This is a genomic window from Halomonas saccharevitans (assembly GCF_900116405.1).
GTDB classification, from domain to species: Bacteria; Pseudomonadota; Gammaproteobacteria; order Pseudomonadales; family Halomonadaceae; genus Halomonas; species Halomonas saccharevitans.
The window spans coordinates 1-56,682 of record NZ_FPAQ01000005.1 but is presented as its reverse complement, the minus strand read 5'-3'; the positions used below and the strand labels follow the sequence as shown (position 1 = coordinate 56,682).

Here is a 56,682-nt window from a genome sequence, read left to right as displayed (position 1 = left end):
CCGCGCTGCGCCAGGAGAACCGGGTGCGCGCCGAGGCCGAGCTGGCCCTGCGCCAGGCCAAGCAGCTCGCCGAGGACGCCAACGCCTCGAAGACGCGCTTCTTGGCCGCGGCCAGCCACGACCTACTGCAGCCGCTCAACGCCGCGCGGCTCTTCACCTCGGCGCTGGCCCAGCAGATGGACGCCGACGACACCAAGCGCACCATCGGCCATATCGACAACTCCCTGCAGGCCGCCGAGGAGCTGCTCGGCACCCTGCTCGACATCTCCAAGCTCGATGCCGGCGCGCTGACCCCCAGGCGCAGCCACTTCGCCCTGGCCGACATCATCCGGCCGCTGCGTGCCGAGTTCGCGGTGATGGCCGAGGAGCGCGGGCTGGACCTGGTGGTGGTGCCGACCGGCCAGTGGGTCGACAGCGATCCCCAGATGCTGCGCCGCATCGTCCAGAACTTCCTGTCGAACGCCATCCGCTACACCCAGGCGGGCCGCGTCCTGCTGGGCTGTCGCCGCCACGGCGAACGGCTCACCATCGAGGTCTGGGACTCGGGCCCGGGGATTCCCGAGGCCAAGCAGACCGAGATCTTCCAGGAGTTCCGGCGCCTCGATCAGGCCACCCGGCACAAGGAGAGTGAGAAGGGCCTGGGACTCGGGCTCTCCATCGCCGATCGCATGGCCCGGGTGCTCGACCACCCCATCCGGGTGCGCTCCTGGGAGGGGGTGGGCACCATGTTCTCGGTCAGCGTACCGACCGTGGCACCGCGCACCGCGACCCAGCAGGCCGAGGACGCCGCCCCGAAGCGGGCCGGCAACAAGCTCGACGGCACGCGCATCCTGTGCATCGACAACGAGTCGCTGATTCTCGAGGGCATGAAGGCGATGCTCTCGGGCTGGGGCTGTGAGGTCTTCACGGCCACCACCATCGGCGGCGCCAAATCCGTGCTGCGCCACCTGGACGGCGCCCCGGACGCGATCCTCGCCGACTACCATCTGGACAACGAGGTCACCGGCCTGATGGCCCTGGAGGCCCTCGGCGACCGGCTGGAGGAGGCCGTGCCGGGCATCGTGATCACCGCCGATCGCACCGAGGAGGTCGCCGAGGAGGTCAAGCGGTCGGGCTATCAGCTGCTGTTGAAGCCGGTGCGCCCCGCCGCCCTGCGCGCCCTGCTCACCCGCACCCTGCAGGCCAGCCGCGCGGAGCGACACTCCTAGTGCCGTTAGCGCCATGACGATCCGCGAGCGACGCGGCGGCGAGCCGCGTCAATAAAAACCGCCGATGAAAGGCCGCGTTTAACGACACACCCCGCTCTACGACACACCCCGAAACGAAACGCCCCGCCGGATGCAATCCGGCGGGGCGTTGTCGTGCGGGCGGCGCGTGGCGGGTGAACGCCCCGAGTCAGGACTCGACCTTGGGCGGCTCGACCTCGAGCTTCTGGGCGGCGATCACCGCCTGGGTGCGGGAGTGCACGCCGAGCTTTCTGAGGATGGCGGTGACGTGGGCCTTGATGGTGGCCTCGGAGACGCTCAGCTCATAGGCGATCTGCTTGTTGAGCAGCCCCTCGGTGAGCATGTTGAGCACCCGGAACTGCTGCGGGGTCAGCGAGGCGATCGCCTCGGCGAACTTGGTCTCGTCCTCGTTGGCCTCGCCCAGGGCGTCGGCCATCTCGGCCGGCAGCCATACCTCGCCGTCGAGAATCTCGCCCACCGCCTCGGCGATCAGCTGCAGGGAGGAAGACTTGGGAATGAAGCCCGAGGCGCCATAGTCGATGGCGCGGCGCACCACGTAGACCTCATCGCTGCCCGAGACCACCGCCACAGGGATGTCCGGCGTCTGGCCGCGCAGCTGAATCAGGCCGGAGAAGCCATGGGCGCCCGGCATGTGCAGGTCCAGCAGGATCAGGTCGGCATCGGGATGCCGGGTGACCACGTCGGTAGTGGCCTCCATGGTATCGGATTCGACGATCTCGGCCTGGGGCGCCAGCTGGCGCAGGGCCTGGGTCAGGGCCGCGCGGAACAGCGGATGGTCATCGGCAACGATGAATTTCTGGGCAAAGGCCATGGATCTTCCTCCGGTTCCTCGAGCGGCGGACCGACGACCGCCACGCTGGGCTCTCGATTTGTTATCGCATGTTACCCCATGGCCTAGGCGATTCCCAAGAGGCGAGAAACAATGAGGCGCTTATCGGCTATCGCCGGCCCTTCACCCTTCATCGACCGCACACGAAGAAGCCGGCCCGTGGGGCCGGCTCGGTTTCTGCTGTCACATCTGGGGCGCTGCCCTCAGCGGTTGGCGCGATGCTCGATCAGCTCGTCGACCACCGAGGGATCCGCCAGGGTGCTGGTGTCGCCCAGGCCGTCACACTCGTTGGCGGCGATCTTGCGCAGGATGCGGCGCATGATCTTGCCCGAGCGGGTCTTGGGCAGCCCCGGGGCCCACTGGATGACGTCCGGCGAGGCGATCGGCCCGATGTCCTTGCGCACCCACTTGGTCAGCTCCTTCTTGAGCTCGTCGCTCTCCTCGAAGCCGTCGCCCAGGGTCACGTAGATGTAGATGCCCTGGCCCTTGATGTCGTGGGGGAAGCCGACCACGGCCGCCTCGGCCACGGCCTCGTGAGCCACCAGCGAGGACTCGATCTCGGCGGTGCCCATGCGATGACCGGAGACGTTGAGCACGTCGTCGACGCGGCCGGTGATCCAGTAGTAGCCGTCTTCGTCGCGGCGGCAGCCGTCACCGGTGAAGTACATGCCCTTGTAGGTCGAGAAGTAGGTCTGCACGAAGCGATCGTGATCGCCCCAGATGGAGCGCGCCTGGCCCGGCCAGGAGTCGAGAATCACCAGGTTGCCCTCGGCGGCGCCCTGGAGCTCGTTGCCCTCGTTGTCGACCAACGCCGGCATCACGCCGAAGAACGGCAGGGTCGCGGAGCCCGGCTTGAGATCCGTGGCGCCGGGCAGCGGGGCGATCATGATGCCGCCGGTCTCGGTCTGCCACCAGGTATCGACGATGGGGCACTTCGAATTGCCGATCACCCGATGGAACCACTCCCAGGCCTCGGGGTTGATCGGCTCGCCCACCGAGCCGAGCAGGCGCAGGCTGTCGCGCTGGCTGGAGGCCATGACGTCGTCGCCATGAGCCATCAGGGCCCGCACCGCGGTGGGAGCGGTGTAGAGGATGCTGACGTTGTGCTTGTCGACGATCTCACCCATGCGGCCATGGGTCGGATAGCTGGGCACGCCCTCGAACATCAGGGTGGTGCCGCCGTTGGCCAGCGGACCATAGACGATGTAGCTGTGGCCGGTGACCCAGCCCACATCGGCGGTGCACCAGTAGACCTCGCCGTCCTGATAGTCGAAGACGTAGCGGTGGGTCATGGAGGCGTGCAGCAGGTAGCCGCCGGTGGTGTGCTTGAGGCCCTTGGGCGCGCCGGTGGAGCCCGAGGTGTAGAGAATGAACAGCGGATCCTCGGCGCTCATCTCCTCGGCCGGGCAGTCGGTGGACTGCTTGGCGACGACGTCCTCATACCAGACGTCGCGGCCGTCCTTCCAGTCGATCTCGCCGCCGGTGCGCTTGACCACCAGCACGCTCTCGCAGACCTCGGTGCCGTCGCGGGTCAGGGCGGCATCAACGTTGTCCTTGAGCGGCACCTGCTTGCCGCCGCGCACGGACTCGTCGGCGGTGATGATCAGCTTGGACTGGGCGCCGACCACCCGCTGGGCGACGGCGTCCGGCGAGAAGCCACCGAAGACCACCGAGTGCACCGCACCGATGCGGGCACAGGCCAGCATCGCCATCGCGGCCTCGGGAATCATCGGCATGTAGAGCGTGACCACGTCACCCTTGCCGACCCCCAGCTCCTTCAAGCCGTTGGCCAGCTGGCAGGTCTGCTCATAGAGCTCGCGATAGGTGAGGGTCTTGTCGTCCTTGGGATCGTCGCCTTCCCAGATGATTGCCGGCTGGTCGCCGCGGGCCTCGAGGTGACGATCGAGGCAGTTGACGCTGGCGTTGAGGGTACCGTCCTCGAACCAGCGGATGTCGACGTTATGCGCGTCGAAGGAGGTGTGCTTGATCTTGGTGGGCGCCTTGAACCACTCCAGGCTCTTGGCCTGCTCGCCCCAGAACCCCTGCGGGTCGTCCACCGACTGCCGGTACATGGCCTCGTAGGTGGCCTTGTCGGCGTTGGCCTTGGCGGCGAAGTCGTCGCTTACCGGGTAGACGTTCTGATGCTCGGTCATGGATATGCCTCTGTCCGGGAGGATGCGCCCTCCAGGTGGATGTTGCCGGCCGCGCGGATGTTGGACGTGCCGGTTCCATAGAACTGCCCACCAGCATATACGTCCCGGCGCGGCCTTCCCTTTAGACATTGGTATGATCAAATTTCTTTTTTATAACAATGACTTAAACGGTCTTTTCAAACACCTGCCGGCCGCAATAGACCAAGGTCTGAGCGCAGTGGCGGCAGCGATAGCGGCTCCCGCGACGGGCCAGGGCGTGGCGACGCGCCGTGAAGCCGTGTTCGCGACAGGCGCAGCGGTAGCGAAAGGGGGCGGGGCTCGCCCGCCCGGTATCGAAGCGGTGGGTGGTGCTGGGGGGAAGTCCGAAGAGACGCCGCATCACGGTCTGCCACTCGCGACCGTGGGGCCGCGCCCGACCGCCATCCTCGAGGTGATGCACCAGCCAGTGCGCCATCTCGTGGGGCACCACCTCGACCAGGAAGGCTCGGCGGTTCTCCTCGTAAAGCACCGGATTGAAGCGCAGCCCGCCGCGCCCGAAATGGGCCTGTCCGGCCGACTTGCCGCGCAGGTCCAGCCACACCGCCGGGCGCGGCAGGGCCGGGTGTACCTCGCGGCACAGCTGCCAGGCCGCCTCGACCCGGTCGAGCAGGGCACGGTACAGGGCCTCGCCCTCGAGGGCGTCGAGCCGGGCGGTGTCGGGGTCGGAAAGCGCGGGAGCCATCATGGGATGCTAGAATGGCCGCTCTGTCTCGACACGACAAGCCCGGGGCACCGCGCCCGCGGCGCCACCCCGTTTACCCTGCACCCTTTCCCTGCGAGAGCCGTCATGTCCGATGCCGAAACGCCCCTCCCCCAGCCGCTACTCGAGGATCAGGAGCTCGATCTGCTGGATGACTTCCTCGACTCCGAGCGCGTCGATGCCGACGCCCTGGACCTGATCGGCGCCCATGGCTTCCTGGTGGCGCTGGCGGTGGCCCCGCGCGACGTGCCGGCGGCGACCTGGGTCGCCGAGCTCTTCCACGGCGAGCCGACCTTCGAGGACGACGCCGAGCGCGAGGCGATCCTCGGGCTGCTGGAGCGCCTGCGCGCCAAGGCCATCGAGGTGCTGGAGGGCGGCGGGCTGCCCGAGCTGCCCTTCGAGCTCGAACTGGGCGAGGTGCCGCCCGAGGAGACGCCGATCGGCGACTGGTGCGCCGGCTTCATGGAGGGCGTATTCCTCGACGAGGCCGCCTGGTTCGACGATGACGAGGAGGCCGCCGCCACCCTGCTGCTGCCCTTCATGCTGCTCTCGGGGCTGTTCGAGGACGAGCCCGATATGGCCGAGCTGGCCGGCGACCAGGCGCGGCTGGAGAGCCTGGTCGGCCAGCTGCCGGAGCTGCTGCTGGATCTCTACCTGCACTACCGCGTGCCGCCGGAGACGCCCAAGCCCAAGCCGCGGCGCAAGGCGCCCGCCGGTCGCGGCAAGGGCAAGCGGTAAACGCCGGGCGCCGGGGCTGGGCGCCCGGCACGACGCTAGGTCAGCCGCGTCAGCAGGCCGTCCACCAGGCCGAACAGCCACTCCTTGAAACGCTGCCAGCGCGGTCGTCGGGACCAGGCCTCGGAGTCGATCTCCTCGCTGGTCGCGAAGTTGCGCTCGAAGAGCTCTGCGACCTCGGCGGCGAAGCGGGCATCGTCCACCTCCTGGTTGGCCTCCAGGTTCCACTGCAGGCTCCAGTGGTCGAAGTTGCAGGAGCCGAGGCTGACCCAGTGGTCGACCAGCGAGAACTTGGCATGGATGAAGGTGGGCTGGAACTCGAAGATCCGCACCCCGGCACGCAGCAGCCGGCCGTAGAAGCGCTGGCCGGCATAGCGCACGCCGGGGTGGTCGTGGGTCTTGCCGGGCAGCAGCAGCCGCACATCGACCCCACCCCGCGCCGCCCGCGCCAGGCGATTACGCAGGGTGAGCGTGGGCACGAAGTAGGGAGTGCAGATCCACAGGCGCCGCTCTGACGCCGCGACCCGACGATGCAGGGAGTGGCGGATCGCCTGGTAGCGATAGCCCTGGCCCCATACCACGCGTCCGCGCATGCCGTGATAGCCCTCGTCCCGGCGCGGCGAAGGCTCGATCCCCCGCACCAGCGAGGGCGCACCGGGGCCACGGCTCAGCGGCGAGTCCCAGACCCGACAGAACAGACGCACCCAGTCGGCAACCACCGGCCCCTCGATGTGCACCGCGACTTCATACCAGGCATCAAGGAACTCGTCTACGGCACCGAAGCCGCCGGTGAAGGCCTCGGCGCCATCGACCACCACCAGCTTGCGGTGATCCCGAGTGAGGTTGCGCACCGGCGACTCGAACCCCAGGGGATTGAAGAAGCGCAGCGCCACTCCACCGGCCTTCAGGCGCTGGCGATCGGCCTCGTCGAGGCCCATGGCGCCGTAGCCGTCGAGCAGCAGCATCACCGACACGTCGCGTTCGGCGGCCCGCAGCAGCGCCTCGGTGAGGGCCGTGGCCAGCCGGCCCGTCTCCATCAGATAGAGTTCGATCAGCACGAAGTGGCGCGCCCGATCGACGGCCTCGAACATCGCCGGCAGGAAGCGCGACGCCTCGGGCAGCAGTGCGAAGTGATTGCCGTCTCGCCACATGCCGTGCATGGCATCGCCCCTGTCTCCGTCCGTTACGGCATTGACGCATGTTTACCGCTCGGGGAAAAGGCCGCCCGCTGCCCGCCGCATCTGGGGGCGTTATACTGAGGATTCATTTCCGGTCGAGGCAAACGGATGGGCCTTGCACGCATGCTCGCCGGCGCGCTGCGCGCACCGCTCACGCAGCTGATGTCCCGCGGGTGCCAGATCCGACTGATCGAGCCCGCACCCGATGCGCTGCCGCTGGAACCGACGCTGCCGGTGCTCTACGTGCTGTCGCGCCCGGCGCTCTCCGACACCCTGCTGCTGGAGACGCTGGCTCACTCCCACGGCCTGCCGGCGGCCGGCGGCCAACGCCGCGTAGGGAGCGTGACCCTGCCCGCCTGCCTGGCGCTGCCCGCCCCGGGGCGACGCCTGTGGCGCCGCGGACGGCGATCGGCGGCGCCCTTCCAGCCGCTGATCGAGCAGTACCGCCGCGATCCCGCGCACGATGCGCAGCTGGTGCCGGTGAGCGTCTTCTGGGGACGCGCCCCGGGCAAGCGCTTCGGCGTCTGGCAGCTGCTGGCCGCCGATAGCTGGCGACTCACCGGGCGGCTGCGCCGCCTGCTCTCGGTAGTGGTCAACGGGCGCGACGTCGAGGTGCAGTTCGGCACGCCGCTGCTTCTCTCCGAGCTCGATGACGACCGCGACCCCGCGCTCACCAATCGCAAGGTGGCCAGGCTCTTACGAGGGCATTTTCGACGCACCCGCACCCGGGTGCTGGGCCCCGACCTCTCCCACCGGCGCACACTGATCGACGGCGTGGTGGCCAGCGCCGAAGTGCAGCGTGCCATCGGAGAGGTGGCCGCGGCCGAGAAAGCAACGCGGCCGCGGATCGCCCGACGCGCCCGCCGCTACGGCCGCGAGATCGCCTCCGACATGACCTACCCGGTGATGCGCTTCATGGCAGGCGCCCTGCGTCGCCTGTGGAACCGCCTCTACGATGGCGTCGGGGTGCGCGGCCTGTCGCGGGTCAAGGCCGTCGCTGGCGATCACACCCTGGTCTATGTGCCCTGCCACCGCAGCCACATCGACTACCTGCTGCTCTCCTACGCGCTCTACCGCGAGGGGCTGATGCCGCCGCACATCGCCGCCGGGCGCAACCTCGACATGCCGCTGATCGGCCCGCTGCTGCGCCGCGGCGGCGCCTTCTTCATGCGCCGCAGCTTTCGCGACAATCGCCTCTATGCGGCGGTCTTCAACGAGTACCTGCACCGCCTGCTGTCGCGGGGCCACCCCCTGGAGTACTTCATGGAGGGCGGGCGCTCGCGCAGCGGCCGCCTGCTGCCGGCCCGCCCGGGGATGCTCGCCATGACCCTGCGCTCCTTCCTGCGCAGCCGACGGGAGGGCGGCCGAGATGTGCTCTTCGTGCCCGTCTACCTCGGCTACGAGCGCATCCTCGAGAACGCCAGCTACCAGCGCGAGATGCGCGGGGCCGACAAGCGCAAGGAGTCGCCGCTGGCACTGCTCGGCGTGACGCGTCGGCTGCGCCAGCCTCACGGGCGGGTGGACGTGAACGTCGGCGAGCCGCTGTCGCTCTCCGCCTTCCTCGACGCTCAGGTGCCGGGCTGGCGGCATGCGCCCGAGGCGCCACGTCCGGCCTGGCTCAATAGGGTCGTGCCGGCGCTCGGCGAGACCCTCTCGCAGCGCATCAACGCCGCCGCCGCGCTCAACCCGGTCAACCTGGTGGCCCTGGTGCTGCTGGCCACGCCCCACCGCGCCATCGAGGCCGGGCTGCTGACCCAGCAGCTGGCGCTGCTGGTGGCCCTGCAGCGGCGCCTGCCGGGCGGGCGCGACGCGAGCCTGCCGACGGGCACGCCCGAGGCGTGGATCGATCAGGTGGCCGCGCTCGGTATGATCGGCCGCCACCCCCACCCGCTGGGCGACATCATCGTCGCCGACGCGCGCCAGGCCGGGCTCTTGGGCTGGTACCGCAACAACGTGCTGCACCTCTTCGCCCTGGCCGGCCTCACCGCCTTCGCCTTTCGTCATCAGGCCTGCCATCGCCTGGACGATCTCGCCGCCCTGCTCGGCCCCGGCTGGCCGATACTCGCCCGGGAGCTCGCCATCGAGCCCGCGCCGGCGCCGGCGCCGGCGCTGCATGAGGATCTCGCCGCGATGCTCGAGGCGCTGGTCGAACAGGGCCTCTTGGAGCGCGAGGACGAGGGCTGGCGGCGGCCCCGGGAGTCGCTCGCGGCCGGGGAGCAGCTCGACATGCTCGGTGCGCTGATGCAGCCCTCGCTGGAGCGGGGCTACCTGCTGCTCTCGGTGCTGTTGAGCGAGCCCCCGGGGCACTTCACCGCCGAGGCGCTCACCGAGCGAAGCCGGCTATTGGCCGAACGGCTGGCCCTGCTCTCGGGACGCGACGCCCCGGAATTCTTCGATGCGCGGCTGTTCGCCGGCCTGGTGGAGAGCCTCGCGGCCTGCGGATGGCTCGCCACCGATGACGGCCGCCTGACCTTTGGTGAGGCGCTGCGCGAGGCGGCCCGGCAAAGCCGGGCGCTGTTCGACCCGGCGCTGCGCCACCGACTGCAGCTGGTCAGCCGCCGGGGTGACGAATGAAAGGCAAAGGATGAGCGGTGAAGGATGAGAGGCGAGGGCTGAGCTCAGGCGCCGAGCCGGCGATGCACGTAGAGATCGTAGCGGCTGGTCTTGTCCGCGATGACGTGTCGCGGCGGCGGGCCCTCCAGGGGCGGTGCCTTGCGCGGTCGTTTGACCACCACCCGATGGGTCGCCACGTCCAGCGCCGCCTCGAGCAGCCGCGGGGCGTCCGGGTCGTCGCCGGCCAGGTTGCGGAAGAGGCGCATCTCCTTCTTGACCAGCGCGGACTTCTCGCGGTGGGGAAACATCGGGTCGAGATGGATCACCTCAGGGGCCACGCCGGCGCTCGCCACCAGGGTCGCCAGCTCGCGGGAGGCATCGCCATGCACCAGGTGCATGCGTGCCGCGATGTCGCGGGTCTCGGGATCGGCCAGCGCCCGCGCCAGGCCGTCCTCGAGCAGCGCGAAGATCGCCGCGACCCGCTCCATCAGCAGCACCTCGGCCCCGAGGCTTGCCAGCACGAAGGCGTCGCGGCCGAGCCCCGCGGTGGCATCCACCACCGAGGGCGTGACGCCCTTGGCCAGGCCGCAGGCGCGGGCGATGAGCTGGCCTCGACCGCCGCCGAAGCGCCGCCGATGGGCGGCGCGCCCGCTGACGAAGTCCACCGCCAGCGGGTGGCCGTAGCGGCGCGGATCGCCGGCCAGCACCAGGCGGTCGTCCTGGCGGGCGAGAGTCAGCTCCGCCCCGTCATCGTCGCCCGCAATACCGGGCGCTATGTCGGCGGACGCTGCATCGGTCACCCCTGCCTCGGCCATCCCTGCTTCTGCCACCGTGGGCAGCCCCAGGCGCCGGGCGAGCGGATACAGGTCGGGGTCCCGCACCGCCACGCCGCTCATCGGCTCTTCTGCCAGGCGACCCGATCGCGCAGGTAGACCGGCTGCACCTCGTGGGCCGGGCGGGCCTCGCCCCGCTCCAGGGCCTCCATGGCCAGCAGCGCCATGTCGGCGGCCTCGGCCTCCACCTCGGGCAGGCACAGACCGAGCCCCGCCTGCACCTCGACGCTCATCTGCTCGCGAAGATGCCAGCCGGAACCGATGCCGACCCAGTCGGCGTCACCCTGAGCACTGTCCTCGAGATCGGGCAGGCAGAGCCGCGAGGGTGGCATCACTGCCTCCTGTGAGAGCGGCAGCACGCGACCGTCGCGACACTGCCAGGCGGCCACGTAGATCTCGCCCATGCGGGCGTCCAGGGCGGTGATCAGCCGGCGATAGTGATGGCGGCGATGCCCGCCCAGGGCCAGCGCCTCGAGTGTCGAGACGCCGACCATCGGGCGGTCGAGGCCGAAGGCGAGCCCCTGGGCGACGCCGGCGGCGATGCGCAGTCCGGTGAAGGAGCCGGGACCCCGGCCATAGGCCACGGCGTCGAGCGCCGAGGCCGCCAGGCCCGCCTCGGCGAGCACCTCGTCGACCATCGGCAGCAGGCGGCGAGTGTGCTCCCGCGGGGTCAGGGCGAAGCGTGAGATCAGTTCGTCGGCATGGCCGTCACGGCGGCTCAGCAGGGCGGCGGAACAGGCGCTCGAGGAAGCGTCCAGGGCCAGCAGGATCGGCATGGGAGATCACGTCGTGGCGAGAAATGTCCGCGCATTATACGCGCGCCGCCGCCAACGACGAAGGCCCGCGCATGCGGGCCTTCGGCGACGTGCAGTGCACGAATGAGACTGGAAGCGAGACTCAGCCTTCGAGGGCCTCGATCACCTGACCGGTGATGTCGTCGATGCTGCCCACGCCCTCGACACGATGGTAGGCCGGGGCCGCCTCGGGCGCCTCCTCGGCCCACTGCTGGTAGTAGTCGACCAGCGGCGCGGTCTGCTCGTGGTAGACCGCCAGACGGTTGCGCACCGTGGACTCGCGATCATCGTCGCGCTGGATCAGGGCCTCGCCGGTGACGTCGTCCTTGCCCTCTCCCTTCGGCGGCTGGTACTCGAGGTGGTAGACGCGACCCGAGCCCGGGTGGACGCGGCGGCCGGCCAGTCGCTTGACGATCTCCTCGTCATCGACGGCGATCTCCAGCACGTGATCGATCTTCACCTCGGCATCGCGCATGGCCTGAGCCTGCGGGATGGTGCGCGGGAAGCCGTCGAACAGGAAGCCGTTGGCGCAGTCGGGCTGGCTGATGCGCTCCTTGACCAGGGCGATGATGATGTCGTCGGACACCAGGCCGCCGCTGTTCATGATCTCCTTGACCTTGAGCCCCAGATCGCTGCCCTCCTTCACCGCGGCGCGCAGCATGTCGCCAGTGGAGATCTGCGGAATGTTGAAACGCTCGCAGATGAACTGGGCCTGAGTACCCTTGCCGGCACCCGGGGCGCCCAAAAGGATCAAACGCATCTGACTGCTCCTTAGAAGTGTGTATTGCGGATAGAGGAAGAAAGGTAAGAAGCGAACGATAACCGCGCCGCCGGGCGCAGACAAGCGAAGGGCCCGGATTCGCGTCGCTAAAGAGAGAAAAAAGGGTGCGGCATCAAGCCCCTGCGACCAAGTTGCACTTTGGTCTGCCCTACACGAGCGGGGCCCACAAACGACAACGGCGCCTCGCGGCGCCGTTGTCGGTGGCAGGGAGCGACTTACAGCAGCAGTCGACGGATGTCCGTCAGCACCTGACCCAGGAAGGCAGTGAAGCGCGCGGCGTCGGCTCCGTTGACCGCCCGGTGGTCGTAGGAGAGGCACAGCGGCATCATCAGCCGCGGCTGGAAGGCCGCGCCGTCCCACACCGGCTTCATCGACGCCTTGGAGATGCCGAGGATGGCAACCTCCGGGGCGTTGACGATCGGCGTGAAGGCGGTGCCGCCGATGGAGCCCAGGCTCGAGATGGTGAAGCAGCCGCCGGTCATCTCGTCGCGCTTGAGCTTCTTCGACTGCGCCTTGCCAGCCAGCTCCACCGACTCCTTGGCCAGTTCGATCAGCGACTTCTGGTCGGCGTTGCGGATCACCGGCACCATCAGGCCGTCCGGAGTGTCCACGGCGATGCCGATGTGCACGTACTTCTTGTGCACGATCGTCTCGCCGTCACTCTTCAGGCTGACGTTGAACTGCGGGTACTTCTTCAGCGCGAAGGCACAGGCCTTGATCAGGAAGGGCAGCGGCGTGAGCTTGGCGCCCTGCGCCTCGGCCTCGGCCTTCATCGACTTGCGGAAGGCCTCGAGCTCGCTGATGTCCGCCTCGTCGAACTGCGTGACGTGGGGCAGGTTGACCCAGCTGCGATGCAGGTTGGTGGCGCCCATCTTCATAAGGCGACCCATCGGCTTCTCTTCCACCTCGCCGAACTGGCTGAAGTCCTGATCCGGGATCGGCGGAATGCCGCTGCCGGCGGCAGCCGGTGCCGCGGCGGGCGTCTGGGCCTTGCCGTCCATGACCTGCTTGACGTAGGCGTGGACGTCCTCCTTGAGCACGCGCTCCTTGGGGCCGCTGGGCTTGACCAGCCCCAGGTCGACGCCCAGCTCACGGGCCAGCATGCGCACCGCCGGACCGGCGTGCACCAGCTTGCCGTCGCGCGGCTTGTGGGCGGCCATCTGCGCCTCGGGGCTCGGCGAACCGGCAGGGGTGCCAGACGACTTCGCGGCCGGCGCCTGCGCCTTCTGCTCGGGCTTCTTGTCCGCCTTCTGCTCGGGAGCCTTCGCCGCCGGCTTGGCGGCGGGCTTGCTACCCGCGACCGGAGTGCCGGCCACTTCGATATAGCCGATCAGGTCGCCCTCGGAGACGGTATCGCCCTCCTTGACGGTCAGCTCGAGGAGCTTGCCCTTGTAGGGGCTGGGCACGTCCATGGAAGCCTTGTCGGACTCCAGGGTGATCAGCGGATCTTCCTCGTCGACCTCGTCGCCGGCGCTGGCGGCGATCTCGATGATCGGCACGTCGGCGGAACCCGAGAGGTCCGGCACGCGCACTTCCTTGCGCTCCGGCTCGCCGCCGCTCTCTTCCTGCTCGGCCGGGGCGTCCTCCTGCGGGGCACTCTCGGCCGGCGCGGGTGCCGACTCGGCGGGCTCGGCGTCACCGCCACCCTCGCCTTCGACTTCCATGGTACCGATGACGTCACCCTCGGAGACGGTATCGCCCTCCTTGACGGTGAGCGTGACCAGCTTGCCGGCCTGAGGGCTCGGCACGTCCATGGAGGCCTTGTCGGACTCCAGGGTGATCAGGGTGTCTTCCGCGTCGACCTGGTCACCCGCGGCTACCGCCACCTCGATGATCTCCACGTCGGCGGAGCCGCCGAGGTCGGGCACCTTGATCTCGACGGTCTGCTTGCCGCCGCCGCTCTTGGCCGCGGGCTTCTCCGGCGCGGGCTCGGCCGCCTTCTCGGGCTCGGGGGCCTTCTGGGGCTCGGGGGCCTTCTCGGCCTCTTCCTTGCCACCGGCGTCGGCGTCGCCGCCACCCTCGGCCTCGATCTCGACGATGTCGTCACCCTCGGAGACGGTATCGCCCTCCTTGACCAGGACCTTCAGCACCTTGCCGCCCTTGGGCGCCGGCACGTCCATGCTGGCCTTGTCGGATTCCAGCGTGATCAGGGTGTCCTCGGGGGCGATGACGTCGCCCTCGGCCACCGCGATCTCGATGATCTCGACATCGGTATCGCCACCGATGTCCGGAACTTTGATGATTTCGCTACTCAAGGTCGCGCTCCTTCAAACTCTTGACGGGGGCGGGCCCGCGGGCCCGCCATGCCACCGAATCGCTCGGGCGACGCCTCACACCGCAAGCGGGTTGGGCTTGGCCGGATCGATGCCATACTTCTTGAGCGCCTCGCCGACGACCTTGCGATCCAGCTCGCCACGGTCGGCCAGCGCCTTGAGCGCGGCCACGGTAACGAAGCGACGGTCGACCTCGAAGAAGTGACGCAGCTTCTCGCGGGTGTCGGAGCGGCCGTAACCGTCGGTCCCGAGTACATGATAGTCGGTCGGCACCCAGGCGCGGACCTGGTCGGCGAACAGCTTCATGTAGTCGGTGGAGACGATCGCCGGACCCTCACGGCCCTCCAGGCAGGCGGTGACGTGGGGCTTGACCGCCTCGGCCTCGGGGTTGATGAAGGCCTGACGGTCGATCTCCAGGGCCTCGCGACGCAGCTCGTTGAAGCTGGTGACGCTCCAGATGTCGGCGCCCACGCCCCACTCCTCGGCGAGCATCTCGGCGGCCGCCTCGACCTCGCGCAGGATGGTGCCACAGCCCATCAGCTGCACGCGGCCCTTCTTGCCCTTTGTCTCGCGCAGCAGGTACATGCCCTTGATGATGTCGGCGGCGGGCACTTCCTCCATGACCGGCTGTTCGTAGTTCTCGTTCATCACCGTCAGGTAGTAGAAGCAGTTCTCCTTGTCGGTGAACATGCGCTTCAGGCCGTCCTGGACGATCACCGCCACCTCATGGGCATAGGTCGGATCGTAGCTGCGGCAGTTCGGGATCATCGACGCCTGCAGGTGGCTGTGGCCGTCCTGGTGCTGCAGCCCCTCACCGTTCAAGGTGGTGCGACCGGCGGTACCGCCAACCATGAAGCCGCGCGCCTGCATGTCGCCGGCGGCCCAGGCCAGGTCACCGATGCGCTGGAAACCGAACATCGAGTAGTAGACGTAGAACGGCAGCAGCGTCGTGGCGTTGTTCGAGTAGGAGGTCGCGGCGGCGATCCACGCCGACATGGCGCCGGCCTCGGTGATGCCCTCCTCGAGGATCTGGCCCTTCTGATCCTCGCGGTAGAACATGATCTGGCCTTTATCCACCGGCTCGTACTTCTGACCTTCCGAGGTGTAGATGCCGAGCTGGCGGAACATGCCCTCCATGCCGAAGGTACGCGCCTCGTCGGGAATGATCGGCACCACGCGGTCGCCGATCTTCTTGTCCTTGACCAGGCCGTTCAGGATGCGCACGAAGGCCATGGTGGTGGAGACCTCGCGACCCTTGGAACCGCCGGTCTGTGAGGCAAAAGTCTTGTCCGTAAGCTCAGGGATCGGCAGCGACTCGAAGTCGTTGCGACGGCTCGGCAGGTAGCCACCCAGGCGCTCACGCTGCAGGTGCATGTACTTGAGCTCCGGGGAGTCGTCCTCGGGCTTGTAGTACGGCACCTCCTTGAGCTGCTCGTCGGTCAGCGGGATGCCGAAGCGGTCGCGGAAACGACGCAGCGCCTCGTACTCCATGGTCTTGACCTGGTGCGCCTCGTTGGCGGCCTCGCCATCGCCACCGCCCATGCCGTAGCCCTTGACGGTGTGCGCCAGGATCACGGTGGGACGGCCGTTGGGGTTCTGGGTCGCCTCGTGGTAAGCCGCATAGACCTTGAACGGGTCGTGGCCGCCACGATTGAGCTTCCAGATGTCCTCGTCGGACATGTCCTTGACCATCTCGGCGGTCTCCGGGTACTTCCCGAAGAAGTGCTCCTTGGTATAGGCGCCGCCGTTGGCCTTGTAGTTCTGGTAGTCGCCGTCGACCGCCTCATCCATGCGCTTTTGCAGGATGCCCTTGGTGTCCTTCTCGAAGAGCGGATCCCACAGACGGCCCCAGACGACCTTCTGCACGTTCCAGCCGGCGCCGCGGAAGACGCCCTCGAGCTCGTCCATGATCCGCGAGTTGCCGCGCACCGGGCCGTCGAGACGCTGCAGGTTGCAGTTGATGACGAAGATCAGGTTGTCGAGCTTCTCGCGGCTGGCCAGGTGAATGGCACCGAGGGACTCCGGCTCGTCACACTCGCCGTCGCCCATGAAGCACCAGATCTTGCGATCATGCATGTTCTTGAGTTCACGGGAATCCAGGTACTTCATCACGTGGGCCTGGTAAATGGCCTGGATGGGGCCGAGGCCCATGGATACCGTGGGGAACTGCCAGAAGTCCGGCATCAGCCAGGGGTGCGGATAGGACGAGAGGCCGTCACCGTCCACCTCCTGGCGATACTTGTCCATCTGGTCTTCGGTGAGGCGGCCCTCGAGGTAGGCGCGGGCGTAGACGCCCGGCGCCACGTGACCCTGGATGTAGACAAGGTCGCCTTCGAAGTCGCCGTTCGGGGCGCGGAAGAAGTGGTTGAAGCCCACGTCATACAGGGTCGCCGCCGACATGAAGCTGGCAATGTGCCCGCCCAGACCCGGGTTGGCGCGGTTGTTGCGGATGACCTGGGCGATGGCGTTGTAGCGAATCAGCGAGCGGATTCGACGTTCCATGAACAGGTCGCCCGGCATCGGCGCTTCGCGGTGCACCGGAATGGTGTTGCGATGCGGGGTAGTCACCGAGAAGGGCACCTGCATGCCATCGCGCCGCACCCGGTCGGCCAGGCGAGTCATCAGGTACCGGGCACGATCCTCGCCCTCGCGATCCAGGACCGATTCCAGGGAATCCAGCCATTCCGTGGTTTCGACCGGATCGAGATCTTCTCTTGTTTCCAGACTCATAGACGTCTCTCCGAATGACGGTGGGGAACTGCGGCCCCGCAGAGGGGCGAAATGGCACTCATGATCGGGATCGGCGCCCCAACGCGTCAGACCTGTAGTTGTTTTACAAGACAGTGCTTAGGGTGCCGCTGCTGATGGCGCGAAGATACCGTAAACGCTGGCTTCTGCCAATTCAAGATAGAGTGGAAATATTTTTCAAATACAACATATTGCACCGCAGCGCAGGGAATTAGCGCCGCTCACCTCCGTCAGGCCATGCGAACCCTACCCCTGTAAGACGACTACCCGTCGATGAACAGGCCAGGCGCATGGAATGCCCCTTCCGCCGCGCCTCTCCGCCAAACTTGGTGCCTAAGTACGTATTTTTCCGAGCTCCTGGCGAAAATAGGCCCAGTCGAAGGCGGGGCCGGGATCGGTCTTGCGCAGAGGGGCCACCCGGGCGTGGCTGGTGATGCGACGCGTCGTGAGCGCCGGATAGTGCGCCAGCAGTGCCGCCGTGGCGCTTGCCAGGGCCCGGTACTGGGCGCCGGTGTAGGGCGTCACCTCGTCGCCTTCCAGCTCGATGCCCACGGCGAAATCGTTCAAGGCGCGTCGCTCATGGGCGCCATCCTGCCAGCATGAGCGGCCGGCGTGCCAGGCGCGGGCCGCGAAGGGCACGAACTGCACGCACTCCCCGTCGCGACGGATCAGCAGATGCGCCGAGACGCGCAGCTCGGCGATCGCGGCAAAGAAGGGGTGCGCCGCGGGATCGAGCCGGTTGGTGAAGAGCCGCTCGATATGCTCGCCGCCGAACTCCCTCGGCGGCAGGCTGATCGAGTGCAGCACCAGCAGCGAGACCTCCCCCGCCGGGCGAGCGTCCTGGTTGGGCGAGGCGAGCCGCCGGGCGGGCGCCAGCCAGCCGTCGTCGATGCGCATGGTTTTTCCCTGACGTCGATGCATGGGTTTCCCCTATAATGACTCGCTCAAGCTTCCCCGCACAGAGATGGACCCGCCATGCATTATCAGGACGCCATTGCCGAAGAGATCCGTGACAGTGCCGCTCGGCTGCTGGCCGAGGACGTCGGCCCCGGTGACATCACCGCCCAGCTGATTCCCGAGAAGCAGATGGCCCGCGCGCGGGTGATCACCCGCGAGGCGACGATCCTCTGCGGCGTGGCCTGGGTCGACGAACTCTTTCGGCGTCTCGACCCCCGAGTCAGCCTGCACTGGCAGGCCGCGGACGGCGACCGCCTCGCGGCCGGCCAGGGCTTCCTGGAGCTGGAGGGCCCGGCGCGCAGCCTGCTCACCGGCGAGCGCGCCGCGCTCAACCTGCTGCAGACCCTCTCGGCCACGGCGACCCGCACTCGCCACTACGTGGACCTGCTCGAGGGTACCGGGGTGCGCCTGCTCGACACCCGCAAGACCCTGCCCGGCCTGCGCCTGGCGCAGAAGTACGCGGTGACCTGCGGCGGTGGGCATAACCATCGCATCGGCCTCTATGACGCCTTTTTGATCAAGGAGAACCATATCGCCGCCTGCGGGGGGATCGAGGCCGCGGTGAAAGAGGCCCGGGACATCGCCCGCGACCTGCCGGTGGAGGTTGAGGTGGAGACCTTCGAGGAGCTCGACCTGGCGCTGGCCGCCGGCGCCGACGTGATCATGCTCGACAACTTCAACCTCGACGACATGCGCGAGGCGGTCGCCCGCAACGCAGGGCGCGCCACCCTGGAGGCCTCGGGCAACGTCGACGAGACCACCCTGCGCGCCATCGCCGAGACCGGGGTGAACTGCATCTCCAGCGGCGCGCTGACCAAGGACCTGAAGGCCATCGATCTGTCGATGCGCTTCATCGACCAGCCAGGCTGAGGCACGCCATAGGCGACGAGGGGCAGCCGAGAGGCGGTTTCAGGTCTCGACGGCGACCAGGCGCTTCTCCAGGCGCTGGCGATAGAGCCGCTCGCCGCCGCGCTCGACCCAGTCGTCGCCCCGCTGCTGCCAGCCGCGGTGCACCAGGCCATCGGCCAACACGGCGCTGGCCTCGATGCGGGCGCGGCTCACTCCCTGCTCCAGCAACATCCGCTCGGCATGCACCAGCAGCGTCGAGCCGATGCCGCGCCGCCCCAGCGACGGCCAGACATAGAGGGTCTCGATCCGGCCCTCGGCCAGATCCAGTTCGAGAAAGCCCACGCAGCGCCCCTCGCAGTCGGCCACCAGGGTGGTGAAGAGCGCCTGGCGCGCCGACCAGGCACTGGCGTCCCGCGGCAGGGCCATCGCCCAGGCCTCACGCTCGGCCAGCGTATAGTGCCCCGCGGCACCCTGCATCACGGCGTGATGAAAGACCTCGGCCTGGTCGGCGGCGTCGCGGGCGCGAGCCGTGCGGTAGACGATGCGCGGGCCGCGGCGCGCCCCGGGGAGCGCCTCAGAGGGCGGCTCGGCGCCGGCGTTGGGGTGATCGGCATGACGCATGCGTGAGCTTCCTGCGATGATGGTCAGCCAGCAGACTACCCAAGCCCTGCCTCGGGGCCAATCCCCGCGACGGAAAGGATCCTCAATGCACGACCGCCCCGCCCCGCCCGAGGCCTTCACCGTGACGCCCATCGGCGTCATCGAGAGCGACTTCCCGGACAAGTTCGGCATTCCGCGCCAGCCGGGGCTCGCCGACACGGCCCGGGCGAGCCTGGTGCTGCTGCCACCCTTCGATGATCCGCTGACGGTGCGGGGCCTCGAGGCCTTCAGCCACCTCTGGCTGACCTTCGTCTTCCACCAGAGCCCCGAGCGCTGGACGCCGCTGGTGCGCCCGCCGCGCCTGGGCGGCAACGCCCGGGTAGGCGTCTTCGCCAGCCGCAGCACCCATCGCCCCAACCGTCTGGGGCTCTCGCTGGTGGAGCTGGTCGACATCGACACCGCCGACGGCGTACGCCTGGCCCTGCGCGGCGCCGACCTGGTCAGCGGCACGCCGGTGCTCGACCTCAAGCCCTATCTGCCCTGGGCGGAGTCGCGCCCCGAGGCGCGCGCCGGCTTCGCCCCCGAGGCACCGCCCACGCTGGCGGTGGGTTTTTCCCCCGCCGCCGAGACGGTACTGGCGCGCCGGGAGGACGGCGACAGCCTGCGCGAGCTGATCCGCGAGGTGCTCGCCCAGGACCCGCGCCCCGCCTATCGCCGCGGCGCCGAGGAACGGGTCTACGGAATGCGCCTACGCGACGTGGACGTCCGCTTCCAGGCGCGCACCGACGCCGCGGGCGAGACGCGCCTGGAGGTCGTCGAGATCGTGACAATGTAGACAAAGGACACATAAGACGACGCCCTCCGTAGAGGGCGTCATCGTATGCCGTTCGATCATTTCGACCGGGCTTGTCTGAATGATCCACATGGCAAGAAGATGTGCTGATTCATGTCGCGAGCGATGAGAGGTGGGGGCGCCCAGCCTGGCCGCCGCCGGAGCACAGCCACCGGAATGTAGCCTGCTACATGAGGATGGCGACGGTCCGACGCCTCGGCACCGCCGGCGGCCAGGATCGCTAGGCTCGTTCCCGACGAGCCAACGCACTTCCCACTTCCCTGTGGGTCGTCGAGCGCAGCAATGAATCAGTGCGTCTTCAAGAGAAGTCGATGCCGATACGCCGGCCAACCTCCTCATAGGACTCGATCACGTTACCAAGCCCCTGGCGAAAGCGGTCCTTGTCGAGCTTCTCGCGGGTCTCGGCATCCCACAAACGGCAGCCGTCCGGCGAGAACTCATCGCCCAGCACGATCTTGCCGTGGAAGAGCCCGAACTCGAGCTTGTAGTCCACCAGCAGCATGCCGCCCTCTTCGAACAGCGCCTTGAGCACCTCGTTGACCCGGAAGGTCAGCGCCTTCATCTCGGCCAGCTGCTCAGAGCTAGCCCAGCCGAAGGTCTCGGCCAGCGACTCGTTGATCATCGGGTCGTGGAGCTCATCGTTCTTCAGGAACAGCTGGAAGGTCGGCGGTGTGAGGGTCTGGCCCTCCTCGACGCCGAGAGTCTTGACCACGCTGCCGGCGGCGATGTTGCGCACCACGCACTCGACCGGGATCATCTCGAGGTTCTTGACCACGCACTCGTCATCGGAGAGCAGGCTCTCGAAGTGGGTGGGAATCCCCGCTTCCTGGAGCTTGCCCATGATGAAGGCATTGAAGCGGTTGTTGACCTGGCCCTTGCGCTCGAGGGCCTCCATACGACGGCCGTCGAAGGCGCTGGTGTCGTTGCGGAAGTGCAGGATCAGGCGATCCGGATCATCGGTGGCATAGACCGACTTGGCCTTGCCGACAAAGAGTTCTTGGCGCTTTTCCATGGGAGCCTCCAGGGGCGAGGATACGGGTAAGGATGGTCGTTCAGCCGAGGGTCTGCCATGCCAGGCCATCGTCCTGGGCGGCGATCCTCAGCCGGGAGTCGTCGCCGTCGAGCAGGGGCACCAGGGCCTCCAGGGCCAGCTCGGGGCGGTTGTTGTGTTCGGACAGGTGCGAGCAGACGATGCGCTGCAGGCGATCGAGCCCCAGCCGCTGCAGCAGCCAGGCCGCCTGGACGTTGGCCAGGTGCCCCCAGTCGCCGCCCACTCGGCGCTTGAGGCTGGCGGGATAGGGCCCTTCGGCGAGCATCCGGCGGTCGTGATTGCACTCCAGCACCAGGCCGTCGCAGCCGGCGAAGGCCTCGACCACATGCGCGCTGGGATGCCCGAGGTCGGTGAGCAGGCCCAGCCGGCGACCGCCGCCGGCGATGCCGAACTGCACCGGCTCGCGGGCGTCGTGGGGCACGGTGATCGGGTCGATGGAAAGCCCCTTGACGGCGAACCTGGCCTGGGGGGTGATCCAGTGGCGGTGTGGCAGCTCGCCGAGGCGCCCCGACAGCCAGGTGCCCGGCGTCAGGTAGACCGGCACCTGGTGACGCCGCGCCAGGGGCCCGACGCCGCGGATGTGATCACCGTGCTCGTGGGTCACCAGCACGGCGTCGAGCTGGCGGGGGTGCAGGCCCAGTCGGGCCAGGCGGCGCTCGGTCTCCTTCAGGCCGAAGCCGCAGTCGACCAGCAGATGCGTCTCGCCGTCGCTGACCAGGGTGGCGTTGCCCTTGCTGCCGCTGCCCAGGGAGGCGAAGGTCAGGCCACCCGACGCCGTGTCGCTCATCAGCGCAGCAGGCCTGCCACCCGCTCGAGCAGCTCGCGCTGGTCCTCCTCGGGCAGCGAACCGTCCTCGCCGACGCCCATCGCGCGCAGCACGGTCTCCTCGGGGCCACGCGCCTCGAGGGTCAGCCGCACCGGTTGCGGCTCGGCGCCGAGCTCGAGGGAGGCCAGCGAGCTCAGCAGGCCCTGCTCGCGCCCTTCCCGGGTCAAATAGCCGACCAGGAAGGTGTGTGCGCTCGGATCGCGCTCGCGCAGCTCGCGGCGACCCTCGACGACGAAATCGTTTTCCAGCTGGTGGCTGAGTTCGGCCCACAGGCGATCGATGTCGTAGGGCAGGATCACCTGCCAGTCATCGCCGCGCTGCGCGAACTGGGCGCGGTCCTGCACCTCGGGCCGCTGGGCGGTCAGCGACGCGGCGCTTGCCGAGGCGCTGAGCGACTGAAAGTGGCGCTCCAGGGCCCGCAGGCAGCCCGCGTCGACGACGCCACCGCGCTCGCAGTGCAGCTCGCTGTCGCCGCGGCGCAGCCCCTGGCGAACGCTCAGACGGGACTGCTCGGTCGACAGCACCCCGCGGCTCGGATCACGGGCGACGACGTCCAGCCCGCGTCCCCGCACGAAGCGCTCGAGCTCCGGCCACACCGAAGCCGGCTCGGCGCCCACCACCAGCCAGGCGTCGCTGCCGATCTCGCGCCGCTCCACGTAGCCGCGCCCCCGGGCCCGCCCGGGGGACAGGGCCTGGGGCAGCGGCGCTTCCACCACGCCGTCCGTGGCGGGACGCGCGCCGCTTACCTCGGGCACGGGCATGGCGTCCCGAAAGCGCGCCGAGTTGTGGGCCTCCGGCAGCACCAGGGGCGCCGTCTCCTCGGCCTCGGCGTAGTCGAGGTTGCGATCGTGATAGTAGCCATCACGGGCGCAACCGACCGTGGCCAGCGCGATCGTCGCCACCAGCATCCCTTTCAGCGCAGAGTTCATGCGTCCACCTTGCCTCGTGTTGTGCGGAGTGCGGTGCCGAGCACCGCTCAGTCGTCGATCATCCCCGCCAGCTGAAGGGCCTCGCTGACGGTGGAGTGGTACTTCTCTGAGAGCCAGGTCAGCGGCAGGCGGATGCCCGGCTCCACATAGCCCATGCGATACAGCGCCCACTTGACCGGAATCGGATTGGACTCGACGCCCAGGTTGGTATGCAGCGGTATCAGGCGGGTATTGATCTGGTGAGCCTTGTCGACGTCGCCGGCCACGGCGGCGCTGCACAGCTCGTGCATGGTTCGCGGGGCGACGTTGGCGGTCACCGAGATGTCGCCGTGGCCGCCCATCAGCATGAAGTCGCAGGCGGTGGCGTCGTCGCCGGAATAGAGCATGAAGTCGCTGCCCTTGAGACGCGCGATCAGGTCCTCGGCGCGCTCCAGGTTGCCGGTGGCATCCTTGAGGCCGATGATTCCGTCGACCTCGGCGAGACGCATCACGGTCTCGTTGTAGATGTCGGAGCAGGTGCGGCCCGGCACGTTGTAGAGGATCACCGGCAGGTCGCTGGCTTCGGCGATGGCCTTGAAGTGCTGGAACAGGCCTTCCTGGGTCGGCTTGTTGTAGTAGGGCGCGACCGTCAGGCAGTAGTCGGCGCCAACCTCCTTGGCGTAGCGGGTCAGCTCGACCGCCTCGGTGGTGTTGTTGGAGCCGGTGCCGGCGATCACCGGAATGCGTCCGTCGACCTCTTCCACCACGGTGCGGATGACATCGAAGTGCTCGGCGAAGGACATGGTCGTCGGCTCGCCGGTGGTGCCGGCCGCCACGATCGCGTCGGTGCCGTTGTCGAGGTGAAAGTGCACCAGGCGACGCAGGGCCTCCCAGTCGATATCGCCGTTGACCTTCATCGGCGTCGCCAGCGCGACGATACTACCAGTGATCATCCTCTCGATTCCTCTCGATTCACCTGCATTCACGGCCCACAGGCCCCGGAAGCGCCGGGACCTGCCCCGGGGCCAGGGGCCAAATGGTACTCAGGCCTCGAGAGCCTGTACAGCCGCGACTTTACAGTTCGCCCGGGGTTGCGTGTAATCGACGCTCGCTGGTCCGACTCACCCCGTCCGACCGGCGGTGTTTCACCGTCCCACGCCACCCTCACAAGGAGTCGTTTCATGAGCGTCAGCCTCGGCGAGCCCGTCCCCGATTTCAGCGCCACCGCCACCAGCGAGTCCACCCTCACCCTCTCCGAGCTGCGCGGCCGGCAGGTGGTGATCTACTTCTATCCCAAGGCCAGCACCCCGGGCTGCACCACCGAGGGCGGCGACTTCCGCGATCGCAAGGAGGCCTTCGAGGCCGCCAATACCGTGATCCTGGGCGTCTCCCGGGACGGCATCCGCGCCCAGGAGAACTTCAAGGCCAAGCAGGGGTTCAACTTCGCGCTGATCTCCGACAAGGACGAGGCCGTCTGCCGGCTGTTCGACGTCATCAAGCTGAAGAAGCTCTACGGCAAGGAGCACCTAGGCATCGAGCGCAGCACCTTCCTGATCGATGCCGAGGGCCGGCTCGCCCGCGAGTGGCGCGGCGTCAAGGTCAAGGGTCACGTCGAGGAGGTCCTCGAAGCGGCACAGGCCCTGCACGCCGGCTGAATCCGTCGCCCTACCGCCCCCTCGGTCGGTACTGAGGCAGCGGGGAGCGGGCGCGTCACGCCCGGGCGGGTCGCCTCACGGCTCGACGGGCGTTTCCGGCGCCTCCCGGCGGTGGCGCTGCTGGATGCCGCGCGGCCAGGCGTAGACCAGCGCCTTGAGCAGGGTCGCCAGGGGGATCGCGAAGAAGATCCCCCAGAAGCCCCAGATGCCGCCGAAGAACAGCACCGCCAGGATGATCGATACCGGGTGCAGGTTGACCGCCTCGGAGAACAGCACCGGCACCAGCACATTGCCATCCAGCGCCTGGATCACGCCGTAGGCCACGATCACATAGAGGAACTGGTCGCTGATGCCGAAGTGGAAGCCGGCCACCGCGGCCACCGGCAGCGTGGCCACCGCGGCGCCGATGTAGGGCACCAGCACCGACAGTCCCACCAGCACGGCCAGCAGCGCCGTGTAGGGCAGCCCGAAGAAGGCGAAGGTAAAGAACGCCACGCTGCCGACGATGATGATCTCGGTGAACTTGCCGCGCACGTAGTTGGCGATCTGGTCGTCCATCTCCTGCCAGATGCGGGTCATCAGGTCGCGCCGCTGGGGCAGCAGCGAGACGGTGAAGCCCACTAGGCGGTCGCGATCCTTGAGCATGAAGAAGACCAGGATCGGCACCAGCACCAGGTAGATGATCAGCGCCAGGACGTTGCCCAGCGAGGCCAGCGAGAGCGTCAGGGCCCGCTGGCCGAGCTGAGTCACCTCGCGCCCGGCCATGCCGATCCAGTTCTGGATCTGATCCGGCGTCACCAGCTGCGGGTAGCGCGCCTGAAGATCATCGAGCAGCTGCTGGCCGCTGGCGAACATCCGCGGCGTCTCCTGGATCAGGTTGACCAGCTGGGTCCAGATCAGCGGCATCAGGATCAGCGCCATGGCCAGCAGCACGCCGATGAAGCCCAGGAAGACCAGGATCACCGCCAGCAGGTGGGGCACACGGCGACGCGTCAGGCCGTTCACCGCCCCCTGCAGCAGGAAGGCGATGACCAGCGCGGTGAGGAAGGGCGCCAGCATGTGGCCCATAAAGACCACCACGGCGAAGCCGAGCGCCAGGACCACCAGCAGGATCACCGCCTCCTCGTCGGAGAAGTAGTGCTCTATCCAACCACGGAATACCGACCTCAAGGTCATGAAGGCGATGCCCCCTTGCGGATCCAGTAGTGGTAGACCTCGCCCCGCTCCTCCCTGGCCGGCATCTCGTGGGGGCTCTGGGCCACGAAGGTCTCGAAGTCGCGCCAGGAGCCCGCGTCGGTGGCCCGTATCTCGAGCAGCTGGCCGGGCGCGAGGCGTGACAGGGCCTGCTTGGCCTTGAGCAGCGGCAGCGGACAGGGAAGACCGCGGGCATCGAGCAGGTCGTCGGGTTGCAGCGCCATGTTGTCTCCCGGGAGAATGCAATGAGTCGTGCAGGCCGGCGAGCCCACACGCAAGTTCCTGCGATTTAAAGGCACTTTGCGGACCGAATCAATGTCGAAGCCCAACGCCTGCCCCTGCTTTCGCCCCGTGACGAGGATGGCCATGCTGCGTCGAACCGGAACCTGCCTCACCGCCAGCGCCCTATGCCTGGCGCTCGCCCTGCCGGTCCAGGCCCAGTCCACGGATCGCTTCGAGGCGCCCGGCCTGACCGACCGCGGCGGCACCCCGATCGCCAACGGCGACTACGGCCTGCCGAGCCTTACCTACAGCGACAGCCAGGCGATCAGCGGCGAGGAGCTGCGCCTGGGACGCGCCTGGCTGCGCCAGTTCCGCGCCCGGGCGCCCGAGTGGCAGGACGCCATCGCCCAGGACTACGTGGAATCGCTGGTGGCCCGCCTGCTGCCCCACAGCGGGCTCACCCAGGCGAACACCGTCGTCACCCTGGTGGAGAGTCGACTGCTCAACGCCTTCGCGGTGCCGGGCGGGGTGATCGGCGTCAACGCCGGGCTGTTCGCCTTCGCCGAGCAAGAGGCGGAGCTGGCCTCGGTGGTCGCCCACGAGCTTGGCCACCTCGCCCAGCGCCACTACGCCCGCGGGCGGGAGCGCGCCGAGCAGACCCAGATCCCGACCATGGCCGCCATGCTGGCCGGCATGCTGATCGCCGCCGGGGGCGGCGGCGATGCCGGCATCGCCGCCGCCATGGGCACCCAGGCGGCCTTCATCCAGGATCAGCTGCGCTACTCGCGGCGCTTCGAGCAGGAGGCCGACCGCGTCGGCCTGCAGGCGATGGCCGGCGCCGGCTACGACCCGGGCGCCATGGTCGAGATGTTTCGCGCCATGCAGCGCATGGTCAGCCTGCAGGGCGGCAACCCGCCGGAGTTCCTGCTCTCCCACCCGATGACCGAGTCGCGCATCAGCGATACCCAGGCTCGCGCCGACCAGACGCCCGTGACGACGCCGCGCGACGAGCCGCTCGAGTACGCGCTGGTGAGGGCTCGCGCCCTGCTGGCGATCCACGACCGCGATCCCCAGCAGGCCGCTACCCGGCTGGCCCAGGACCAGGCCCCCGCGGCGGCGCGCCGCTACCTGGCGGCGCTACTCGACGCCCGGGCGGGTCGCACCGACGGGGCGCTCGCCGCCCTCGACGCCCTGGCCCGCGCGCACCCGGATCTCGCCATGCTGCCCGCCACGGCGGCCCAGGTGGCCTTCGACGCCGGCCGCACCGACGATGCCATCGCACGCAGCCGGCGTCAGCTGCGGCTGATGCCGGACTACGCGCCGACCCGCCGACTGCTCGGCGAGGCGCTGCTGCAGCGCGATCCCGACGAGGCCTACCGGGTGCTGCGCGAGCTGGCCGAGCGCCGCCCCGAGGACCCCCAGGTGTTCACGCTGCTCGCCGAGGCCGCCGGGCGCAGCGGCCGGGAAGCCTGGGGCCATCTGGCCCGCGCCGAGCAGCTGCAGCTCACCGGCCGCATCGACCGGGCCATCCGCCAGATCGAGGTGGCCAAGGAGGTCGCCGAGCGCCGGGGCGATCCCGCCGCGGCCAGCGCGATCGAGCGGCGCCGGGAGGACTTCATCGGCTATCGGGAGACGCTGGAGGAGTTTCGATAGCGCCGAGCGCCGCGCGCCGCGCGCCGCAGAAAATGATGTCATGGCCATGGCTGATATCCACGAACAAACCCCACCGGACTCAACATCCGGTGGGGTTTCTCGTTTGCTCCCTCGCACCTGTCGCCCGTCAACGAGCGGCTGGGCGCTGGCAGCTCGATGCTTACTTCTTGAAGTTCAGCATCCGCTCCAGAGGCTTGAGGGCGGCCAGGCGCAGAGCATCATCGACGAACACCTCACCCGTCCCCTGGCGCAGCGCGCCGGCCAGGTTATCCAGGGCGTTCATCGCCATCCACGGGCAGTGGGCGCAGCTCTTGCAGGTCGCGCCGTTGCCGGCGGTGGGCGCCTCAAACAGCGTCTTCTCCGGCACCGCCTGCTGCATCTTGAAGAAGATGCCGCGGTCGGTAGCGACGATCAGCCGCTCGTTGGGCAGCTCCTTGGCCGCGCTGATCAGCTGGGAGGTGGAGCCCGCCACGTCGGCCAGCTCGACCACCGAGGCCGGCGACTCCGGATGCACCAGCACCGCGGCATCGGGATAGAGCGACTTGAGGTCCTCGACGCCCTTGGCCTTGAACTCCTCGTGGACGATGCAGGCCCCGTCCCAGAGCAGCATGTCGGCGCCGGTCTGCTTCTGGATGTAGCCGCCGAGGTGCTTGTCAGGGGCCCAGAGGATCTTCTCACCGCGCGCCTGGAGGTGCTCAATCACGTCCACGGCAATGGACGAGGTCACCACCCAGTCGGCCCGCGCCTTCACCGCCGCGGAGGTGTTGGCATAGACCACCACGGTGCGGTCGGGATGGGCATCGCAGAAGGCGCTGAACTCGTCGGCCGGGCAGCCCAGGTCCAGCGAGCAGGTCGCCTTCAGGGTCGGCATCAGCACGCGCTTCTCGGGCGAAAGGATCTTGGCCGTCTCGCCCATGAAACGCACGCCGGCCACCACCAGGGTATCGGCCTCGTGGCGAGCGCCGAAGCGCGCCATCTCCAGGGAATCGGCGACGCAGCCGCCGGTCTCTTCGGCCAGCTGCTGAATGGCATCGTCGGTATAGTAGTGCGCCACCAGCACGGCATTATTGGCCTCGAGGAGCGCCTTGATCTCGTCGATGCGCGCCTCATCCTCGGCGGGAATGCGGGTGGGGCAGTAGGTGCGTGCCAGCTGCTCGCGCAGATCGGCACGGGAAGTCATGATCGTCATCGTGTCTACCACTGTGACCGGCAGGGGCTCCCCCTGCAATGCACCAGGTGTCGCCGCTCGTGCACTCCGCACGGGGCCACACGCCAGAGGGTCAACCGCTGCGTCTGTCGCGATGGCCGACCCAACGCCATTCTAGACCAGAATGCCCGCCCTTTGTTCGATTCCGGGGAGAAAGTCTCGCAGTGCGGCGCTCGCGTGGCGCGATTCGCCCGCCGTTTGGCGCCCCAACGCAGAACGCCCCCGCTTCCGAGGGAAGCGGGGGCGCTGAATCTGGTGGGTCGTGTAGGATTCGAACCTACGACCAATTGGTTAAAAGCCAACTGCTCTACCAACTGAGCTAACGACCCAGAACACATGGCGGCTCAGTCGCCATGGTCACAGGTTCGGATGGTGGGTCGTGTAGGATTCGAACCTACGACCAATTGGTTAAAAGCCAACTGCTCTACCAACTGAGCTAACGACCCTTCCGAACGGGTGCAGATATTACTGATCCGCCCCCGTGATGGCAAGCGATTTTTGCCTTTGGTCGAAGAGAACGGCGCGGGTCACCGATTACGCTGGCTCTTCGGCTTGCGCATGGCCTGCACCGGCCGGCGCTTGTGCTTGTCGCGGCTCCAGCGATTCTTCTCGTCCGGGGTCAACTCCGGCACCTTGCGCGCCGAAAGGCCGGCCGTCGTGGCCAGGTCATCGATCTCGTCCTGGGAGAGTTCCACCCACTCCCCGGCCTTGGTCCGCTTGTCGAGGAAGATGTTGCCGTAGCGCACCCGCTTGAGGCGGCTCACGGTCAGTCCCTGGGACTCCCACAGCCGCCGCACCTCGCGGTTGCGTCCCTCCATGATCACCACGTGGAACCAGGTGTTGATGCCCTCGCCGCCGAACTCCTGCACGTCGGTGAAGTTCGCCGGACCGTCGTCGAGCATCACGCCCTCGACCATCGCCTTGACCTGGGCCTGGGTGACCTCGCCCATGACGCGCACGGCGTACTCGCGCTCCACCTGGGTGGAGGGGTGCATCAGCTTGTTGGCCAGCTCGCCATCGGTGGTGAACAGCAGCAGGCCACTGGTGTTGATGTCCAGGCGGCCGATGGCGATCCAGCGCTCGCCCTTGAGGCGTGGCAGGCGATCGAAGACGGTGCGGCGCCCCTCGGGATCCTTGCGGGTGCAGAGCTCACCCTCGGGCTTGTTGTACATGATCACCCGACGCGGCACGTCCTCGGCGGCGCGCAGGGTCACCGGGCGGTCGTCGAGGGCCACCCGGTCGCGCATCTCGATGCGATCGCCCAGGGTCGCCACCTTGCCGTTGACCTTGACCCGGCCGTCGGCGATGGCCGTTTCCATCTCGCGGCGCGAACCCAGCCCGGCGCGGGCCAGGACCTTCTGCAGTTTCTCGGTGGTAGTGCTCATCGGTCATCGTTCTCACTGGATGTGGATTCCGTCCCCGCGGCAGCGTCATCGTCGACGCGGCCCCGGGCACGTTCGGACAGGCGAGCCTCCAGATCGGCGAAGCTCAGCCCTGCCCGCTCGGACGCCGTCCCGGCGTGGTCGTCGTCGGCCCTCCCGGCCGTCGTGCTGGTCGTCTCCGAGACCGTCTCGGCGCTCTCGGCATCGACCTCACCGCCCCCCTCGGGAGGCGCCGTATCGTTATCTGTCTCGTCCGCCGCCTCGGAAGGCGTCGTCTCGTTGTCTGTCTCGTCCGCCGCCTCGGCATCCTCCGCCGGCGCGTCCGCCTGGGCCAGCAGGTCGTGCTGGGGCGGCGGCGCCTCCTCCTCGAGGGTCGGCTCCTCGAACTGCTTCAGCTCGTGCATCGGCGGCAGCTCGTCGAGGGTGCGCAACCCGAAGTCGTCGAGGAAGCTGCGCGTGGTGGCATAGACCGCCGGGCGGCCCGGCACGTCGCGGTGGCCCACCACGCGCACCCAGCCGCGATCGAGCAGGGTGCGCATGATCGAGCCGCTCACCGAGACCCCGCGCACCTCCTCGATGTCGCCGCGGGTCACCGGCTGGCGATAGGCGATCAGCGCCAGGGTCTCGAGCAGCGCCCGGGAGTAGCGCTGGGGGCGCTCGTCCCACAGCCGCGACACCCAGGGCGAGAGCCGCGGACGGATGCGCAGCTGGTAGCCCGAGGCGGTCTCGAGCAGCTCTAGGGCACCGCGCTCATGGCGCAGGCCGAGCCGCTCGAGGGCGTCGCGCAGCGCGCGACGCGGCGGCTGTTCATGGTCGTCGAAGAGCCCCTCCAGGCGATCCAGCCCCAGCGGCTCGCCGGCCGCCAGCAGCGCCGCCTCGAGAATATCGTCCAGGACATTGGGGGATTCCATGGCGGTCATGCCGGTTCGCTCCCGTCGTGGTCATCGTCGCGAGGGTCGTCGAAGGGGCTCTCATCGAAAGGGCTCTCGTCGCCCGCCTCGTCCTCCAGGGCCTCCTCCTCGAAGGCCGCCTCCTCGTCCAGCCGCGCCCGCACGTGGATCGGCGAGAGCGGGGCGTTCTGGACGATCTCGATCATCGCCTCCTTGGCGAGCTCGAGAATTGCCATGAAGGTCACGACCACCCCGGCGCGCCCCTCCTCGAGGGTAAACAGCGCCTCGAAGGGGGTGTAGTGCTCCCGCGAGAGCTTCGCCATGATCGAAAGCATGCGCTCTCGGGTCGAGAGCCCCTCGCGGCTGATCTGGTGGGCCTGGTTGAGCTCGGCGCGACGCAGGATGCCGGCCAGCGCGCCGAGCAGCTCACCAAGCTCCACGTCCGGGTGGATCACCCGCGCCTCGAGGGCCGGCAGCGCGGCTCGCGCCGGAAACCAGTCGCGGCCCAGGCGCGGCAGCTCGGCGAGCGCCTCGGCGGCATTCTTGAGCCGCTCGTACTCCTGCAGGCGGCGGATCAGCTCGGCGCGCGGATCCTCCTCGTCGTCCTCCTCGCCCTCCTTGGGCGGGCGCGGCAGCAGGGTGCGCGACTTGATCTCGGCGAGCATCGCCGCCATCAGCAGGTACTCCCCGGCCAGCTCGATCTCCATGGCCTTCATCAGCTCCACGTACTCGATGTACTGGCGCGTGATGGCCGCCACGTCGATGGCGAGAATATCCAGGTTCTGGCGGCGAATCAGGTAGAGCAGCAGGTCCAGCGGCCCCTCGAAGGCCTCCAGGAAGACCCGCAGCGCCTCCGGCGGGATGTAGAGATCCTCCGGCAGCTCGGTGATCGGCTCGTCGAACAGGCGGCCCAGCACGTCGGCCTGCACGTCCGGCGCCTCGGCGGCATCGCTGTCGGCCCGCTCGGGCGCTTCACTCTGGGGCGTATCGCTCACGCGGGGCCTGGCCTCTCGACTGCACGGCGGATGATCGACCGTGCAGTCTAGCAACTTCGAGGCCGGGTGGGTAATCGCCGCCGCACGCCGAGGCGCCCAAAACCGCCCTGACGGCCGCTCTGATGACAGTTCTTACGCCAACGCGCTCATGAAATCGACTCGGCCTTGCGATAGCGCCCAACGTAGTCGAACAGCTTCTCGCGCACCTGCCAGTGGCGCCCCACCTTGCGACCCACCACGAAGTCCGGCGCGCGCAGCCGGCGCTGCTCGGCGATCACCTCCTCAGGCGTGGTCGGCGACCAGCGAATGCCCGGCGCGCGCAGGTGATCACGCAGGAAGACCGCGGCGAAGGCGCCACGCTGGGCCGGGGTCTCCAGGGCGAACCACTCGGCCAGGGTCACGCCCTCCTCGTCGTGGTAGGTGACCTTGAGGCGGGCCATGCCGCGGCCGTTGACGGTGGCCTCGAGCTGCATTCCGCCGACCCGCAGCACCCGGGCATCGCGCAGCTTGAGCGCCTCCTTGAGCTTGTCGTCGGCATCCACCAGCAGCGCCTGGCAGCCATGGCAGCGCCGGGCGGCGATGTCGTTCTCGGCGCCGCAGTCGGGGCAGGTCTTGAAGCGGAAGCGAAACGCACACTGCTCCATCGCGGGCGCCGCCGCTTTTGACGTCGTCTCGTTCGCGCGAGGTCGGGCGCGATAGTCTGAATTTACGCTTTCCGCGCGGGATCGGGCGCGAGGAAAAGGCACCAGCCCCTGGCAGCGCCGCCCGAAGTGCTCGATGACCAGCTCGCCGTCGCGCTTGCCCCAGAAGAGATTGGGGTGGTCGCACTCGGGGCACGGCACCTGCACCGGCTCGCTGTCGCCGTCCGGCTTGGGGCTGCCCACCTCCGGGGCATAAAGGTCCCAAGGATTGCCGGCGTAGTCGAGGATCAGGCAGTCGGCCTTGCCCGGCGAGAGGCGCAGGCCGCGACCGACGATCTGCTGGTAGAGCCCCACCGACTCGGTGGGGCGCAGGATGGCGATCAAATCCACATGAGGGGCATCGAAGCCGGTGGTCAGCACCGCCACGTTGACCAGGTACTTGATCTCGCGCGCCTTGAAGGCGGCGATGATCCGCTCGCGCTCGGCCGAGCGGGTCGCCCCGGTGATCAGCGCCGCCTCGCCGGCCGGCAGGTAGCCCAGTATCTCCTCGGCGTGGGCTACGCTTGCCGCGAACAGCATCACGCCCTGGCGCTCCCGGGCGCGCTCGATCACCTCGGCGATGATCCCCGGGGTGGCGCGGTGGCCCGAGACCACCCGGTTGAGCTCCTCCTCGCGGAAGAGCCCGCTGGCGGCCGGCGAAAGCCGGGAGAAGTCGTAGCGCTCCACCGCGGCATCGACGCGCCGGGGCTCGGCCAGGTAGCCCTGGCGCACCATCAGGCGCAGCGGCTGCTCGAAGACGCAGTCGCGAAAGAAGCACGTCTCGTCGCCGCGCACCATGCCGTGGTGGTGGCGGTGGTAGATGAAGCCCTGGCCCAGCCGGTAGGGTGTGGCGGTCAGCCCCAGCACCTTGAGGCGCGGATTGGCCTCGCGCAGCCGATCGATCACCCGGCGATAGCTGGCCTCCTTCTCGCTGGAGACCCGGTGGCACTCGTCGATCACCAGCAGGGTGAAGGCGCCATCGTCGAAGCGCTCGAGGTTCCTCACCACCGACTGCACCGAACCGAACACCACCTGTCGGCCGCTCTCCTTGCGTCCCAGCCCGGCGCTGAAGATATCGGCCTCGAGGCCGTAGGCCTGGTACTTGGCGTGATTCTGCTCGACCAGCTCGCGCACGTGGGCCAGCACCAGCACTCGCCCCCGAGCCAGGCGCGCCAGCTCGGCGATCACCAGCGACTTGCCGCTGCCGGTAGGCAGCACCACCACCGCGGGCTCGTCGGAGGCTCGAAAGTGCTCGACCACCCGGGTGACGGCCGCCTGCTGATAGGGGCGCAGCTGGGGCACGGACGTCTCGTGCATGGACACCTCCTGTCGACGAAGCCGCCATCCTACCGGGCGGCGTCGTCCGCGTCAGGCACCCGGTGCGCTCAGCTGATCAGGCCCTGCAGCAGCAGGTAGCCCGGCACCCAGGCGGTCACCAGCCCCTGGGTCAGGGAGGTGCGTGCCATCAGCGGCTTCAGGTGCGGGCGGTGGCAGAGCATCAGGTAGAAGCCGAACCACAGCGACGCCCAGGCCAGCCAGTTGGCGCCCAACCACCAGCCCCACAGCCCCTCGGCGACCGCGAGCTGCAAGAGCCCGGTGGGCAGGGCGGTGAGCGCCACGAACAGGCAGAAGTAGCCCAGGCCGTGACCGGAGCTGCCGTTGCGGCGATTGATGGCCACCCAGAGGTAGGTCAGGGCGAACAGCAGCGTCATGGCCGCGGTGCGCACGCTGGCGGCATCGGCCCCGGGGCCGAAGGCCGCGTAGGCGGCCACGGCGAGGCTCACCCCGCCGACGAAGAAGTTGATTACCTGGATCTCGCGATCCTCGATACGCCCCATCATCCACAGGCCGTTGAGCACCAGCACCGCGCCCACGTAGAGCAGGCTCAGCCCCTCATGCATCGTCGTCTCGCTCCCTCGATAGCGGCACCCGACCCCGTGCCGGCCGCCCCGAGCGCTCTTATAGACCGGCCCGATCGGCAAGGCAACAAGCAATGGAATTATTTTTCATTTCCTTCCTGCGACACGGCCGAGGAAGCTGAGCCCTTGACCTCGCGGCCTTTCACCCTGATATCTAGAAGGGACACACGGATTATTCGATCCCCCATCGCCAATACAGGAGAGGCGCACATGAAAGTGAAGACCAGCCCGGAATGCCCCAAGTGCGGCCATCGCATGAAGCGATTCCCGCCCGGCCGCAAGGACGAGTACCACGTCCATTGCGCCGAGTGCGACTACGACTTCGGACGCTTCGATCATTTTCAGGCGCAGTTCCGCCACGCCATCGAGGAGCTCGAGGCACAGCTTCACCGCCACGATGCCGAGGAGGACGGACGCGGCTGAACCCCCGCCTCGCCGCGTACTGACGCGAGGGTCGGCGACGCCATAAGACCGGCGACAGAAGGCCTCAGTAAAAACGCCAACGCCCGAGACCAGGTCCCGGGCGTTGGCGTTTTAGCGACGGCGCGAGCGTCGCCGGAGCTCGCACATTAGCCGAGCCAGGTGCGGGCGTTGCGGAACAGGCGCATCCAAGCGCCGTCCTTCGTCCACTCGGCCGGGCGCCAGGAGTTGGTCACCGCCCGCACGACCCGCTCCGGGTGCGGCATCATGATGGTCACGCGGCCGTCCGGCGTGGTCAGGCCGGTGATGCCGGAGGGCGAGCCGTTGGGGTTGGCCGGATAGCGGGTGGTCACCTGGCCGTGGTTGTCCAGGAAGCGCAGGGCGACCTGGCCGCTGCCCTGAAGGCTTCGCAGGTGGGCGCTGTCGCGGAACTCGGCCCGGCCCTCGCCGTGGGCCACGGCGATGGGCAGGCGCGAGCCCTGCATGCCGGCGAGCAGGATCGATGGGCTCTCCTCCACCTGCACCATCGAGACCCGCGCCTCGAACTGCTCGGACTCGTTGCGCACGAAGCGCGGCCAGGCCTCGGCGCCCGGGATCAGCTCCTTGAGCTGGGCGAGCATCTGGCAGCCGTTGCACACGCCCAGCGAGAAGCTGTCGTCGCGCTCGAAGAAGGCCGCGAACTGCTCACGGGCGCGAGGGTTGAAGAGGATCGACTTGGCCCAGCCGCCGCCGGCGCCCAGCACGTCGCCGTAGGAGAAGCCGCCGCAGGCCACCAGGCCCTTGAACGCCTCGAGGCTCACCCGCCCCTCGAGGATGTCGCTCATGTGCACGTCGACGGCCTCGAAGCCGGCCTTGTCGAAGGCCCAGGCCATCTCCAGCTGACCGTTGACGCCCTGCTCGCGCAGCACCGCCACCGCCGGACGGGTCTTGTTGATCTGGGGTGCCTGAAGATAGGGCGCGGCGATGTCCTCGTCGACGTCGAAGCTCGGCTGGGCCGAGAGACCCGGGTCGCGGCCGTCGAGCAGGCCGTCGAACTCGTTCTTGGCGCACTCGGCGTTGTCGCGCAGCGCCTGCAGGCGATAGCTGGTCTCGGCCCAGGTGCGCTCGGCCAGCAGCCGGGTGGTCTCCAGCAGCGGCTCCTCGAACAGGGTGACGCGCACTTGGTCGTCGTAGCGCGGCCGGGCGATGACGCCGCAGGTCTCGATGCCCGCCGCGGCGAACTGCGCCAGCACCTCCTCGGTGTCCTGGCGGTTCACCTGGATGACCGCACCGAGCTCCTCGGCAAACAGCGCGTTGAGGGCGTCGACGGGCTCATCGATCATCCAGTCGAGCTTGATCTCCAGGCCCGTGTGGGCGGCGAAGGCCATCTCCAGCAGGGTCACCAGCAGGCCGCCGTCGCTGCGGTCGTGGTAGGCCAGCAGCTTGCCCTCGGCGTTGAGCCCCTGAATCACGGTAAAGAAGGCGCGCAGGTCCTCGGGATCGTCCAGGTCCGGGCACTCGTCGCCCACCTGGCCGTAGACCTGGGCCAGCGCCGAGCCGCCCAGGCGGTTCTTGCCACCGCCCAGATCGATCAGCAGCAGGTCGGACTCGTCCTGCTCCAGGTCGATCTGCGGGGTCAGCGTCTTCATGGCGTCGGTGACCGGGGCGAAGCCGGTGATCGACAGCGACAGCGGCGAGGTGATGCTCTTCTCCTCGCCGTCCTCCTGCCAGGCGGTGCGCATGGACATGGAGTCCTTGCCCACCGGGATGGCGATGCCCAGCGCCGGGCAGAGCTCCATGCCCACGGCGTGCACGGCGTCATACAGCGCCTGGTTCTCGCCGGGATGGTCGGCGGCGCTCATCCAGTTGGCCGAGAGCTTGATGTCCTCGAGCTTCTCGATCGGCGCGGCGGCCAGGTTGGTGATCGCCTCGGCTACCGACAGGCGCGCGCTGGCGGCGGGGTCGATCAGCGCCACCGGCGGACGCTCGCCCATGGCCATCGCCTCGCCGGCATGGGTATCGAAGCTCGCCGTGGTCACGGCGACGTCGGCCACCGGCACCTGCCAGGGGCCAACCATCTGGTCACGGGCCACCTGGCCGGTGATCGAGCGGTCGCCGATGGTGATCAGGAAGCTCTTGGAGGCCACGGCGGGCAGACGCAGCACCCGGTCCATCGCCTCACGCAGGTCGAGGTTGTCGAGCATCACGCCGGAGAGGGTGTTGGTCTGGCGGCTGAACTCGCGCTGCATCTTCGGCGGCTTGCCGAACAGCACGCTCATCGGCAGATCCACCGGCTGGCTCTCGAAGTGGCCGTCGGTCACCGCCAGGTGGTGGGCCTCGGTGGCCTCGCCGACCACGGCATAGGGGCAGCGCTCGCGGGCGCAGAGCGCCTCGAAGGTCGCCAGCGCCTCGGGGGCCACGGCGAGCACGTAGCGCTCCTGGGCCTCGTTGCACCAGATCTCCAGCGGGCTCATGCCCGGCTCGGCGTTGGGCACGGCGCGCAGATCGAAGAGCCCGCCGCGCTCGCCGTCCTTGACCAGCTCGGGCAGGGCGTTGGAGAGCCCGCCGGCACCGACGTCGTGGATGAAGCGGATCGGGTTGTCGTCGCCCATCGCCCAGCAGCGATCGATCACCTCCTGGGCGCGGCGCTCCATCTCGGGGTTGCCGCGCTGCACCGAGGCGAAGTCCAGATCGGCGCTGGAGGCGCCGGAGGCCATGGAGGAGGCGGCGCCGCCCCCGAGGCCGATCAGCATCGCCGGGCCGCCCATCACGATCAGCTTGCCGCCGACGGGGATCTCGCCCTTCTGGACGTGGCCATCGCGGATGTTGCCGTAGCCGCCCGCGAGCATGATCGGCTTGTGATAGCCGCGCCGCTCGATGCCGTCGCGGCCCAGGGCGTCCTGCTCGTAGGTGCGGAAGACGCCGGCGAGGTTCGGGCGGCCGAACTCGTTGTTGAAGGCGGCGCCGCCGATCGGGCCCTCGAGCATGATCTGTAGGGCCGACTGGATGCGCTCGGGCTTGCCGTAGTCGAAGGCCTCCCAGGGCTGCACGAACTCGGGGATGCGCAGGTTGGAGACGGTGAAGCCGGTCAGGCCCGCCTTGGGCTTGCCGCCGATGCCGGTGGCGCCCTCGTCGCGGATCTCGCCGCCGGCGCCGGTGGCCGCCCCCGGATGCGGCGCGATGGCCGTGGGGTGGTTGTGGGTCTCCACCTTCATCAGGATCTGGATCGGCTCCTGGGTGGCGCCGTAGACGGCGCGCTCGTCGCCCTGGCCAGCCAGCGACGCGGGATAGAAGCGCGGCGCATCAGAGCCCCGGATCACCGCCGCGTTGTCGCTGTAGGCGGAGAGGATATCGCCGGGCGAGCACTCGTGGGTGTTCTTGATCATCTTGAACAACGAGCGCTCCTGGGCCTCGCCGTCGATCAGCCAGTCGGCATTGAAGATCTTGTGGCGGCAATGCTCAGAGTTGGCCTGGGCGAACATCATCAGCTCGACGTCCGCGGGGTTGCGGCCCAGCTCGCGAAACGCCTCGCAGAGGTAGTCGATCTCGTCCTCGGCCAGCGCCAGCCCCAGCTCGACGTTGGCGACGGCGAGGGCCTCGCGGCCGCCCTCGAGGATGTCCACGCTACCCAGCGGTGCCGGCGCGTGGTGGGCGAACAGCCGGGCGGCGTCGGAGGCATCGGCCAGCACGGTCTCGGTCATGCGGTCATGCAGGGCCGCCTGAAGGCCCTCGAAGGCGGCCTCGGCGAGGGTGCCGGCCACCCGGACCCGATAGGCAATGCCGCGCTCGATACGCCGCACCCGGGTAAGCCCGCAGTTGTGGGCGATGTCGGTGGCCTTGGAGGACCAGGGGGACTGGGTGCCGATGCGCGGCACTACCAGGAACAGCTGGCCGTCGCCATGGGACGCGTCCTGGCGCGCGGGGCCATAGTCGAGCAGCTGCTCCAGCAGGCGCCGCTCACCCTCGTCCAGGTCGCCGTCATGGTCGACGAAGTGGACATAGTCGGCCCGCAGGGACTCGACCTCGGGAACGGATGCGCGCAGGGCGTCCAGCAGCTTGGCATGACGGAAAGCAGATAGGGCGGGCGCGCCTCGCAGTTCGAGCATATCCTGGAGCCTCTGATACAGGGGGGAATTCGGGGCCGCGGCCGGCGGCAACGAGCGCACATGATACTGGAAAGCGCCGGGCGCGAGAAATCGGCAGAGGTGACAGCCATCGATCAGCTGGTTATGGTTGAAGGCCTCTTCGCCGCACACCGCCCCTATGCCCGCATTCGCGACCGTCTCTTCCCGGCGCCTCTGGCGCGGGACAGCCCTGCTGTGCAGCGCCCTGCTGCTCGCGCTGCTGCCCCACCATGGCGGCACGCCACAGGGGGCGCACCTGCAGGAGGTGCTCGCCCGGGACTTCCTCAGCGTGCATACCCGCAACACCCCCACCACCTATTACGAAGGGCGGGAGGGCCCCACCGGGTTCGAATACGAGCTGGTGCGGCGCTTCGCCAATCATCTGGGCGTCAGCCTGACCCTGGACGCCGACCATCACATTCCCGACGTGATCGAGGCGGTGCGTGAGGAGGGTGACCTGGGCGCGGCCGCCCTGCCCCTGGACCCGACCCTCGAGGGCGTGCTGTTCAGCCGACCGATCATGCCGCTGCAGCCCCTGCTGGTCTATCGTCGCGGCCTGCATCCGCCGGAGAAGATCGAGGAGCTGGAGGGGCTGGAGATCGGCACCCTGCGCGGCTCCGGTACCGGCCGTGTGCTGCGCGAGCTGCAGGTGGAGCACCCGTGGCTGAGTTGGAAGGAGTCTGCCGAGCTGGAGGTGGCCGAGCTGCTCGGCCAGGTGGCCGGTGGCACCCTGGATGCTGCGGTGATCTTCGAGCATCAGTTCCGTCTCAACCGGCTGTTCTTCCCCGAAGTCGAGGACGGCTTCACCCTCGGCAAGCCGCTCTCCCTGGCCTGGGCCTTCCCCGCCGGCCGCGGACTGGGGCTGGTCGGCGAAGCCAATCGCTTCCTCGACGCGCTGCGTCGGAGTGGGGAGCTCGACGCCCTGGTCGCCCGCTACTTCGGTCACGATGACTACCTCGAGTACGTGGGCGCCCGCACCTTCATCGCCCATGCCCGCAAGCGTCTGCCCCGCTACGGCGAGCTGTTCCGCGAGGCCGCCCGCAACACCGGCTTCGACTGGAAGCTGCTGGCCGCGCTGGGCTATCAGGAGTCCCACTGGGAGCCCCGCGCCACCTCCCCCACCGGGGTGCGCGGCCTGATGATGCTGACCAACGCCACCGCCGGCGACCTCGGCGTCGACAACCGCCTCGACCCGGCCCAGAGCATCCACGGCGGCGCCCGCTACCTGCGCCAGATCGAGGAGCGCCTGCCGGCATCGATCGAAGGCGACGACCGCCTGTTCATGGCCATGGCCTCCTACAACGTCGGCCTCGGTCACCTCTACGACGCCCGCAAGATCACCGAGATGCGCGGCGGCGATCCCGACCGCTGGCGCGATGTGCGCGACTCGCTGCCGCTGCTCCAGGAGCGCGAGTGGCACAGCAAGACGCGTTACGGCTATGCCCGAGGCGGCGAGCCGGTGATCTACGTGCGCAACATCCGCCGCTACTACGAGATACTGGCCTACCTCGATCGCAGCCAGGAGCAGTTCCACGAGCTCAATGCACGGCTGCCTGACCGGGCCGACACCGAACTCTTCGAGCAGGTACCCCCGGTGCTCTAGTTGTGTAACCCCATCTAGCCGGCCTCGCCCTCGCCGTTCTGCCCCGCCCTGCCCCGGCGGGCGGCGAAGAACGCCTTGAGCAGTCGGGCGGCGCGGGCGGCCAGCACGCCGCCCTCTACCGTCACGCGGTGGTGATACCAGGGCTGAGCGAAGAGATTGGCCTTCGACTCCACCATGCCGCTGCGCGGCTCGGCCGCACCGTAGACCACACGGGCCAGGCGAGCATGGATGATCGCCCCGGTACACATCAGGCAGGGCTCGAGGGTCACGTAGAGGGTGCAGCCGTCCAGCCGGTAGTTGCCGAGCCGCTCGCCGGCGGCGCGCAGCGCCTGGATCTCGGCGTGGGCGCTGGGATCGTGGCCGCCCACCGGCGCATTGAAGCCGGCGCCGACGACCTCGCCCGCGGCGTCCACCACCACCGCGCCCACCGGCACCTCGCCAGCGTCCAGGCCCCGCCGGGCCTGATCCAGCGCCCGATGCATGTAGAACTCGTCGCTGCGCACTGTGCGGAACTCCCGTAGACTGGATGGCATTAAGACGATCGTATGATATCGGTGGCGTCCCTGCACGCCACCGCCCGGAGGAACCATGACACCCGATGCCTTGAACGCCCTGGTCGACCTCCTCGGTCTCGAGGCCCTGGAGGAAAACCTGTTTCGCGGCCGCAGCCAGGATCTGGGCCTACCCCAGCTGTTCGGCGGCCAGGTGCTGGGCCAGGCCCTCTCGGCCGCCAGCCAGACCGTCGACCCGAGCCGACGGGTCCACTCCCAGCACGGCTACTTCCTGCGCCCGGGAGATCCGCACCGTCCGGTGGTCTACCAAGTGGATGCGGTGCGCGATGGCGGCAGCTTCACCACGCGCCGGATCACCGCCATCCAGAAGGGGCGGCCGATCTTCTTCTGTAGCGCCTCCTTCCAGGGCGAAGAGGAGAGCATCACCCACCAGACCACGGCGCCTGCGGTGCCCACTCCCGAGACGCTTCAAGAGGGTGACGCCCGCCTCGAGCGCTTCCCTGGCCACCCCATCGAGTTCCTGCGCATCGACGAGAGCGCCGAGCCCGGCGAGGCGGCCCGCAAGCGCCTGTGGTTCCGCCTGGTGGGCGAGCTGCCCGACGACCAGGCGCTGCAGCGCAGCCTGCTCGCCTACAGCTCCGACTTCAACCTGCTGACCACCTCGCTGGTACCCCACGGCATCGCGTTTCGCGATCCGCGGCTGCAGATCGCCAGCCTCGATCACGCCCTCTGGTTCCATCGCGACGTCAGGGTCGACGACTGGCTGCTCTACGACATGGACAGCCCCTGGGCCGGCGGAGCGCGAGGTTTCGCCCGCGGCAGCCTCTACGATCGCCAGGGTCGACTGGTCGCCTCCAGCGCCCAGGAAGGGTTGACCCGGCTGCGCTCCTGACCCTCAGTCACCCTCCTGACTTGGCAGCGAATGGGGCCCGGCGCTATCCTGCCCCTGCCGCCGCAATAGCTCAGCTGGTAGAGCAACGCACTCGTAATGCGTAGGTCGGAGGTTCGAGTCCTCTTTGCGGCACCAGAAACCATCTTGAAAACGGCCACTTAGCGAATCGTCGCGGTAGCCGTTTTTCGTTGCTCGCCTTCTAGGTTCCAAATAGGTTCCAGCCGTCAGGAAGTCGCCGGCTAGGTTCCAGCAACCGGCCGGCAGGTGGGCGCACCTCGCCACGTCGCCCTGCTACCTGCCCGGTATCAGATGGCCATTGCCGGTTGCCCGGTGCGGAGCGCCTAGGGCTGCGCTACCAGGGGTAGGGGCCAGGTGCGGCTGGCGCTTGGGCATGACGCCGGCCACCAGCCGGTCAGCCGAAAAACTGGGTTAGCGATTCAGCAAAGGGGCCGTCCCGGTCGCTGGCGCCAGCGGATCCAGGAATCAGACCGCCCCCTCTCTACCGAGCACCATGCTCTCGCTCGCCTTGTGCGATCTGTCCGGAGTATCTGGTTTGTCAGGTACCGGCAGGGCGCGGAGCTATCCGACCTCATCCCGTAGATTGACCACCTCGGCCCGCAGGGCACGGGGTTCGTCGAGCACGGCATGAGTCAGCAGCGTGTCACCTGGCGTTCACGCCATTGGTGAGAGAAAGGTGCCGATAGCGGAATCTCGCTGTCGGTAGGGCTAGCACCAGGGAGCAGCGTGGATGCTGAGAGGGTGACGGGCCTGTTACTGGCGCTTGCCGCTAAAGGCGCTTCCTGGTAGTCGGCTCCAAGAGTCGAGCGCATCGACTTTCTTTTGTTTGTAGTTCTTCGGCTTCTTGCCAGCAGCTATCCTCTGTTCATTTTTGCGTTGCTGGTCGGCCTTCTTCTTCGCCTTGGCCTTGGCCTGCTTTTCCTTCAAGCGCACCCTTTTCAGGATCCGCTTCTCTTCCTGCCGCTTCGCTGTCTCAGCCATCATCTTCAGCGTGCTGATCTCATTGGTCATGGCTTGCTCCCCTATGGAATCCCTCCTGCCACAGAGTAAACCAGATGACGATGCTCAGATATGGGTATCGGTGCCCTTGTAGGTGATCTCGGCGCGGAGTGGTCTGAACCAATCGCGCGGCTTGCCATATCCGGGCTTCTTGGTCATGTGTCGTGCTCCTTGTTCGGTTGCCCCAGTACATCAGCGTCCATGAGCCAAGGTTGCCTTGCAGGGTAACGCCAGCTACCTCAACAAACCTCAACATCGAATCCCCACCTTCACCAACTCGAAACGCCGCAACCACGCGGCTCGTGGCCATCAGTGGTGGAGCACCTGGAACGCCGAAACAATGCCGACAGCCAGGCACTCGGCGCCCCGTGGCTGGTGGGGAGGGCGCCGGCCAGCACCTTGGCTTTACTCGGGAGTGGCTTCGGGTATCGACGTTGGCGAGTTCCGGTTGCCTGGAAGAACCAGCCCAGCAGTGGCGGGGCTTCAGCGCCAGCGGCAAACCGGAAGCGGAAGCGAAACGAAACCGCCGTAAATAGCGCGCGCTTGGGCCTCGGCGCCCCCTCGGGTACGGGGTAGAGGGGTGGAGTACCTTTTGTGTCGGCAATGTCCTACAGCGGTGGAGCGCATCGTGGGCCATGCTCAACGTGGCGCCTTTATCTCGCGGCCTCGGTCGCCTAGTGGGCGCGCCCAAGGGACAGTTGCCAGCACGCCGCCACGGCCACGGACGGCCAGCCCCAGAATTGTATGTCGTGTAAACCCGGCACGTGGCCAAGGGATTGGTGGGTCGTGTGCTATCGTGAAACCTAAATCCATCACGGTAGGAGCGTCATGGAAATCATAAAGTGGGCTTTCATCATAGGCGGGCCGGCTTACGTCTTCTGGTCATGCTACCGCGAGAGCAAACGCGAAGCTCGGCGTCTGGCAAAGCATGATCAGGAATAGGGGTCGAAACCCATATTGTTCTTGGTGTTGTCCCGTTATTGCCCCGCGCAGCTCGGTTAATTGGATAACATCTCTCTCATCATTGCGTTAACTATCCGTCTGCCAGCGGCTGGACTTCGGTGGGCGAGAGCTCAGAGCAGGCCGGCAAAACAGGCCTTGCAGCCTACGGTGCCTGAGCATTTCTTAGCATCCGAGCCGATGGCCGATGCCAGGTTTTGCCAGGTCGCTGGCGCCCTTCCCAACGTCAACATTTGTCAACATGCCCGGCGCCCTGCCGGCGCCCCGATGTTGGGTTTTGTTGGGGTGCCGGCAACGCACGCGCGTTATTGGTCGAAAAATCATCAGACGCCAACACGGCAAAGGCGCCCAGTCTGGGGCGCCCTTGATAAATCTTGATTGTTTTTCAATCGCCGACCCTTTTAGGGGGTACGGAAATCATCAGGCCGGCATCGTGCCAGCTCTCGCTCGATGGCCAGGCGCACAAACTCGGCGCGGTTGCGGTGGCCGTGGTGCAGCCCCTGGCTCATCAGCCGGTCGATGCCCTCCACCACCTCAGCCTCGACGCTCACGATCAGCCGCACGGGCTCGGCAAGCCGCCGTGGGTTCTTGCTCATCGTTCGCCCTCCTCTTCGGTGTCGTGGGGCAAGTCGATAGCGGGCGGCTCCAGATCAAGCTCCGGCAAGCTGTCCAGGTCGATGGCCGGCAGCGTCTCCAGATCGATGGCGCCCTTTTCTAGCCGGGAAATATCATCACCCATCAAACGCCGGTAGGCGTCGCAGGCGCCCTTTGACGGGCGAGCCTTGGGGTTGCCTCGCTTCATGGTGTCGTACCTCTCAGCATCGCGTTAGCGGTCCGCCTGCCGGCATTGTCGCGCCGCTGGGCCTGGGGCTCGGCAGCAGCGCCAGCCGCCCACGCCTCGACATAGTGCCGAGCTACCTTCATGGCCTCGGCTTCGGGTCGGGTGGCCAGGTGGTGCAGCAGGTAGCGCCGGTCATCCGGCACCAACGCACAGTGGTGCGCGGCATAGGCCAACCAGGGTGGGTCAATATGGCGCTCTGCTGGCGCCTGGGAGTCGCTGGTGGCCAGTGGCTCAGGGTATGCCGGCCAAACGGCCTTGGCCGCCTCCAGCGCCTTAGCATTCCTTAACAACCGGTGGGCCTGCTGGCGGGCAGCCTCAAGGCTCGGCGCCACCCGAAGGCGTCATCTACCACCGCCACCAGTTCGGCCCGTACCTGTCGGCTCAGAGGCGCCAGCGTCTCGCGTAGGCGATGCGCCAGCGCCGGCCCAAGGTCGCGGCCCGTGTCAGCCAGGGCGGCCAGCAGCGCCTCGACCTCATGCGCCGGCCCGGCCTCGCCCTGCCCTACCTGCTTCTGGTGGTGTCCCACGTGTCCCACCTGTCCCAACGGCTCAACCATGCGGGTTGGCGGCGGGACAGGTCCGGGACAGGTGGTGTCCCGACGTGTCCCAGCGAAGGTGCGGTAAACATCGTCCAGGCTCATGCCGCGCCCTCCTCGGTCTCAGCCGGGCGGATCGCATAGACGCGGCGGCGGCTGCCGTTGATCCGTACGCGCACGGACCGCGCGCCAGCATCGCGCTCGACTATCCAGCCGGCCACCTCCAGGGCTTCGGTGCCGCGCTTCACGTCGAAGCCGCCCAGCGCCTCGGCCAGCCCCTCGCCGCTGAATAGGTAGGTGCGGCCCTCGGCATCATCACGCCACCAGCCGGCCCGGTTATAGACCGTGGGGGTATGGGCCGGGTCGCTCTCGACACTGCTGAATCGGGCATCGCCGTGTCGCTCGATGAAACCGGACACATTGGCCAATATCTGCTCATGCTCGGACCTGACGCCGCCCTGCCCGGCGGCCCATGCATGGAGCGCCTCGATAGCGGCGGCCATGGCCTCGCCCTCATGCCAGCCCGTCAGCCCGTACTCGGTAGCCAGCTCGCCGGCCAGCCCGATCAACGCCAGCACCTTGGCGGCCCGGCCTTGCAGCGGGCGGGACGTGGCAAAGCCGTCTACCTGGGCGAAGCGGTCCACCTCGCTGGCCAGGTCGCGCTCCTCGGCCACCAGCCGCTCGATGAACGCCGGCCCAAGGTGGCCATGGTGGCGCGTCACCTCGCTTTTCAGGTGATCCGCAAAGGCGCGGCCATCAGCCAGGTGGTGCAGCAGATCGAAGGCGCCGTGGGCGCGCTTGGCGGGTATATCCAGCAGCCGGACGGCCTGCCCGGCATGGGGGTGCTTGCCGGCCTCGCTCATGTGGGCGGCCAGGGTGCGCTCGCCGCTGCTCAATACCGCGATGCGCCAGCGGTGCGGACGCCTTGCTGTGCCGTTGCGGTTGGCGCGGGCCTTGCCGGTGCCGTTGCCCAAGGCGTAGACGGTGGCGCCGATCTCTTTGCCATCGGCCTCGCCTATCTCGTCCAGCACCAGCGCCGTATCACTCAGGGCGGCGGCCGCGACCTCCAGCAACGTCGTTTTGCCGTTGGAGCTATCACCCACCAGATGAATACCTGCCGTTTGCCGGTGGCACAGGTGCAGCAGCGGGCCGGCCAGGGCGGTGGACACGGCCAACACCATCAGTGGGTTGCCACTGCACAGCCGGCCTATGGCATGGCGCCAGCTCTCCAGGTTGCCGGCGGTGGCGTACTCGTCTTGGCCGGCCACCTCGCTTTGAAAGGTGATCCGGCGGGCCAGCTCGCCCTGGGCGATGGTGCGCCAGGGCATGACGAAAACCAGCGCCTCCTCGACGCGGTGCCAGCCCACACGGGTTGCGGCCACCACCACCTCATCGGGCCGGCATTGGGACGCCCAGCGGTGTAGCGGCTTGAAGCCGTCGGGATTGATACGAATGCCCATATCCAGCAGCTCGCCGCGCATCTCCTCGCCGCTGCCCTTCAGCAGCCGCAGGGGCATCGCCCATTGCCGCCACGGCCCGTAAGGCGATTTGAAGCGCAGCAGCAGCCCGTGGTTGTCGCCGCGCTCGTCATGGGTGGCGGCCAGGCACTCGATGGGGCTGCATATCCACACGTCGAAGGGGGCCGGGTCGCCGTCGCCCTTGGGCTGGCGCTGCCCGTGGTAATACAGCCCCGGCGGCCCGTATTGGCTGGGGGCCAGGTAGCAGGCGAAGGTGGGGCGCCTCGGCTCCTTCACCTTGGCCGGCTGGGCTTTGCTGGGGTCCACCTCGCTGGCGATGGGACAGGTTGGGACAGGTGGTGTCCCTATGGTGTCCCGGCGGGAAGCCGCGTCACTGCTGGGCTGGGACAGGCGGGACAGGTCCAACGGGGTATGGGCGGGCTCAAAGTCAGGCTGCCCGAACATGTCGCAGGTGTCGGGGTCGCGGTATTCACTCACCATGGCCACCTCCCAGCCGACAAAGGCGCACGTCGGCAAAGTCGGTGCAGGTCCGGCAGCCTTCGCAGAATTTCGGCATCAGCAGGTCGCTACCAATGGCCAGGGCGGCGTGGCGGGCCTCTACCGCGCCCTTGTTGGCCTTGCCCTGGTCCGGCAGGTGCCGGTCATCGTCGCCACAGATGGTGATAGCCACCTCAGCCGGCAGGCGTTGGCGAAGGCGCCGCGCCACGGGGGCCAGGTTGTCGGCATTGCGGGCCACCACCACAGGCGCTCCCATGGCCTCATGCAAGGCGGCGGCGGTACTCCATCCCTCGGCCACCAGCACGCGCTTGGCGCCAGCCAGGCGGCCTATCAGGCTGGCCACGCCCTTGACGCGCCCACCCTTAAGGGGGCGCTTGCTGCCGTCGGGAAAGATGCGCTCAAGGTTGACCAGCTCGCCCTCGAAATACAGCGGGACCAGCAGCATCTCGCCGCGCTGGCGCAAGTTGTGGGGCGGTAGTCGCTTGCCGGCCAGCCAGGGGTGGGCAGGATCGCCGAGGCAGGCCTCGGCCCACCAGCGCCGGGCCTTGTCAGCAGCCTTGGCCGCTTGCTGCTGGCGCTCTCGCGCTTGCCGCTCGCTGACGCGCATCGCGTCCAGCCGGGCCTGGGCGGCGGCCTCGGGGTCGCTGGCGCCGTGCAGCGTCACCACCTCGGACACGTCCAGATGCCAAATGCCAAAGCTCGCCGCCTGGGGGCCATGGATGCGATACCAGCCGTTGCCGTTGCCCTTGGGCTTGTCGGGCGCGTCAAATCGCTCAAAGCGGCCTGACGCCCTGGGGGTCAGGGTCACGCCATGGGCTGCCAGGGCTTCGGCCAGTGCCGCTTCGATGCTGCTACGCTTGGGGGGCGCGTCGGTATGGGTCCGGCCCTTTGCGGGGGGCCGGGCCTTTTGCGTTTCGGGTGTCATGCCTCGCCCTCCTTGCGTCTACCGCGTCCACTTTGTCCACCTCGGCCAGTAAGCCGGCGCCAGACGCGGGCCAGCAGATGCGAAAGCTCAAACATGGCCGGCTCCCTCCTCGGCAATCTCTTGCAGGAACTCGGCTCGCTCGCCCAAGGTGCCGCCCACTAGGTCCACAGCCGTCAGCGGCCCGTGATAACGGGCCGGGGGCATGTCGCGGTCGCGTAGCACGTCCACCAGCGCCAGCAGCGCCGTATGGGCTTGGTCCAGGGCGCGAATATTGCCGACGCGCTCAGCTCGGGACAGGTTGGCGACATCCTCGAAGCTCAACCGGCCCAGCACGGTGATCGCGCCCACCAGGGCATCATTCACACGCACGGGCCTTTCATGACCGGCAGGGGGTAAGGTGGCCTCGCCCTCGGCATCGAACAGCTCGGCCACGACTCGCAGAAAGCGGGCCAGATCGCTGGCGCTCTCGCCGTGTAACGTCAGATCGATGGTGGTCATGCCGACGCCCTCCCGGCCACGTGGGCCTCGGCAGTGCTGCCGTAGGCGTTGCCATCGGCCAGCCAGTCCAGCACGTCTTTCAGCCGGTAGCGCACGGCACGGCCACGTTTCACGAAACGCGGTGCCGGCCGGCCTAACAGGCTGCCGGTGGTGCGGGCTTTGCGGGCGGTCGCCGGCTGGGCAGGTATCAGGTGGGGGAACACAGCGGCTTCGGGCAGCTCAATCAGCGCCGGGTCGAAGCCGTCGCGGTAGCGGGCCAGGGCGCTGGCCAGCATGTCGCTGGGGGGGTGTGTCTCGGTAGGCATTGAAGCGTCTCCACGTTGCTGGTTGACGCTTCAATGGTGGCCACGGCCGCGGCTGCCGTGGTGCAGGTGCATTTATGCAAAATGCAGATCGACTAGCCGCGCTTTTCCTCCCAAGCGTCCAGGGCATAGCTCAGCAACCGTTGCAGTTTGCTCTTGCTCATGCCGTACACCTCGCCAGCCTGCTGGCTCATGGCATGGGCTATCTGGGCGCAGTTCGGCTTGCCCGCATCGCCCTTTCGATATTTCGGCCCCAGCTTGGCAATCGTCTCGGTTATCAGCCCCAGCGCCTCAAGGGCACGCAGCTCCTCGCCCTCAGAGAACTGGCCTCGCGCCTCTTCCGGCGCTTCAAGGCTGTCAATGAAGGCATCAAGATTGGTTCGCCGCAGGATGATTGCACACTCCTCGGGGAGCCGGTCGGCTGGAAACCACCTCGAAGGGTCGGTGTACCGCTTCTCCCACTCCGAGATACTGTCCTCAGTTCCGCAGGCATCGTAATCGGCCTGGGTCGCCATCCGCTTGCATAACCTGTAGATGCAGCCTTCTCGCTCCAGCCACACCCCTTCCAGGCCCCATGGGTCAATATCAGGACCGCCAACCCTGGGGTAATACATTTCCTCTACCAGCGACTTTTCAAGCGAGAGCATTGGTAGGTCGTAGATGCCGCTCAACATCTGCACCCCTTGTTCGAACTCCACCACCTCAGTCTCAGAAATGCCCTCACCAACGTGAAGCGCCTCCACACGATGGTCAGCTACAGCGGTTCGTATCTCCTCGTCCAGCTTCTCAATATCTCCGGCCCTAATAACGCCTATTGCCCGAAGCTTCTTTTCCAACCGGGTGGCGGGCTCGTCCCCTCGCATCCAAGAGAGAGGATGGCCAGCCGGGCATAGGAGGACCCTGGCTTCTGTGATGTCACGGATAACCCCCTTGTTGGCATAGGTACCGGATATGAGGTTTACCGACAGCTTGAGGCGCTTTTGAATCGCAAGCTGAAGGATGTCGGAGACTGTGACTTGTTCAGCCAGAACAGAGGTCAGGTGTGAGGCTGCATCGTCAAGCGTGAGCCACTCCTTGAGGCTATACAGCTTTGAACTCATCCGGCGCTACTCCTCGCGCTCACTCCACGGAAAGTTGGCCGGCGGGCGCGGTGGAGTCGCCGCGCTTTCGGGTGTACGGCCCTAGCCGGCCAATTCGTCTTAATCGTTGGTGACGGCCACGCGGATCGCTGGTGCCTTGTCGCTGTCGCCCTCCTCCTCGGCTGGCGCCCTGGGCACCGCCTTGGCGAACGCCTCGACGGCATCGCGGGAATGGTCCGGCCGCAGGTGGGCATAAAACTTGATCGTGGTTTGAATGTCAGCGTGGGCCATCAGCTTGGAAACGGTCAGCAGGTCAACGCCGGCCATCACCAGTTGGCTGGCGAAGTTGTGCCGCAAGGTGTACAGCACCAAATCAGCGGGCAGCCCGGCCAGTTTGCGGACGGTCGCCCACGGCTTTTGCATGGCGGTGGCGCTCATGCGTTTACCGTTGCGTGGCGACGGGAATACCAGCCCGGTGGTGGGCTTGCCTTGCTGCTGGTGCCACGCCCTCAGCACGTCCACGGCCTCAGTGGACAGCGGGAAGGTCTGGGGCTCCTCACGGTGGTGCGCTGTCTTTTCAATCGTCTTGCGGACGGTGCGGAAGTCTAGGTTGACGTGATCCCAGCGCAGCCCGAACAGGTCGCCCGGCCGGAAGCCGGTGTAGTACATGGTTAGAATCCAGGGCGCGACGTGATCCACGTAAGCCACGCCGTCTAGGTCCGGCAGATGCGCCTTGCCATGGGCGCGGCTGCTACGCCGCTGGGCGCGCTTGGCCTCTTGGTACGCCTCCAGCCCGGCAAACAGCGCCAGCACCTCCTCGGCCTCCAGGTAGCGCCGCTGGGATGCTTGCTCGGCCATCTCCTCCTCGGTCATGGCCGGCCGTTGCAGCTTCACGCCCTTCAATGGGTGGGCCGGTATCACCTTGCGCTCGGCAGCGTGGGCCAACAGGCCGCACAAGGCGTCATAGGACCGCTTCAGGGTACCAAAGGCGCGGGGCTTGTCGGCGGCCTCTTGCTCGGCCTGCCAACGCTCAACATCGGCCCGCGTCAGGCTGCCCATGGGCTTATCCAGCCAGCCCGCAAAGTCTTTCTCGATGCGCCGCAGGTTGGCGGCGCCGTCTTTCTTGCGATTCTGGAAGGCGGTGTAGGGGCCGGCCAGATAGGCGGCTAGTGTCTGGTGCTGCTGGCGCTTCTCCTCAGCCTTGGCCTCCTCCATCACCGCGCGGGGGTCGCCGCCCTGGGCGACAATGGCCAGCACCTTGGCGGCATCCTTGCGGCCCTTGTCGGCGGTCATGTTGGCAACACCATAGCGGCCAAGGGTCATCACGCGGCGCTTGCCGGACAGGTTGTAGTAGGACACTCGCAGCGATAGACCGCGCTTGCCGGCCCGCACGTGGTAGCCGGCTTCTCCGCTGTCCCACACCTCGTCACCTTCGGGCAACTCCTTGGCGAGACGTTCCAGGGCTCGCGTTGTAAGCCGTTCTGTCTTTGTCGTCATGCCCCTGGCCTCAATTTCTAGGTTCCAAATAGGTTCCAAGGGCAGGATATAACGGGCTACAACGAGCTACAAACATCAAACAGCGATATACACTCATTACATTGTTTTTATTGAGATATATGGCGACACTTGCTTCTAGTCGTTTCCGCTGAAATATGAGGTTCACGCACTCGTAATGCGTAGGTCGGAGGTTCGACTCCTCTTTGCGGCACCAGAAAGATCATGAGAAACGGCCACTTCGCCCATCGGGCGGTGGCCGTTTTTCGTAGTGGGCTGTCGAGATGGCCAATAGGTGGCAGGCAACAAGAAGGGGTGAGACGGTGATTACCCGTTGCTGTAGTAATCGACCCGGCCATCGCAGGTGCTGACGTAATCGGGCAGATCGTCTCGACGGTCGTACCAGCGCATCGTCTTGCAGCGGGAACCGTATCCTCCGTTGCTATCCACGTCGTCCGGCTGGCCGAGGATGTCGATCACATCCTTCTCTTCCATGCCGATCAGGATGGTGCCACGGCTGCGGGCCTTGACCAGTTCGTTGCGGCTGATGCCCATGCCCTGGGCGCGCTCGGCCACCGAGCTCGGACCCGGCGTCGGGCGCGGCAGGATGCTGCCGGCGGAACCGTCCCCGGCGCGGGAGCGGTCGGTGTCGGGCCGAGTTTCCAGCGACGGGGCCAACGAACGCGGCTCGGGAGCGGCATAGTGGGAGATACCACCGCCCTGGAAGGCCTCGCCTCCCGGGCAGCGGTCGCTGTATGAGCCATCCGGGCATTTCATGATCTGCGCCTGCCCCATGAGCGGCAGTACCAGCAGAGCCATCGCGGTGTATCGCATGCTGTCCTCCTTGGCAGACTCCACAGGCTAGCAGCCTGCCAGGGGTACCATGCGCCGGATGGGCATTCGCTGACATCACGCGTCGGCGATCTCCTCGCCTACGGCACACCGCCGCCGCCGTGCACTCGGGCATGAGGGCGGCGGATCTTGCCTCAGTAGTCGCCCAGCAGCTGCTCGAGGCGGAAGACGGCACCCGAGAGCTCACCGAAGCTCACCGCCGGCTGCGCCGGCGCCTCGGCCGACGGCCAGGCCTGCAGCACCTCGTCGTAGGCGCTCAGCAGGGCCTGGTAGCCCTCGGCGTCATCTCTCGCGCCGAACACTTCGCCCTGGCGCTCGAGCAGCTGGCGTCCCACCTGCATCATGCCGCGCCCGTCCTGATACTCGACGACGTTGGTGAACTCGCCCTCTTCGACGGCCTCGGCGTACTCATACAGCGAGGCGGTGACCAGGGCGCGATGCACCCGGCTGACGAAGGCGGGATCCTGAAGCAGCGACGCCTCGGTGGTGGCCATGGCCTCCTCGAGCGTCGTCTCGACTTCGGCATAGCGTGATTCGAGGGCCTCCCAGGCCAGCCCCTCGCGGGCGCCCTGTTCGAGGGTCTCGAGCGAGGAATGAACGGCCTCGTGGACGCCCCGGGACGCCAGGGCCGACTCCACGGACGGATGCTGCTCGTCCAGCGGATGTGCGAAGTGCACCACGGCGGCGTCCTGCTCGCCCTGGCGATAGAGCTCACGGGCGACCTCGAGGTGGCCCTGCATCATGGCCAGGCGGGTGTAGGTGACCCCGGGGTTATCGGCGGGCGCGGAGGCGTTCCCGCCGCCTTCGCCGCCTTCACCACCTTCGCCGCCTTCACCGCCTTGAGCGGCATCCCAGCCGGAGAAGACAGCCAGCGGATCGGGACCCAGGCCACCGCCTTCGCCACCTTCGCCACCTTCTCCGCCTTCGCCGCCTTCGCCGCCTTCGCCGCCTTCGCCGCCTTGATGGTGCTGGCTCTGCTCGCCGCCTTCGCCACCCTCGTGGTGGTGGCTCTGCTCGGCGGCGTTCATCTCGCCCTCGTGGGCCTCGACGCTGTCGGCCCAGCCGGCGCTCGCCGTGCCCAGCAGGACACTCGTTCCGACGCCGATCCAGAGCTTGGTGCGGGTAGTGGCCATGATGCGTGCTTCCTCTCGTTGCATGAGTCTCGTACATGAATGTGGGCGGCAGACACCGCGACGAAACGATAGTACCGGCCAGGCAGTGAACGCAAATCCTTTTCATTCAGATATACTGGGGCCGCCCCCACCCGAATGGAGTCGATCGTGATTCTCTGCATCGCCCAGATCATCCCCGAGGAACTGCTTCAGCGGATCCAGTCCACCCTGGCCAATACGCCCTTCCAGGACGGTCGCGAGACCGCCGGCTGGCATGCTCGAACGGTCAAGCACAACCGCCAGGCAGAGGGCAGCCATCCCGCCGTGAGCGCACTACGCGAGGAGGTGACCGACCATCTCCAGCGCCATGCGCTGTTCCAGATGGCGGTACGCCCGCGGCGCATGAAGCCGCTGATGTTCAGCCGCTACGAGCCGGGCATGAGCTACGGCAACCACGTCGACGATGCCATCATGGGCAGCCCCGCCGGCGCCATGCGCACCGACATCTCCTTCACCCTCTTTCTCGGCGATCCGGACGCCTACGACGGCGGCGAGCTGCTGATCGAGACCACCGGCGGCGAGCAGACCTTCAAGCTGCCGGCCGGCTCGCTGGTGCTCTACCCTTCCTCGACCCTGCACCGGGTCGAGCCGGTCACCCGGGGCGAGCGCCTGGCGGCGGTCGGCTGGGCGCAGAGCCTGGTCCGCGATCCCCAGCAGCGGGAGGTGCTCTTCGACCTGGACAGCACCCGCCGCCGCCTCTTCGAGGAGAGCGGCAAGACGCCGACCTTCGACACCCTTTCCAAAAGCCTCGCCAACCTGCTGCGGATGTGGGCCGATACCTGAGGCGGGTGTGGGCCGACATCTGAGGCGGATACGGGCCGACACTTGAGGCGCCGACACGCCGGCGGGCGCCTAGCCGGTGCGAACGCGCATCAGCTCGTCCCAGCGGGTGGTGTAGCGCGGTGTGCGCCGTTCGCAGCGCAGCGCCCAGGCGGTGCCCGCACGCGGCAGGCCGAAGCGCACGGTATCGCGCCCCATCTCGCGGTTGAGCCGGTCCACCGCCGCCATCAGCCGCTGGCTGCGGCCACGCTCGGCCTCGCTGCGCGGCGCCAGCAGCGAGAGCTGATGGCGGTCGGCCTCCACCAGGTCGAGCAGCATCACGCCGCACTTCTGGTAGCGCGGCCCCTCGAGGAAGATCGCCTGGAGCCCCCGGGCGGCGGCCTCGAGCAGCGTGCGGCTGTCATCGCTGGGAGCCGGCAGCGGCACCACCGCGCTGTTGCGGTACTGGCGTTCGCCGATCTGGTGAGGGTTGGTGCGCAGGAAGACCATCACCGCGCGGGCCTGGCTGCCCTGGCCGCGCAGCTTCTCGGCGCCCCGGGCGGCGTGCTGGCGCACCGCCTCCTGCAGGTCGGCGAAGGCCCCGGTCAGCCGCCCGAAGGAGCGCGAGACCATGATGCGCTGGCGCGGCGCGTCGAGGTCATCGAGCACGATGGCCGGGCGACCGCGCAGCTCCCAGACGATGCGCTCCAGCACCACCGAGAAGTGGCGGCGGACCTGCTTGGGATCGGCCTCGCGCAGCTGCCAGGCGGTGTGGATCTCCATCAGCGCCAGCCGCTCGGCGGTGCGTCGCGCCACGCCCCACAGCTCGGTCACCGGCAGCCTCTCGAGCAGCGCACGGGTGGCGGGGGCGTCGGCCTCGAGCCGGCAGACGCCCTCGAAGGCCGCCTGCTTCTTGGCCGCGTGATTGGCCACCTTGGCCAGTACCCGGGTGGGCGCCAGCCCCACGCAGACCGGGATGCCGGTATCCCGGCGCACCGTCTCGCGCAGCCGCTGGGCATGCGCCTCCAGGCCGTCCGCCGCGAAACCGGTGAAGCCCACGAAGCTCTCGTCGATGGAGTAGGCCTCCACGTCCGGCGAGAACTCATCGAGGATCCGATTGACCCGCCGGCTCATGTCGCCGTAGAGCGCGTAGTTGCTGGAGAGCAGCACAGCCTGGCGGCGGATGGCCGGCGGCAGCAGGTGCAGGGGCGCCCCCATGGCCATCCCCAGCGCCTTGAGCTCGTTGGAGCGCGCCACCACGCAGCCGTCGTTGTTGGAGAGCACGCCCACCGGCCGCCCCTCCAGGCGCGGAGCGAAGGCCCGCTCGCAGCTGACGTAGAAGTTGTTGCAGTCGACCAGCGCGATCACGACTCGCCCCCCGGCAGGGCGTGGAGCACGTGGGTGACCACGCCCCACACCTGGCATTCGCGCCCGGCCAGGGGGATCGGCGCGAAGCGCGGGTTGCTGGCCACCAGGAAGGTCCGCTCGCCGCGGCGCTCCAGGCGCTTCACGGTGGGCTCACCATCCACGGCGATCACCACCACCCGCCCGGGCAGCGGCTCCAGGCTGCGGTCCACCACCAGCAGGTCGCCGTCATGGATGCCGTCGCCGAGCATGGAATCGCCCTCGGCGCGCACGAAGTAGGTGGCGGCCGGGCGGCGCACCACGTGGGCATGCAGGTCGATCTCCACGTCCAGGTGATCGTCGGCGGGGCTAGCCCGGAAATTGCACCAGACATGAAAAAGGCGGCTGAAAATCGGTTATAATTCAAGAGCCTAACCAAGAATCAACCGCATCAGCCGCCATGACAAAATGTACCACGCCGACTGCCTCCTTTCCACGCTGTAAAGGCCGCCAGGTCACCGCCGGTTTCGACGGGGGCGAGATCACCTCCGATGGCGGTGTCCTGCTGCTTCGCCAGCTGGATCGCGAGATGGGGCTGACCCGTACCATCGCGCGCCGCCTCGATGATGCTCGGGCCACTCGCCGTTGCCAGCACCGCGCCGAGACCATGCTCCGGCAGCGCGTCTTTGGTCTG

At 68.0% G+C, this 56,682-nt stretch carries 51 protein-coding genes and 3 tRNA genes (1 of these 54 only partly in view); 13 read left to right on the top strand and 41 right to left on the bottom strand.

The window, feature by feature from the left end; genetic code table 11:
• A protein-coding gene (locus BM388_RS03835) for a hybrid sensor histidine kinase/response regulator (RefSeq protein WP_089847403.1) crosses the window boundary here: on the top strand, positions 1-1,208 show its 3' portion. 2,740 nt of this gene lie to the left of the window's left edge; only the last 1,208 of its 3,948 coding nucleotides appear in the window; its start codon lies beyond the left edge, outside the window; it ends in the stop codon at positions 1,206-1,208.
• 187 nt (positions 1,209-1,395) lie between these two features.
• Here BM388_RS03835 and BM388_RS03830 read toward each other — a convergent pair whose 3' ends face one another.
• From BM388_RS03830 to BM388_RS03820, 3 genes are all read right to left on the bottom strand, one after another.
• Positions 1,396-2,058: a LuxR C-terminal-related transcriptional regulator gene (locus BM388_RS03830; RefSeq protein WP_089847401.1), complete on the bottom strand. Its 663-nt coding sequence runs from the start codon at positions 2,056-2,058 to the stop codon at positions 1,396-1,398.
• Between the two features lie 221 nt (positions 2,059-2,279).
• Positions 2,280-4,229 (bottom strand): acetate--CoA ligase, encoded by a 1,950-nt coding sequence (acs, locus tag BM388_RS03825; RefSeq protein WP_089847399.1) that lies wholly within the window; start codon positions 4,227-4,229, stop codon positions 2,280-2,282.
• 163 nt (positions 4,230-4,392) lie between these two features.
• Positions 4,393-4,953, bottom strand: a complete 561-nt coding sequence (locus tag BM388_RS03820; protein ID WP_089847397.1) for a SprT family zinc-dependent metalloprotease — start codon at positions 4,951-4,953, stop codon at positions 4,393-4,395.
• Positions 4,954-5,055: 102 nt separating this feature from the next.
• Here BM388_RS03820 and BM388_RS03815 point away from each other — a divergent pair, with 102 nt between their 5' ends.
• On the top strand, positions 5,056-5,706 hold the full coding sequence (locus tag BM388_RS03815) for a YecA/YgfB family protein (protein ID WP_089847395.1): 651 nt from the start codon (positions 5,056-5,058) through the stop codon (positions 5,704-5,706).
• A 35-nt stretch (positions 5,707-5,741) separates the two neighbouring features.
• Here BM388_RS03815 and BM388_RS03810 read toward each other — a convergent pair whose 3' ends face one another.
• Positions 5,742-6,863 (bottom strand): phospholipase D-like domain-containing protein, encoded by a 1,122-nt coding sequence (locus BM388_RS03810; RefSeq protein WP_089847393.1) that lies wholly within the window; start codon positions 6,861-6,863, stop codon positions 5,742-5,744.
• A 126-nt stretch (positions 6,864-6,989) separates the two neighbouring features.
• On the opposite strand from BM388_RS03810, the gene plsB reads away from it, so the two are divergent.
• On the top strand, positions 6,990-9,455 hold the full coding sequence (gene plsB / locus BM388_RS03805) for a glycerol-3-phosphate 1-O-acyltransferase PlsB (RefSeq protein ID WP_245781455.1): 2,466 nt from the start codon (positions 6,990-6,992) through the stop codon (positions 9,453-9,455).
• A 44-nt stretch (positions 9,456-9,499) separates the two neighbouring features.
• Here the strand turns inward: plsB and BM388_RS03800 are convergent, their stop codons facing one another.
• From BM388_RS03800 to ampD, 6 genes are all read right to left on the bottom strand, one after another.
• Positions 9,500-10,330 carry a class I SAM-dependent methyltransferase gene (locus tag BM388_RS03800; protein ID WP_245781454.1) on the bottom strand — a complete coding sequence of 277 codons (831 nt, stop codon included), beginning with the start codon at positions 10,328-10,330 and terminating at the stop codon, positions 9,500-9,502.
• A complete protein-coding gene (gene tsaB, locus BM388_RS03795; protein ID WP_089847391.1) occupies positions 10,327-11,043 on the bottom strand; it encodes a tRNA (adenosine(37)-N6)-threonylcarbamoyltransferase complex dimerization subunit type 1 TsaB in 717 nt (238 codons plus the stop codon). The genes BM388_RS03800 and tsaB overlap by 4 nt, the downstream gene beginning before the upstream one ends.
• A gap of 121 nt (positions 11,044-11,164) precedes the next feature.
• Complete coding sequence (gene adk, locus BM388_RS03790) at positions 11,165-11,821, bottom strand: adenylate kinase (RefSeq protein WP_089847389.1); 657 nt, start codon at positions 11,819-11,821, stop codon at positions 11,165-11,167.
• 236 nt (positions 11,822-12,057) lie between these two features.
• The gene (aceF, locus tag BM388_RS03785; protein WP_089847387.1) at positions 12,058-14,097 is read right to left on the bottom strand and encodes a pyruvate dehydrogenase complex dihydrolipoyllysine-residue acetyltransferase; all 2,040 of its coding nucleotides are present in this window, start codon (positions 14,095-14,097) and stop codon (positions 12,058-12,060) included.
• A 75-nt stretch (positions 14,098-14,172) separates the two neighbouring features.
• A complete protein-coding gene (aceE, locus tag BM388_RS03780) occupies positions 14,173-16,845 on the bottom strand; it encodes a pyruvate dehydrogenase (acetyl-transferring), homodimeric type (protein ID WP_089847385.1) in 2,673 nt (890 codons plus the stop codon).
• Positions 16,846-17,196: 351 nt separating this feature from the next.
• Positions 17,197-17,760, bottom strand: a complete 564-nt coding sequence (gene ampD, locus BM388_RS03775; protein WP_089847383.1) for a 1,6-anhydro-N-acetylmuramyl-L-alanine amidase AmpD — start codon at positions 17,758-17,760, stop codon at positions 17,197-17,199.
• Between the two features lie 78 nt (positions 17,761-17,838).
• Between ampD and nadC the strand changes: the two genes are divergently transcribed.
• A complete protein-coding gene (nadC, locus tag BM388_RS03770; protein ID WP_089847381.1) occupies positions 17,839-18,690 on the top strand; it encodes a carboxylating nicotinate-nucleotide diphosphorylase in 852 nt (283 codons plus the stop codon).
• A gap of 39 nt (positions 18,691-18,729) precedes the next feature.
• On the opposite strand, the gene BM388_RS03765 is transcribed toward nadC, so the two are convergent.
• The gene (locus BM388_RS03765) at positions 18,730-19,290 is read right to left on the bottom strand and encodes a GNAT family N-acetyltransferase (protein ID WP_089847379.1); all 561 of its coding nucleotides are present in this window, start codon (positions 19,288-19,290) and stop codon (positions 18,730-18,732) included.
• An 85-nt stretch (positions 19,291-19,375) separates the two neighbouring features.
• On the opposite strand from BM388_RS03765, the gene tsaA reads away from it, so the two are divergent.
• Positions 19,376-20,104 (top strand): tRNA (N6-threonylcarbamoyladenosine(37)-N6)-methyltransferase TrmO, encoded by a 729-nt coding sequence (gene tsaA, locus BM388_RS03760; protein ID WP_089847377.1) that lies wholly within the window; start codon positions 19,376-19,378, stop codon positions 20,102-20,104.
• A 316-nt stretch (positions 20,105-20,420) separates the two neighbouring features.
• Here the strand turns inward: tsaA and purC are convergent, their stop codons facing one another.
• Genes purC through dapA form a run of 4 tightly spaced genes read right to left on the bottom strand, consistent with a single transcriptional unit; the run spans position 20,421 to position 23,860 of the window.
• Complete coding sequence (gene purC, locus BM388_RS03755) at positions 20,421-21,134, bottom strand: phosphoribosylaminoimidazolesuccinocarboxamide synthase (RefSeq protein WP_089847375.1); 714 nt, start codon at positions 21,132-21,134, stop codon at positions 20,421-20,423.
• Positions 21,135-21,174: 40 nt separating this feature from the next.
• Positions 21,175-21,960, bottom strand: a complete 786-nt coding sequence (locus BM388_RS03750) for an MBL fold metallo-hydrolase (protein WP_089847372.1) — start codon at positions 21,958-21,960, stop codon at positions 21,175-21,177.
• Positions 21,960-22,928 carry a lipoprotein, NlpB gene (locus BM388_RS03745; protein WP_089847370.1) on the bottom strand — a complete coding sequence of 323 codons (969 nt, stop codon included), beginning with the start codon at positions 22,926-22,928 and terminating at the stop codon, positions 21,960-21,962. Before BM388_RS03745 ends, BM388_RS03750 begins: the two co-directional genes overlap by 1 nt.
• Positions 22,929-22,975: 47 nt before the next feature.
• Positions 22,976-23,860: a 4-hydroxy-tetrahydrodipicolinate synthase gene (dapA, locus tag BM388_RS03740; RefSeq protein ID WP_089847368.1), complete on the bottom strand. Its 885-nt coding sequence runs from the start codon at positions 23,858-23,860 to the stop codon at positions 22,976-22,978.
• A gap of 228 nt (positions 23,861-24,088) precedes the next feature.
• Between dapA and BM388_RS03735 the strand changes: the two genes are divergently transcribed.
• Complete coding sequence (locus BM388_RS03735; protein ID WP_089847366.1) at positions 24,089-24,562, top strand: peroxiredoxin; 474 nt, start codon at positions 24,089-24,091, stop codon at positions 24,560-24,562.
• A gap of 75 nt (positions 24,563-24,637) precedes the next feature.
• On the opposite strand, the gene BM388_RS03730 is transcribed toward BM388_RS03735, so the two are convergent.
• Both BM388_RS03730 and BM388_RS03725 read right to left on the bottom strand, forming a co-directional pair.
• Positions 24,638-25,738 (bottom strand): AI-2E family transporter, encoded by a 1,101-nt coding sequence (locus tag BM388_RS03730; protein WP_089847364.1) that lies wholly within the window; start codon positions 25,736-25,738, stop codon positions 24,638-24,640.
• Complete coding sequence (locus tag BM388_RS03725) at positions 25,735-25,980, bottom strand: sulfurtransferase TusA family protein (RefSeq protein WP_089847362.1); 246 nt, start codon at positions 25,978-25,980, stop codon at positions 25,735-25,737. Before BM388_RS03725 ends, BM388_RS03730 begins: the two co-directional genes overlap by 4 nt.
• Positions 25,981-26,122: 142 nt before the next feature.
• Between BM388_RS03725 and BM388_RS03720 the strand changes: the two genes are divergently transcribed.
• Entirely contained in the window at positions 26,123-27,631 is a 1,509-nt protein-coding gene (locus BM388_RS03720; protein WP_089847360.1) for a M48 family metalloprotease, read from the top strand.
• A gap of 160 nt (positions 27,632-27,791) precedes the next feature.
• Here BM388_RS03720 and nadA read toward each other — a convergent pair whose 3' ends face one another.
• From nadA to BM388_RS03680, 8 genes are all read right to left on the bottom strand, one after another.
• A complete protein-coding gene (gene nadA / locus BM388_RS03715; protein WP_089847358.1) occupies positions 27,792-28,820 on the bottom strand; it encodes a quinolinate synthase NadA in 1,029 nt (342 codons plus the stop codon).
• A gap of 271 nt (positions 28,821-29,091) precedes the next feature.
• Positions 29,092-29,167: transfer RNA gene (locus BM388_RS03710), tRNA-Lys, on the bottom strand.
• Positions 29,168-29,208: 41 nt separating this feature from the next.
• Positions 29,209-29,284, bottom strand: a tRNA-Lys gene (locus BM388_RS03705).
• An 81-nt stretch (positions 29,285-29,365) separates the two neighbouring features.
• Complete coding sequence (rluB, locus tag BM388_RS03700; RefSeq protein WP_089847356.1) at positions 29,366-30,223, bottom strand: 23S rRNA pseudouridine(2605) synthase RluB; 858 nt, start codon at positions 30,221-30,223, stop codon at positions 29,366-29,368.
• Positions 30,220-31,140 carry an SMC-Scp complex subunit ScpB gene (gene scpB, locus BM388_RS03695; protein ID WP_089847354.1) on the bottom strand — a complete coding sequence of 307 codons (921 nt, stop codon included), beginning with the start codon at positions 31,138-31,140 and terminating at the stop codon, positions 30,220-30,222. The genes rluB and scpB overlap by 4 nt, the downstream gene beginning before the upstream one ends.
• A complete protein-coding gene (locus BM388_RS03690) occupies positions 31,137-32,105 on the bottom strand; it encodes a segregation and condensation protein A (protein WP_089847352.1) in 969 nt (322 codons plus the stop codon). Before BM388_RS03690 ends, scpB begins: the two co-directional genes overlap by 4 nt.
• Positions 32,106-32,251: 146 nt before the next feature.
• Positions 32,252-34,102, bottom strand: coding sequence for a DEAD/DEAH box helicase (locus BM388_RS03685; protein ID WP_089847350.1), 1,851 nt, complete (start codon positions 34,100-34,102; stop codon positions 32,252-32,254).
• A gap of 68 nt (positions 34,103-34,170) precedes the next feature.
• Positions 34,171-34,686: an AmiS/UreI family transporter gene (locus BM388_RS03680; RefSeq protein ID WP_089847348.1), complete on the bottom strand. Its 516-nt coding sequence runs from the start codon at positions 34,684-34,686 to the stop codon at positions 34,171-34,173.
• 228 nt (positions 34,687-34,914) lie between these two features.
• On the opposite strand from BM388_RS03680, the gene BM388_RS03675 reads away from it, so the two are divergent.
• The gene (locus BM388_RS03675) at positions 34,915-35,127 is read left to right on the top strand and encodes a hypothetical protein (RefSeq protein WP_089847346.1); all 213 of its coding nucleotides are present in this window, start codon (positions 34,915-34,917) and stop codon (positions 35,125-35,127) included.
• Positions 35,128-35,273: 146 nt separating this feature from the next.
• Here BM388_RS03675 and purL read toward each other — a convergent pair whose 3' ends face one another.
• Positions 35,274-39,209: a phosphoribosylformylglycinamidine synthase gene (gene purL, locus BM388_RS03670; RefSeq protein ID WP_089847344.1), complete on the bottom strand. Its 3,936-nt coding sequence runs from the start codon at positions 39,207-39,209 to the stop codon at positions 35,274-35,276.
• 157 nt (positions 39,210-39,366) lie between these two features.
• Here purL and mltF point away from each other — a divergent pair, with 157 nt between their 5' ends.
• Positions 39,367-40,830, top strand: coding sequence for a membrane-bound lytic murein transglycosylase MltF (gene mltF, locus BM388_RS03665; RefSeq protein WP_089847342.1), 1,464 nt, complete (start codon positions 39,367-39,369; stop codon positions 40,828-40,830).
• A 14-nt stretch (positions 40,831-40,844) separates the two neighbouring features.
• On the opposite strand, the gene tadA is transcribed toward mltF, so the two are convergent.
• The gene (tadA, locus tag BM388_RS03660; RefSeq protein WP_089847340.1) at positions 40,845-41,333 is read right to left on the bottom strand and encodes a tRNA adenosine(34) deaminase TadA; all 489 of its coding nucleotides are present in this window, start codon (positions 41,331-41,333) and stop codon (positions 40,845-40,847) included.
• Between the two features lie 85 nt (positions 41,334-41,418).
• On the opposite strand from tadA, the gene BM388_RS03655 reads away from it, so the two are divergent.
• On the top strand, positions 41,419-42,234 hold the full coding sequence (locus tag BM388_RS03655) for an acyl-CoA thioesterase (protein ID WP_089847337.1): 816 nt from the start codon (positions 41,419-41,421) through the stop codon (positions 42,232-42,234).
• Between the two features lie 59 nt (positions 42,235-42,293).
• Positions 42,294-42,369, top strand: a tRNA-Thr gene (locus tag BM388_RS03650).
• A 636-nt stretch (positions 42,370-43,005) separates the two neighbouring features.
• On the opposite strand, the gene BM388_RS03645 is transcribed toward BM388_RS03650, so the two are convergent.
• The 12 genes from BM388_RS03645 to BM388_RS17510 form a co-directional block, all read right to left on the bottom strand.
• Positions 43,006-43,263, bottom strand: a complete 258-nt coding sequence (locus BM388_RS03645; protein WP_089847335.1) for a hypothetical protein — start codon at positions 43,261-43,263, stop codon at positions 43,006-43,008.
• A gap of 1,349 nt (positions 43,264-44,612) precedes the next feature.
• Positions 44,613-44,807, bottom strand: coding sequence for a ribbon-helix-helix domain-containing protein (locus tag BM388_RS03640; RefSeq protein ID WP_089847333.1), 195 nt, complete (start codon positions 44,805-44,807; stop codon positions 44,613-44,615).
• The gene (locus tag BM388_RS03635) at positions 44,804-45,013 is read right to left on the bottom strand and encodes a hypothetical protein (protein WP_089847331.1); all 210 of its coding nucleotides are present in this window, start codon (positions 45,011-45,013) and stop codon (positions 44,804-44,806) included. The genes BM388_RS03640 and BM388_RS03635 overlap by 4 nt, the downstream gene beginning before the upstream one ends.
• Positions 45,014-45,335: 322 nt before the next feature.
• Positions 45,336-45,578 (bottom strand): hypothetical protein, encoded by a 243-nt coding sequence (locus BM388_RS03630; RefSeq protein ID WP_139233892.1) that lies wholly within the window; start codon positions 45,576-45,578, stop codon positions 45,336-45,338.
• Positions 45,579-45,688: 110 nt separating this feature from the next.
• Positions 45,689-47,371: a DUF927 domain-containing protein gene (locus BM388_RS03625; RefSeq protein WP_175535029.1), complete on the bottom strand. Its 1,683-nt coding sequence runs from the start codon at positions 47,369-47,371 to the stop codon at positions 45,689-45,691.
• A gap of 163 nt (positions 47,372-47,534) precedes the next feature.
• The gene (locus tag BM388_RS03620) at positions 47,535-48,488 is read right to left on the bottom strand and encodes a toprim domain-containing protein (RefSeq protein WP_089847325.1); all 954 of its coding nucleotides are present in this window, start codon (positions 48,486-48,488) and stop codon (positions 47,535-47,537) included.
• Between the two features lie 87 nt (positions 48,489-48,575).
• The gene (locus BM388_RS03615; RefSeq protein ID WP_089847323.1) at positions 48,576-48,986 is read right to left on the bottom strand and encodes a hypothetical protein; all 411 of its coding nucleotides are present in this window, start codon (positions 48,984-48,986) and stop codon (positions 48,576-48,578) included.
• Complete coding sequence (locus BM388_RS03610) at positions 48,983-49,291, bottom strand: hypothetical protein (RefSeq protein ID WP_089847321.1); 309 nt, start codon at positions 49,289-49,291, stop codon at positions 48,983-48,985. The genes BM388_RS03615 and BM388_RS03610 overlap by 4 nt, the downstream gene beginning before the upstream one ends.
• Positions 49,292-49,383: 92 nt before the next feature.
• On the bottom strand, positions 49,384-50,388 hold the full coding sequence (locus tag BM388_RS03605; RefSeq protein ID WP_089847319.1) for a hypothetical protein: 1,005 nt from the start codon (positions 50,386-50,388) through the stop codon (positions 49,384-49,386).
• A 99-nt stretch (positions 50,389-50,487) separates the two neighbouring features.
• On the bottom strand, positions 50,488-51,864 hold the full coding sequence (locus BM388_RS03600) for a site-specific integrase (RefSeq protein ID WP_089847317.1): 1,377 nt from the start codon (positions 51,862-51,864) through the stop codon (positions 50,488-50,490).
• 324 nt (positions 51,865-52,188) lie between these two features.
• On the bottom strand, positions 52,189-52,695 hold the full coding sequence (locus BM388_RS03590) for a hypothetical protein (RefSeq protein WP_089847314.1): 507 nt from the start codon (positions 52,693-52,695) through the stop codon (positions 52,189-52,191).
• 152 nt (positions 52,696-52,847) lie between these two features.
• The gene (locus tag BM388_RS17510; RefSeq protein ID WP_139233891.1) at positions 52,848-53,846 is read right to left on the bottom strand and encodes a hypothetical protein; all 999 of its coding nucleotides are present in this window, start codon (positions 53,844-53,846) and stop codon (positions 52,848-52,850) included.
• Between the two features lie 147 nt (positions 53,847-53,993).
• Here BM388_RS17510 and BM388_RS03575 point away from each other — a divergent pair, with 147 nt between their 5' ends.
• Positions 53,994-54,668, top strand: a complete 675-nt coding sequence (locus tag BM388_RS03575) for a Fe2+-dependent dioxygenase (protein ID WP_089847308.1) — start codon at positions 53,994-53,996, stop codon at positions 54,666-54,668.
• A gap of 69 nt (positions 54,669-54,737) precedes the next feature.
• Here the strand turns inward: BM388_RS03575 and BM388_RS03570 are convergent, their stop codons facing one another.
• A complete protein-coding gene (locus BM388_RS03570) occupies positions 54,738-56,012 on the bottom strand; it encodes a Y-family DNA polymerase (protein ID WP_089847306.1) in 1,275 nt (424 codons plus the stop codon).
• Entirely contained in the window at positions 56,009-56,401 is a 393-nt protein-coding gene (locus tag BM388_RS03565; RefSeq protein ID WP_089847304.1) for a LexA family protein, read from the bottom strand. Before BM388_RS03565 ends, BM388_RS03570 begins: the two co-directional genes overlap by 4 nt.
• Positions 56,402-56,448: 47 nt before the next feature.
• On the opposite strand from BM388_RS03565, the gene BM388_RS03560 reads away from it, so the two are divergent.
• The coding region (locus tag BM388_RS03560; RefSeq protein ID WP_175535028.1) for a transposase at positions 56,449-56,682 on the top strand (234 nt) is incomplete at its 3' end.

Coding starts and splice junctions, on each gene's coding strand:
- BM388_RS03830 (WP_089847401.1), bottom strand. CDS start 2,058: ATGGCCTTTGCCCAGAAATTCATCGTTGCCGATGACCATCCGCTGTTC.
- acs (WP_089847399.1), bottom strand. CDS start 4,229: ATGACCGAGCATCAGAACGTCTACCCGGTAAGCGACGACTTCGCCGCC.
- BM388_RS03820 (WP_089847397.1), bottom strand. CDS start 4,953: ATGATGGCTCCCGCGCTTTCCGACCCCGACACCGCCCGGCTCGACGCC.
- BM388_RS03815 (WP_089847395.1), top strand. CDS start 5,056: ATGTCCGATGCCGAAACGCCCCTCCCCCAGCCGCTACTCGAGGATCAG.
- BM388_RS03810 (WP_089847393.1), bottom strand. CDS start 6,863: ATGCACGGCATGTGGCGAGACGGCAATCACTTCGCACTGCTGCCCGAG.
- plsB (WP_245781455.1), top strand. CDS start 6,990: ATGGGCCTTGCACGCATGCTCGCCGGCGCGCTGCGCGCACCGCTCACG.
- BM388_RS03800 (WP_245781454.1), bottom strand. CDS start 10,330: ATGAGCGGCGTGGCGGTGCGGGACCCCGACCTGTATCCGCTCGCCCGG.
- tsaB (WP_089847391.1), bottom strand. CDS start 11,043: ATGCCGATCCTGCTGGCCCTGGACGCTTCCTCGAGCGCCTGTTCCGCC.
- adk (WP_089847389.1), bottom strand. CDS start 11,821: ATGCGTTTGATCCTTTTGGGCGCCCCGGGTGCCGGCAAGGGTACTCAG.
- aceE (WP_089847385.1), bottom strand. CDS start 16,845: ATGAGTCTGGAAACAAGAGAAGATCTCGATCCGGTCGAAACCACGGAA.
- ampD (WP_089847383.1), bottom strand. CDS start 17,760: ATGCGCATCGACGACGGCTGGCTGGCGCCCGCCCGGCGGCTCGCCTCG.
- nadC (WP_089847381.1), top strand. CDS start 17,839: ATGCATTATCAGGACGCCATTGCCGAAGAGATCCGTGACAGTGCCGCT.
- BM388_RS03765 (WP_089847379.1), bottom strand. CDS start 19,290: ATGCGTCATGCCGATCACCCCAACGCCGGCGCCGAGCCGCCCTCTGAG.
- tsaA (WP_089847377.1), top strand. CDS start 19,376: ATGCACGACCGCCCCGCCCCGCCCGAGGCCTTCACCGTGACGCCCATC.
- purC (WP_089847375.1), bottom strand. CDS start 21,134: ATGGAAAAGCGCCAAGAACTCTTTGTCGGCAAGGCCAAGTCGGTCTAT.
- BM388_RS03750 (WP_089847372.1), bottom strand. CDS start 21,960: ATGAGCGACACGGCGTCGGGTGGCCTGACCTTCGCCTCCCTGGGCAGC.
- BM388_RS03745 (WP_089847370.1), bottom strand. CDS start 22,928: ATGAACTCTGCGCTGAAAGGGATGCTGGTGGCGACGATCGCGCTGGCC.
- dapA (WP_089847368.1), bottom strand. CDS start 23,860: ATGATCACTGGTAGTATCGTCGCGCTGGCGACGCCGATGAAGGTCAAC.
- BM388_RS03735 (WP_089847366.1), top strand. CDS start 24,089: ATGAGCGTCAGCCTCGGCGAGCCCGTCCCCGATTTCAGCGCCACCGCC.
- BM388_RS03730 (WP_089847364.1), bottom strand. CDS start 25,738: ATGACCTTGAGGTCGGTATTCCGTGGTTGGATAGAGCACTACTTCTCC.
- BM388_RS03725 (WP_089847362.1), bottom strand. CDS start 25,980: ATGGCGCTGCAACCCGACGACCTGCTCGATGCCCGCGGTCTTCCCTGT.
- BM388_RS03720 (WP_089847360.1), top strand. CDS start 26,123: ATGCTGCGTCGAACCGGAACCTGCCTCACCGCCAGCGCCCTATGCCTG.
- nadA (WP_089847358.1), bottom strand. CDS start 28,820: ATGACGATCATGACTTCCCGTGCCGATCTGCGCGAGCAGCTGGCACGC.
- rluB (WP_089847356.1), bottom strand. CDS start 30,223: ATGAGCACTACCACCGAGAAACTGCAGAAGGTCCTGGCCCGCGCCGGG.
- scpB (WP_089847354.1), bottom strand. CDS start 31,140: ATGACCGCCATGGAATCCCCCAATGTCCTGGACGATATTCTCGAGGCG.
- BM388_RS03685 (WP_089847350.1), bottom strand. CDS start 34,102: ATGCACGAGACGTCCGTGCCCCAGCTGCGCCCCTATCAGCAGGCGGCC.
- BM388_RS03680 (WP_089847348.1), bottom strand. CDS start 34,686: ATGCATGAGGGGCTGAGCCTGCTCTACGTGGGCGCGGTGCTGGTGCTC.
- BM388_RS03675 (WP_089847346.1), top strand. CDS start 34,915: ATGAAAGTGAAGACCAGCCCGGAATGCCCCAAGTGCGGCCATCGCATG.
- purL (WP_089847344.1), bottom strand. CDS start 39,209: ATGCTCGAACTGCGAGGCGCGCCCGCCCTATCTGCTTTCCGTCATGCC.
- mltF (WP_089847342.1), top strand. CDS start 39,367: ATGCCCGCATTCGCGACCGTCTCTTCCCGGCGCCTCTGGCGCGGGACA.
- BM388_RS03655 (WP_089847337.1), top strand. CDS start 41,419: ATGACACCCGATGCCTTGAACGCCCTGGTCGACCTCCTCGGTCTCGAG.
- BM388_RS03645 (WP_089847335.1), bottom strand. CDS start 43,263: ATGACCAATGAGATCAGCACGCTGAAGATGATGGCTGAGACAGCGAAG.
- BM388_RS03640 (WP_089847333.1), bottom strand. CDS start 44,807: ATGAGCAAGAACCCACGGCGGCTTGCCGAGCCCGTGCGGCTGATCGTG.
- BM388_RS03635 (WP_089847331.1), bottom strand. CDS start 45,013: ATGAAGCGAGGCAACCCCAAGGCTCGCCCGTCAAAGGGCGCCTGCGAC.
- BM388_RS03620 (WP_089847325.1), bottom strand. CDS start 48,488: ATGACACCCGAAACGCAAAAGGCCCGGCCCCCCGCAAAGGGCCGGACC.
- BM388_RS03615 (WP_089847323.1), bottom strand. CDS start 48,986: ATGACCACCATCGATCTGACGTTACACGGCGAGAGCGCCAGCGATCTG.
- BM388_RS03610 (WP_089847321.1), bottom strand. CDS start 49,291: ATGCCTACCGAGACACACCCCCCCAGCGACATGCTGGCCAGCGCCCTG.
- BM388_RS03605 (WP_089847319.1), bottom strand. CDS start 50,388: ATGAGTTCAAAGCTGTATAGCCTCAAGGAGTGGCTCACGCTTGACGAT.
- BM388_RS03600 (WP_089847317.1), bottom strand. CDS start 51,864: ATGACGACAAAGACAGAACGGCTTACAACGCGAGCCCTGGAACGTCTC.
- BM388_RS03590 (WP_089847314.1), bottom strand. CDS start 52,695: ATGCGATACACCGCGATGGCTCTGCTGGTACTGCCGCTCATGGGGCAG.
- BM388_RS17510 (WP_139233891.1), bottom strand. CDS start 53,846: ATGGCCACTACCCGCACCAAGCTCTGGATCGGCGTCGGAACGAGTGTC.